Origin of the sequence: Streptomyces sp. NPDC085931, assembly GCF_044540565.1 — a bacterium.
Taxonomy (GTDB): domain Bacteria; phylum Actinomycetota; class Actinomycetes; order Streptomycetales; family Streptomycetaceae; genus Streptomyces.
Genome location: NZ_JBITSK010000017.1, coordinates 1 through 56,907 on the forward strand (window position 1 = coordinate 1; position 56,907 = coordinate 56,907).

At 73.2% G+C, this 56,907-nt stretch carries 48 protein-coding genes (1 of these 48 only partly in view); 18 read left to right on the forward strand and 30 right to left on the reverse strand.

Features of this window, described 5'->3' with window-relative positions; genetic code table 11:
• Window positions 1-88: 88 nt before the first annotated feature.
• Entirely contained in the window at window positions 89-847 is a 759-nt protein-coding gene (locus tag ACIGAN_RS29665; RefSeq protein WP_365094660.1) for an LOG family protein, read from the reverse strand.
• 119 nt (window positions 848-966) lie between these two features.
• On the reverse strand, window positions 967-2,046 hold the full coding sequence (gene dapE, locus ACIGAN_RS29670; protein WP_365738900.1) for a succinyl-diaminopimelate desuccinylase: 1,080 nt from the start codon (window positions 2,044-2,046) through the stop codon (window positions 967-969).
• A 145-nt stretch (window positions 2,047-2,191) separates the two neighbouring features.
• On the opposite strand from dapE, the gene ACIGAN_RS29675 reads away from it, so the two are divergent.
• Window positions 2,192-3,112: a heavy metal transporter gene (locus tag ACIGAN_RS29675; RefSeq protein WP_399862189.1), complete on the forward strand. Its 921-nt coding sequence runs from the start codon at window positions 2,192-2,194 to the stop codon at window positions 3,110-3,112.
• Here ACIGAN_RS29675 and ACIGAN_RS29680 read toward each other — a convergent pair.
• Window positions 3,109-4,065: an IS481 family transposase gene (locus ACIGAN_RS29680; RefSeq protein ID WP_399862191.1), complete on the reverse strand. Its 957-nt coding sequence runs from the start codon at window positions 4,063-4,065 to the stop codon at window positions 3,109-3,111. The genes ACIGAN_RS29675 and ACIGAN_RS29680 overlap by 4 nt on opposite strands.
• 450 nt (window positions 4,066-4,515) lie before the next feature.
• Between ACIGAN_RS29680 and ACIGAN_RS29685 the strand changes: the two genes are divergently transcribed.
• Window positions 4,516-4,962: an ATP-binding protein gene (locus ACIGAN_RS29685; RefSeq protein ID WP_365740239.1), complete on the forward strand. Its 447-nt coding sequence runs from the start codon at window positions 4,516-4,518 to the stop codon at window positions 4,960-4,962.
• Window positions 4,963-5,039: 77 nt separating this feature from the next.
• Here ACIGAN_RS29685 and ACIGAN_RS29690 read toward each other — a convergent pair whose 3' ends face one another.
• Together ACIGAN_RS29690 and fdxA are read right to left on the reverse strand one after the other, a co-directional pair.
• Entirely contained in the window at window positions 5,040-6,131 is a 1,092-nt protein-coding gene (locus ACIGAN_RS29690; RefSeq protein ID WP_365740238.1) for a bifunctional succinyldiaminopimelate transaminase/glutamate-prephenate aminotransferase, read from the reverse strand.
• Between the two features lie 121 nt (window positions 6,132-6,252).
• Entirely contained in the window at window positions 6,253-6,573 is a 321-nt protein-coding gene (gene fdxA / locus ACIGAN_RS29695) for a ferredoxin (RefSeq protein WP_003973842.1), read from the reverse strand.
• Window positions 6,574-6,713: 140 nt separating this feature from the next.
• Between fdxA and ACIGAN_RS29700 the strand changes: the two genes are divergently transcribed.
• The gene (locus ACIGAN_RS29700; RefSeq protein ID WP_399862194.1) at window positions 6,714-7,736 is read left to right on the forward strand and encodes a GNAT family N-acetyltransferase; all 1,023 of its coding nucleotides are present in this window, start codon (window positions 6,714-6,716) and stop codon (window positions 7,734-7,736) included.
• Between the two features lie 17 nt (window positions 7,737-7,753).
• Entirely contained in the window at window positions 7,754-8,605 is an 852-nt protein-coding gene (locus tag ACIGAN_RS29705; RefSeq protein WP_399862196.1) for a transglutaminase family protein, read from the forward strand.
• Window positions 8,606-8,989: 384 nt separating this feature from the next.
• Here ACIGAN_RS29705 and ACIGAN_RS29710 read toward each other — a convergent pair whose 3' ends face one another.
• From ACIGAN_RS29710 to ACIGAN_RS29725, 4 genes are all read right to left on the reverse strand, one after another.
• Window positions 8,990-11,671, reverse strand: coding sequence for a hypothetical protein (locus tag ACIGAN_RS29710; protein ID WP_399862198.1), 2,682 nt, complete (start codon window positions 11,669-11,671; stop codon window positions 8,990-8,992).
• Window positions 11,672-11,827: 156 nt separating this feature from the next.
• Window positions 11,828-12,238: a DUF6113 family protein gene (locus ACIGAN_RS29715; RefSeq protein WP_365094641.1), complete on the reverse strand. Its 411-nt coding sequence runs from the start codon at window positions 12,236-12,238 to the stop codon at window positions 11,828-11,830.
• Window positions 12,235-13,095 (reverse strand): N-acetyl-1-D-myo-inositol-2-amino-2-deoxy-alpha-D-glucopyranoside deacetylase, encoded by an 861-nt coding sequence (mshB, locus tag ACIGAN_RS29720; protein ID WP_399862200.1) that lies wholly within the window; start codon window positions 13,093-13,095, stop codon window positions 12,235-12,237. Before mshB ends, ACIGAN_RS29715 begins: the two co-directional genes overlap by 4 nt.
• Window positions 13,096-13,124: 29 nt before the next feature.
• On the reverse strand, window positions 13,125-13,319 hold the full coding sequence (locus ACIGAN_RS29725) for a hypothetical protein (protein ID WP_365094636.1): 195 nt from the start codon (window positions 13,317-13,319) through the stop codon (window positions 13,125-13,127).
• Window positions 13,320-13,496: 177 nt separating this feature from the next.
• Here ACIGAN_RS29725 and ACIGAN_RS29730 point away from each other — a divergent pair, with 177 nt between their 5' ends.
• The gene (locus ACIGAN_RS29730) at window positions 13,497-15,620 is read left to right on the forward strand and encodes a S9 family peptidase (protein ID WP_399862202.1); all 2,124 of its coding nucleotides are present in this window, start codon (window positions 13,497-13,499) and stop codon (window positions 15,618-15,620) included.
• A 152-nt stretch (window positions 15,621-15,772) separates the two neighbouring features.
• On the opposite strand, the gene ACIGAN_RS29735 is transcribed toward ACIGAN_RS29730, so the two are convergent.
• From ACIGAN_RS29735 to ACIGAN_RS29775, 9 genes are all read right to left on the reverse strand, one after another.
• Window positions 15,773-16,162: a VOC family protein gene (locus ACIGAN_RS29735; protein WP_365740231.1), complete on the reverse strand. Its 390-nt coding sequence runs from the start codon at window positions 16,160-16,162 to the stop codon at window positions 15,773-15,775.
• Window positions 16,163-16,228: 66 nt separating this feature from the next.
• Window positions 16,229-17,377: an ABC transporter ATP-binding protein gene (locus ACIGAN_RS29740; protein ID WP_365094628.1), complete on the reverse strand. Its 1,149-nt coding sequence runs from the start codon at window positions 17,375-17,377 to the stop codon at window positions 16,229-16,231.
• Window positions 17,370-18,428 carry an ABC transporter ATP-binding protein gene (locus ACIGAN_RS29745; RefSeq protein ID WP_399862205.1) on the reverse strand — a complete coding sequence of 353 codons (1,059 nt, stop codon included), beginning with the start codon at window positions 18,426-18,428 and terminating at the stop codon, window positions 17,370-17,372. Before ACIGAN_RS29745 ends, ACIGAN_RS29740 begins: the two co-directional genes overlap by 8 nt.
• Window positions 18,429-18,439: 11 nt before the next feature.
• The gene (locus tag ACIGAN_RS29750) at window positions 18,440-19,402 is read right to left on the reverse strand and encodes an ABC transporter permease (protein WP_365094625.1); all 963 of its coding nucleotides are present in this window, start codon (window positions 19,400-19,402) and stop codon (window positions 18,440-18,442) included.
• The gene (locus tag ACIGAN_RS29755; RefSeq protein ID WP_365094622.1) at window positions 19,395-20,324 is read right to left on the reverse strand and encodes an ABC transporter permease; all 930 of its coding nucleotides are present in this window, start codon (window positions 20,322-20,324) and stop codon (window positions 19,395-19,397) included. The genes ACIGAN_RS29750 and ACIGAN_RS29755 overlap by 8 nt, the downstream gene beginning before the upstream one ends.
• A 132-nt stretch (window positions 20,325-20,456) precedes the next feature.
• Window positions 20,457-22,070, reverse strand: a complete 1,614-nt coding sequence (locus ACIGAN_RS29760) for a peptide ABC transporter substrate-binding protein (RefSeq protein WP_365094620.1) — start codon at window positions 22,068-22,070, stop codon at window positions 20,457-20,459.
• Window positions 22,071-22,706: 636 nt separating this feature from the next.
• Window positions 22,707-24,614, reverse strand: a complete 1,908-nt coding sequence (gene typA / locus ACIGAN_RS29765; protein WP_365094727.1) for a translational GTPase TypA — start codon at window positions 24,612-24,614, stop codon at window positions 22,707-22,709.
• A 143-nt stretch (window positions 24,615-24,757) separates the two neighbouring features.
• Entirely contained in the window at window positions 24,758-25,279 is a 522-nt protein-coding gene (locus ACIGAN_RS29770; protein ID WP_399862208.1) for a hypothetical protein, read from the reverse strand.
• A 181-nt stretch (window positions 25,280-25,460) separates the two neighbouring features.
• Complete coding sequence (locus tag ACIGAN_RS29775; protein WP_399862210.1) at window positions 25,461-27,626, reverse strand: ABC transporter family substrate-binding protein; 2,166 nt, start codon at window positions 27,624-27,626, stop codon at window positions 25,461-25,463.
• 288 nt (window positions 27,627-27,914) lie between these two features.
• Here ACIGAN_RS29775 and ACIGAN_RS29780 point away from each other — a divergent pair, with 288 nt between their 5' ends.
• The 4 genes from ACIGAN_RS29780 to ACIGAN_RS29795 are packed head-to-tail and all read left to right on the forward strand — an operon-like array spanning window position 27,915 to window position 31,809.
• Entirely contained in the window at window positions 27,915-28,205 is a 291-nt protein-coding gene (locus ACIGAN_RS29780; protein WP_365094614.1) for a hypothetical protein, read from the forward strand.
• Between the two features lie 54 nt (window positions 28,206-28,259).
• Entirely contained in the window at window positions 28,260-29,096 is an 837-nt protein-coding gene (locus ACIGAN_RS29785) for a hypothetical protein (protein ID WP_399862212.1), read from the forward strand.
• Entirely contained in the window at window positions 29,096-31,036 is a 1,941-nt protein-coding gene (locus ACIGAN_RS29790; RefSeq protein WP_399862214.1) for a fumarate reductase/succinate dehydrogenase flavoprotein subunit, read from the forward strand. Before ACIGAN_RS29785 ends, ACIGAN_RS29790 begins: the two co-directional genes overlap by 1 nt.
• On the forward strand, window positions 31,033-31,809 hold the full coding sequence (locus ACIGAN_RS29795; RefSeq protein WP_365740227.1) for a succinate dehydrogenase/fumarate reductase iron-sulfur subunit: 777 nt from the start codon (window positions 31,033-31,035) through the stop codon (window positions 31,807-31,809). The genes ACIGAN_RS29790 and ACIGAN_RS29795 overlap by 4 nt, the downstream gene beginning before the upstream one ends.
• Here the strand turns inward: ACIGAN_RS29795 and ACIGAN_RS29800 are convergent, their stop codons facing one another.
• The 8 genes from ACIGAN_RS29800 to ACIGAN_RS29835 all read right to left on the reverse strand — a co-directional run bounded on the left by ACIGAN_RS29800 (window position 31,810) and on the right by ACIGAN_RS29835 (window position 40,641).
• Window positions 31,810-32,910 carry a hypothetical protein gene (locus ACIGAN_RS29800; protein ID WP_399862216.1) on the reverse strand — a complete coding sequence of 367 codons (1,101 nt, stop codon included), beginning with the start codon at window positions 32,908-32,910 and terminating at the stop codon, window positions 31,810-31,812.
• A 71-nt stretch (window positions 32,911-32,981) separates the two neighbouring features.
• Window positions 32,982-35,618: a SpoIIE family protein phosphatase gene (locus ACIGAN_RS29805; protein ID WP_365094600.1), complete on the reverse strand. Its 2,637-nt coding sequence runs from the start codon at window positions 35,616-35,618 to the stop codon at window positions 32,982-32,984.
• Window positions 35,619-35,870: 252 nt separating this feature from the next.
• Window positions 35,871-36,302 (reverse strand): ATP-binding protein, encoded by a 432-nt coding sequence (locus tag ACIGAN_RS29810; RefSeq protein ID WP_365740224.1) that lies wholly within the window; start codon window positions 36,300-36,302, stop codon window positions 35,871-35,873.
• 136 nt (window positions 36,303-36,438) lie between these two features.
• Window positions 36,439-36,900, reverse strand: coding sequence for a (deoxy)nucleoside triphosphate pyrophosphohydrolase (locus ACIGAN_RS29815; protein WP_399862219.1), 462 nt, complete (start codon window positions 36,898-36,900; stop codon window positions 36,439-36,441).
• 144 nt (window positions 36,901-37,044) lie between these two features.
• Window positions 37,045-37,236 (reverse strand): SPOR domain-containing protein, encoded by a 192-nt coding sequence (locus ACIGAN_RS29820; RefSeq protein WP_365094592.1) that lies wholly within the window; start codon window positions 37,234-37,236, stop codon window positions 37,045-37,047.
• Window positions 37,237-37,577: 341 nt separating this feature from the next.
• A complete protein-coding gene (locus ACIGAN_RS29825) occupies window positions 37,578-38,330 on the reverse strand; it encodes a GntR family transcriptional regulator (protein WP_365094589.1) in 753 nt (250 codons plus the stop codon).
• 147 nt (window positions 38,331-38,477) lie between these two features.
• Window positions 38,478-39,617, reverse strand: a complete 1,140-nt coding sequence (locus ACIGAN_RS29830; RefSeq protein WP_399862222.1) for a DUF4190 domain-containing protein — start codon at window positions 39,615-39,617, stop codon at window positions 38,478-38,480.
• A gap of 112 nt (window positions 39,618-39,729) precedes the next feature.
• The gene (locus tag ACIGAN_RS29835) at window positions 39,730-40,641 is read right to left on the reverse strand and encodes a LysR family transcriptional regulator (protein ID WP_399862224.1); all 912 of its coding nucleotides are present in this window, start codon (window positions 40,639-40,641) and stop codon (window positions 39,730-39,732) included.
• Between the two features lie 86 nt (window positions 40,642-40,727).
• Between ACIGAN_RS29835 and ACIGAN_RS29840 the strand changes: the two genes are divergently transcribed.
• Window positions 40,728-41,558, forward strand: a complete 831-nt coding sequence (locus tag ACIGAN_RS29840; protein ID WP_365094582.1) for an SDR family NAD(P)-dependent oxidoreductase — start codon at window positions 40,728-40,730, stop codon at window positions 41,556-41,558.
• A 179-nt stretch (window positions 41,559-41,737) separates the two neighbouring features.
• Complete coding sequence (locus tag ACIGAN_RS29845) at window positions 41,738-43,318, forward strand: S8 family peptidase (protein ID WP_399862226.1); 1,581 nt, start codon at window positions 41,738-41,740, stop codon at window positions 43,316-43,318.
• A gap of 141 nt (window positions 43,319-43,459) precedes the next feature.
• On the opposite strand, the gene ACIGAN_RS29850 is transcribed toward ACIGAN_RS29845, so the two are convergent.
• Window positions 43,460-43,969: a MarR family winged helix-turn-helix transcriptional regulator gene (locus tag ACIGAN_RS29850; protein ID WP_365094579.1), complete on the reverse strand. Its 510-nt coding sequence runs from the start codon at window positions 43,967-43,969 to the stop codon at window positions 43,460-43,462.
• Between the two features lie 74 nt (window positions 43,970-44,043).
• Here ACIGAN_RS29850 and ACIGAN_RS29855 point away from each other — a divergent pair, with 74 nt between their 5' ends.
• From ACIGAN_RS29855 to ACIGAN_RS29885, 7 genes are all read left to right on the forward strand, one after another.
• Window positions 44,044-46,164 carry an MMPL family transporter gene (locus ACIGAN_RS29855; RefSeq protein ID WP_399862229.1) on the forward strand — a complete coding sequence of 707 codons (2,121 nt, stop codon included), beginning with the start codon at window positions 44,044-44,046 and terminating at the stop codon, window positions 46,162-46,164.
• Between the two features lie 100 nt (window positions 46,165-46,264).
• Complete coding sequence (locus ACIGAN_RS29860) at window positions 46,265-47,812, forward strand: SDR family oxidoreductase (RefSeq protein WP_365740216.1); 1,548 nt, start codon at window positions 46,265-46,267, stop codon at window positions 47,810-47,812.
• Between the two features lie 37 nt (window positions 47,813-47,849).
• On the forward strand, window positions 47,850-49,223 hold the full coding sequence (locus ACIGAN_RS29865; RefSeq protein ID WP_399862231.1) for a cryptochrome/photolyase family protein: 1,374 nt from the start codon (window positions 47,850-47,852) through the stop codon (window positions 49,221-49,223).
• A 78-nt stretch (window positions 49,224-49,301) separates the two neighbouring features.
• Window positions 49,302-50,513 carry a polyprenyl synthetase family protein gene (locus ACIGAN_RS29870; protein ID WP_399862233.1) on the forward strand — a complete coding sequence of 404 codons (1,212 nt, stop codon included), beginning with the start codon at window positions 49,302-49,304 and terminating at the stop codon, window positions 50,511-50,513.
• Complete coding sequence (gene crtI / locus ACIGAN_RS29875; RefSeq protein ID WP_399862235.1) at window positions 50,510-52,081, forward strand: phytoene desaturase family protein; 1,572 nt, start codon at window positions 50,510-50,512, stop codon at window positions 52,079-52,081. Before ACIGAN_RS29870 ends, crtI begins: the two co-directional genes overlap by 4 nt.
• Complete coding sequence (locus tag ACIGAN_RS29880) at window positions 52,068-53,066, forward strand: phytoene/squalene synthase family protein (protein ID WP_399862237.1); 999 nt, start codon at window positions 52,068-52,070, stop codon at window positions 53,064-53,066. The genes crtI and ACIGAN_RS29880 overlap by 14 nt, the downstream gene beginning before the upstream one ends.
• Complete coding sequence (locus ACIGAN_RS29885) at window positions 53,059-54,066, forward strand: DUF5914 domain-containing protein (RefSeq protein WP_399862239.1); 1,008 nt, start codon at window positions 53,059-53,061, stop codon at window positions 54,064-54,066. Before ACIGAN_RS29880 ends, ACIGAN_RS29885 begins: the two co-directional genes overlap by 8 nt.
• Window positions 54,067-54,181: 115 nt before the next feature.
• Here the strand turns inward: ACIGAN_RS29885 and ACIGAN_RS29890 are convergent, their stop codons facing one another.
• The 3 genes in view from ACIGAN_RS29890 to ACIGAN_RS29900 are tightly spaced (each overlapping or abutting the next) and all read right to left on the reverse strand, a layout consistent with a single transcriptional unit that may run on beyond the window.
• Window positions 54,182-55,738 (reverse strand): FAD-dependent oxidoreductase, encoded by a 1,557-nt coding sequence (locus ACIGAN_RS29890; protein ID WP_399862241.1) that lies wholly within the window; start codon window positions 55,736-55,738, stop codon window positions 54,182-54,184.
• Complete coding sequence (locus tag ACIGAN_RS29895) at window positions 55,735-56,466, reverse strand: methyltransferase domain-containing protein (RefSeq protein ID WP_399862242.1); 732 nt, start codon at window positions 56,464-56,466, stop codon at window positions 55,735-55,737. The genes ACIGAN_RS29890 and ACIGAN_RS29895 overlap by 4 nt, the downstream gene beginning before the upstream one ends.
• A protein-coding gene (locus tag ACIGAN_RS29900; protein ID WP_399862244.1) for a lycopene cyclase family protein crosses the window boundary here: on the reverse strand, window positions 56,463-56,907 show its 3' end. The gene runs 869 nt beyond the window's last position; only the last 445 of its 1,314 coding nucleotides appear in the window; its start codon lies beyond the right edge, outside the window — the gene reads right to left on this strand; the stop codon is at window positions 56,463-56,465. Before ACIGAN_RS29900 ends, ACIGAN_RS29895 begins: the two co-directional genes overlap by 4 nt.

The following is a 56,907-nucleotide window of genomic DNA, read 5'->3' on the forward strand; positions in this document are numbered from 1 at the left end:
TCGCCGACCGCTACCGGGCCGGACTCCACCTCGCCGCACTCATCCTCTGGCTCCGCGAGCCCCGACAAGATCACTTGTCAGACACGGCCTAGCGGCCCGCCTCCTTCGACACCAGCGCCACCGCCTCGTCCACGTCGTCCGTGACGTGGAACAGCAGCAGGTCCTTCTCCGCCGCCTTGCCCTGAGCGATGACCGTGTCCCGCAGCCAGTTCACCAGGCCGCCCCAGTAGTCGGTGCCGAAGAGCACGATCGGGAAGCGGGTGACCTTCTGCGTCTGGACGAGGGTGAGCGCCTCGAACAGCTCGTCGAGGGTGCCCAGGCCGCCGGGCAGGACGACGAAGCCCTGCGCGTACTTGACGAACATCATCTTCCGCACGAAGAAGTAGCGGAAGTTCAGGCCGATGTCGACGTACGGGTTCAGCCCCTGCTCGAACGGCAGCTCGATGCCGAGACCGACCGAGATGCCCTTCGCCTCCAGGGCGCCCTTGTTGGCCGCCTCCATCGCGCCCGGGCCGCCGCCCGTGATGACCGCGAAGCCGGCCTCCACCAGGCCCCGGCCGAGCCGGACGCCCGCCTCGTACTCGGGCGAGTCCGCCGGTGTCCGCGCCGAGCCGAACACGCTGATCGCGGGCGGGAGTTCGGCGAGGGTGCCGAAGCCCTCGATGAACTCCGACTGGATGCGCAGCACGCGCCAGGGGTCGGTGTGCACCCAGTCGGAGGGGGCCCGCTCGTCCAGCAGCCGCTGGTCGGTCGTGCTGGCCTGCACCTGGTCCCGCCGCTGGAGGACCGGGCCCAGGCGCTTCTCCTCCGGCGGCTGCTTCTTCCCCTCGGGGTTGCCGGTCGCCATGTGCGCTCCCTCCGTCGTGCCTGTCTTTCCACCTCAGCGTAGATCTACGCGGGTTACGAACGAGGGACGTGAGCATGTCCGCGATGGAGCACCGTAAACACGACCGGCCCCCGGCGGGGTCAGGCGGTCAGCCAGTTCCGCAGGCGCTCCTCGCCCGCGAGGATCTTCGCGACCTCCACGCGCTCGTCCCGCTTGTGCGCCAAGTGGGGGTTGCCCGGGCCGTAGTTGACCGCCGGGACGCCCAGGGCCGAGAAGCGGGAGACGTCGGTCCAGCCGTACTTGGGCATCGGGGTGCCGCCGACCGCCTCGATGAACGCCTTCGCCGCCGGGTGGGACAGCCCGGGCATGGCGGCAGGGCTGTGGTCGACGACCTCGAACTCCGCCACGCCGCAGTCCGCGAAGACCTCCCGGACGTGCGCCACGGCCTCCTCGGGGGTGCGGTCGGGGGCGTAGCGGAAGTTGACGGTGACGACGCACTCGTCGGGGATGACGTTGCCGGCCACTCCCCCGGTGATGCCGACCGCGTTCAGGCCCTCGCGGTACTCCAGACCGTCGATGACGGGCCACCGGGGCTCGTAGGAGGCGAGGCGGGCCAGGACGGGGGCCGCCGCGTGGATGGCGTTGGAGCCCATCCAGCCGCGCGCCGAGTGGGCCCGCTCGCCGGTGGTCTTCAGCAGCACCCGCAGCGTGCCCTGGCAGCCGCCCTCGACCTGGCCGTCGGACGGCTCCAGCAGGACCGCGAAGTCGCCGGCCAGCCACTCGGGGTGCGCCTCGGCGACGTGCTTGAGGCCGTTGAGCTCCGCGGCGACCTCCTCGTTGTCGTAGAAGACGAAGGTCAGGTCGCGGTTGGGCGCCGGGACCGTGGCCGCGATGCGCAGCTGCACGGCGACGCCCGACTTCATGTCGCAGGTGCCGCAGCCCCACAGGACGCCGTCCTCGTCGAGCCGGGAGGGGACGTTGTCCGCGATCGGGACGGTGTCGATGTGGCCGGCCAGGACGACCCGCTCGGCGCGGCCCAGGTTCGTGCGGGCGACGACGTTGTTGCCGTACCGGTCGACCGTCAGGTGGGGCAGCGCGCGCAGCGCGGTCTCGATCGCGTCCGCCAGCGGCTTCTCCGTGCCGCTCTCGGAGCGGAAGTCGACGAGCCGGGCGGTGAGCTCCGCGGCGTCCAGCGTGAGGTCAAGCGAGGTGTCGGCCATGCCGTCGACCCTAACGCGCCAGGCCCCGCGCGCACTCTCCCCACCCGGCTCCTGCCACTCCGTACTCTCCAGTACCTTGTACGGCGTGCCAGAGCCGTCTCCTTCCAAGCGTCGTGGCCGCCTCTTCCGATGCGGAGCCGCCTTCGTGGCCCTGCTCGCGGTCGCCGGTTACCTCGTCGTGCAGTACGTCACCGGGGGCACCGGCGGGCCGGGCTGCAAGGTCGTCTCCGGCAAGGGCGACGGGGCGTCCTACGAGTTCACCCCCGAGCAGGCCGTCAACGCGGCGACGATCACCGCCGTGGGGACCGCGCGCGGCCTGCCCGAGCGGGCCGTGACCATCGCCCTGGCGACCGCACTGCAGGAGTCCGCCCTGCGCAACATCAGCCACGGCGACCGGGACTCGCTCGGCCTGTTCCAGCAGCGGCCCTCGCAGGGCTGGGGCACGCCGAAGGAGATCATGGACCCGACCTACTCGGCGGGCGAGTTCTACGACCACCTGGTCAAGGTGCCCGGGTACACGCGGCTGCCGCTCACCGTCGCCGCGCAGCGCGTGCAGCGCAGCGGCTTCCCGCAGGCGTACGCCAAGCACGAGCCGGACGCCGCGCTGCTGGCCGCGGCCCTGACCGGGCAGTCGGCGGCCACGCTGACCTGCGAGGGCCGGCCGGCCGCGACCCGGGCGTCGGGCCCGGACGGGGTGCGTGCCGCGTTGGTGCGCGACTTCGGGCGCGACGTGCTGGAGCCGGCGGGCGCGCAGGTGGGCGCCTCGGCGGCGGCCTCGCCCACGCCCTCCCCGAGCGCCCCGGGCGACTCCGGCGGGCGGACGGTGACGCTGCCGGTGGCCCCCGACACGAGTGCCGCGGGCGGGCGGGACGCGGAGCAGCGCGGCTGGCAGCTGGCGCACTGGGCCGTGGCCAACGCCTCCGAGTTGCACATCGCGCGGGTGACGTACGCGGGCCGGGAGTGGGTCGCCGGGAACACCGCGAGCCAGTGGCGGGCCGCCGCGGCGAAGGGCACGGCGGGCGCGGAGCGGACCGGGAAGGCCGTCCGCATCGTCACGATGCGCTAGGTGTATTGGCCCGCGGCGTTGTTCACGCGGCTGATCGGTGGGTGGCCGCCGAGTGCGGTGTGGCAGCGGTGGTGGTTGTAGGTGTGCAGGAAGTCTGCCAGGGCTGCTGTTCGTTCGTTGTTGCTGGTGTAGGGCCGCAGGTAGGCCCATTCGTCGAGCAGGGTGCGGTTGAAGCGTTCGACCTTGCCGTTGGTCTGCGGCCGGTAGGGGCGGGTCAGCTTGCCGGTCGCGTCGAGGTCGGCGAGGGCCTGCTGCCAGGCGAAGCTCTTGCGGTAGGGCCAGGCGTTGTCGGTCAGGACCCGCTCGATGCGGTCGATGCCCGTGGTCTGGAAGAAGGCCGCGGCCCGGCGGAGGAAGTCGGCGCAGGTGGCGGCCTTCTCATCGCTGTGGATCTCGCTGTAGGCGAGGCGGCTGTGGTCGTCGACGGCGGAGTGGATGTAGTCGAAGCCCATCGCGCTGCGAGTGGCCCGGCCCGCTTGACGGCCCAGGACCTTGTGGCCGCCGCCGTCGGGGAGGCGGCCGAGTTTCTTGACGTCCACGTGGACGAGTTCGCCGGGACGGTCGCGTTCGTAGCGGCGGATGATCTGGCCGGTGGGCCGGTCCAGGAAGGCCAGGCGGTTGAGGCCGTGCCGGGTCAGGATGCGGTGCACGGTGGAGGCGGGCAGGCCCAGGATCGGTCCCAGCCGTGCGGGGCCGAGCTTGCGGTCCTGGCGCAGGCGGCACACCCGGGCCTCGGCCGTGGCCGGGGTGCGGTGCGGTGTGGTGCGGGGCCGGCTGGAGCGGTCGTGCAGCCCTTGCTCGCCTTCGGCCCGCCAGCGGCGCACCCACTTGTGGGCTGTGACGCGCGAGATGCCCATCTCGGCCGCGACATGCGCGACCGGACGGCCTGCGCGGACCCGCTCGACGAGCAGCCGCCTGCCGTAAACGGTCAGCCGGGCATTACGGTGGGACACGAAGACCTCCGTGCGGTGCGTTCCTAGACAGCTCCACCACATCGGAGGTCTTCGCCATGATCAAGCCCGGCAACCGTTAACAACGCTCGTGATCAATACACCTAGGTCGCGCAGGGGTACGGGGCCTCACCCCGGAGGATTACCCGCGCGGCGCGCGGCGACGGTGTGGGCAGGCTTTCGCACCCTCACCCCCGAATCCGGGAAATCCCTTGGGAACAAAGGGCGGGAAGGATTCCGCCGGCTTTCCCGCGGGGAACCCTTTGTCCCTTTTCATCCGCAGCCGATAATGCGACACATTGCCAACTCTTTACGTTGCGGTGCCGCAACCTTCGCGGGCTTCGAGCGGTAGTCACTGCGTCCGATCCGGAGCGATCAACAGCCAGTCGATCAACTCCCGGACCCGGTCGGACACTTCACGAACCTCACTGTTCTCTCCGTCGAAGGAGCACCATGTCCCTCCCCCTGACCCGCCGGATCGCCCGTGCCGCGCTGATCGTCGCTGCGGGAGCGGCTGCCGGGGTCGGTGCGGCCGGCTCCGCCGGCGCGGCGCCCGAACTGCCCGCCACCCCGAACCTCGGCGGGCTGACCGCCCTGGACGGGGCGAACGTCGCCAACACCGTCGACGGCGCGGCGCAGAACGTCACCGAGACCGCGGGTGACACCGGCGGCAAGACCGTGAAGAAGGCGGTGCCGGCCGCGGGCAAGACCGGCGGCAAGGTGGTCAAGAAGGCCACGCCGGTGGCGCAGAAGGCGGCCGGTGAGGCGGCGGGCTCCGCCGGCGAGCTGGTCGGTGAGACCGCCGGCTCGGCCAAGGGCGGTCTGCCCACGGACTCCCTCACCAAGGGCGGCGTGCCCTCCGCGGACTCGCTGCCGGTGAAGGGCCTGCCGGTCGGCTGACGCCGCGCGCCGCACACGCCGAAGGGGTCCGGGGATGTTCTCCCCGGACCCCTTCGCCGCGTATGGGGGGGCAGCGGTCACAGGCGCCGTACGGCCGCCGCCACCCGCTCGTCCGTCGCGGTCAGGGCCACGCGGACGAACTGCGCGCCCGCCGGGCCGTAGAAGTCGCCCGGAGCGACGAGGATGCCCCGCTCGGCGAGGTGGGCCACCGTGTCCCAGCAGGACTCGCCGCGCGTCGCCCACAGGTACAGGCTCGCCTCGCTGTGCTCGATGCGGAAGCCGTGGGCCAGCAGGGCCTCGCGGAGCAGGGCGCGGCGGGCGGCGTAGCGCTCGCGCTGGACGCGGACGTGCTCGTCGTCGCCGAGGGCCGCCACGACCGCGGCCTGGGTCGGCGCGGACGTCATCATGCCGCCGTGCTTGCGGATCTCCAGCAGCGGGCCGAGGACCGCCGGGTCACCGGCCAGGAAGGCGGCGCGGTAGCCGGCGAGGTTCGAGCGCTTGGAGAGGCTGTGGACGGAGACGATGCCGTCGTAGGAGCCGCCGTTGACGTCCGGGTGCAGCACGGAGACCGGGTCGGCCTCCCAGCCCAGCTCCAGGTAGCACTCGTCGGAGAAGACCAGGACGCCGTGCGCACGGGCCCAGGCGACGATCCGGGTCAGCTCCTCCTTGCCCAGGACCTTGCCCGTGGGGTTGGACGGCGAGTTCAGCCACAGGAGCTTCAGGCCCTCGGGGTCGAGCTCGGTGGGGTCGTCGTAGGCCTCGTACGCGGCGCGGGCCAGGCGGGCGCCGACCTCGTAGGTCGGGTAGGCCAGGCGCGGGAAGGCCACCCGGTCGCCGGGGCCGAGACCGAGCTGGGTCGGCAGCCAGGCGACGAGTTCCTTGGAGCCGACGATCGGCAGGACGTGGCGGTGGGTGACGTCCCGGGCGCCGAGGCGCCGCTCGACCCAGCCGGTGATCGCGTCGCGCAGCTCGGGCGTGCCCCAGACGGTCGGGTAGCCCGGCGAGTCCGCCGCCGCGACCAGCGCTTTCTGGATCAGCTCGGGGACCGGGTCGACCGGGGTGCCGACGGACAGGTCCACGATGCCGTCCGGGTGGGCGGCGGCCGTGGCCTTGTAGGGCGTCAGCTTGTCCCAGGGGAAGGTGGGAAGGCGGTCGGAGACTGCGGACACGGGTGCTGGCTCACTTTCTGGCCGGTACGAGCCGGGCTACGGCAAACGCCTCGGCCCCCTACGGCGATCAGCGGGCTGATCGGGCCGTACGGGACCGAGGCGGCGCTGGTGCGGGCCGCTCTTACTGGTTCTGCGGCGGCAGCGCGGCGACGAAGGGGTGGTCGCGCTCGATCAGCCCCAGCTTGCTGGCGCCGCCGGGCGAACCGAGCTCGTCGAAGAACTCGACGTTCGCCTTGTAGTAGTCCTTCCACTCCTCGGGAGTGTCGTCCTCGTAGAAGATGGCCTCCACCGGGCAGACCGGCTCGCAGGCCCCGCAGTCGACGCATTCGTCCGGGTGGATGTACAAGGACCGCTGGCCCTCGTAGATGCAGTCGACCGGGCACTCCTCGATGCACGCCTTGTCCTTGACGTCGACACAAGGCTGCGCGATGACGTAGGTCACGCTGTCGTTCCTCCTCGATAGGGCGCTGGCGGGCCTCCTCAGGCTCCGCCGCCTGGCGCGCGGGAGCGCGGCGTCGTCGATGCCCGCCCCTAGTATCTCCGTTCTTGGGCATGATCCGAACAGGAGGGGTGAACTGACCTGTGGAAATCTCTGCCGCCGGGCGACTCGAGGTCCGTATCACCGCTGCTGACGTGGGCAAACGGGTCTCCGTCCGGAGCCTGACCGAACATGACACTCCGGGTGAGAAGTTCACCGATACAGTCGGTGTTCTCACATCATGGGACAACGGTGTGCTGCTGATCACACGCAGGAGCGGCGAGGGCATCCGCATCGCGGAATCCGCCCTGGTCGCGGGCAAGGTGGTGCCCGCCGCCCCGGCGCGTCGCCGCGGGCCGGCCGCCTCCTACGAGGAGCTGGCCCGGGTCGCCGCGCGGGCCTGGCGGCCCGTGGAGAGCGAGCGGCTCGGCGACTGGGAGCTGCGGGCCGCTGCCGGGTTCACCCGGCGGGCCAACTCGGTGCTGCCGCTGGGCGAGCCGGGCCTGCCGCTCGACGAGGCGCTGGAGGCCGTACGGCGCTGGTACGGCGAGCGCAAACTGCCCGCCTACGTCCAGACCGCGACCGGCGCCGAGGGCACGCAGGAGCTGCTCGGCGCCGCGCTGGAGCAGCGGGGCTGGGTGCGGGAGGTGACCGCCGAGCTGTGGGTGGGGCCGCTGGCGCCGGTCGCGGACCTGGGCGATCCGGCGGGCGTCGCGCTGTCCCGGGAGGCCGACGAGGCGTGGCTGGCGCGGTACCGGCGCAAGGGGGTGAGCGAGGTGGCGCTGCGGGTGCTGGGCAGCGGACCGTCGGTGTGGTTCGCGACCGTGCCGGGGCCCGCGGAGCCGGCCGCCATCGGGCGGTGCGTGGTCGACGGGCGGTGGGCCGGGTTCGCCGCCGTCGAGGTCGATCCGGCGCTGCGGCGCCGGGGGCTCGGCACGGCCGTCATGGCCGCGCTGGCCCGCCGGGCGCTCGACGAGGGCGCCTCGGCCGCCTGGCTCCAGGTCGAGACCGGCAACGCGGGGGCGCGGGCGCTGTACGCCGGGATGGGGTTCGCCCCGCACCACGCCTACCACCACTACCGGGCACCGGAGGCCGGCGGCACCACGGCCGGCGGCCGGTCGTCGTGAGAGGGAACGAGCCGGCCATGCCTCCCCCGTATCCCCCGTCCCCGGAGCGCTCCGCCGAGCTGCGGCGGCGGTTCGCCGAAGAGGTCCGCTCCGAGCGGCCCGATCTGTCGACGCTGTGCCTGCTGGTGGGGGCGGAGGCGGACCGGGAGCTGGACGAGGCGGGCCTGGACGCCGCGCAGGTCGAGCTGGACCGGCTGGCCGGGCTGCTGCCGTTCCGCCCCGGCGGGCCGCGGGCGTGGGCGGTGGCGCTGCGGGAGCTGCTCGGTGAACGGCTGGGGTTCCACGGCACTCCGGCGGACTACCAGCGCCTGGAGTCCTCCCTGCTGCACGAGGTGCTCCGGCGGCGCAGGGGGCTGCCGATCCTGCTGTCCGTGGTGTGGCTGGAGGTGGCGCGGCGGGCCGGGGCGCCGGTGTACGGGGTGGCGCTGCCGGGGCACTTCGTCGTCGGGTTCGGGCCCGAGGAGGGGCAGGTGCTGGCCGATCCGTTCGACGGGGGGCGGGTGCTGAGCGGGGCGGACGCGGAGGTGCTGGTGGCCGGGGCGACGGGGGCGCGGCTGGACGCGTCGATGCTGCGGCCGGCCGATCCGCTGGACGTGGTGCTGCGGATCCTGAACAACGTGCGGGCGTGGGCGGCGGCCCGGCCCGAGCGGTCGGACGTGGCGCTGTGGGCGGTGGAGTTGTCGCTGCTGCTGCCGTCGCATCCGGCGCGGCTGCGCTACGAGCGGGCGCAGTTGCTGGTGCGGCGCGGGGACTTCGTAGGCGGGGCCGCGGAGCTGGACGCCTACGCGGAGGTCGTGGCGGCGGTGGACGAGGGGGCTGCCCAGCGGGTGCGGGGGGAGGCCTTCGCGGCCAGGGCGATGCTGAACTGACCTCTCGCCGTGGGGCTCCGCGCGGGGTGCGGGTGCGGACCGAGCGCGCGGTTGCGCACCGCCGGCTTCCGGATCGCCGTGGACAGGTAGGTGCGAGGGTCGGGTCGGTGACGCGTTCGCCGGTGAGCACCCGGCGGATCGCCTCGGCCAGCTGGGCGGCGGGGGCGTCCTTGACGAGGAAGGCGTCGGCGCCGGACGCCGTGGCGGCGCGATGACGGGAGGGGGTCGCTGCCCTACGGACAGCGTGGCCGCGGGCAGGGGGCGGCGGCAGTGCCGGGCGTCCGGGAGGGCGCGTGACAGGTGTCATGTCCGCGGGACGAGGGGAACGAGGAAGCCCCCCGTCCGTTCGGGCGGGGGGCTTCCTCGTGGGCGGGTGACCGGGGGTCAGTTCGGGGTGGTGTCGATGACGCCGATCCGCTCCTCGGGCGTCTTGCCGCGCAGGGCCTTGCGCAGCGCGGAGACGACGTCCTGCGGCAGGACGTCCCGCTTGCCGCTCGCGCCCTCGATCTGCACGCCGTCGAAGGTCTGGCCGTACGCCTCCTGGAGCGCTTCGAGGTTGTACGTGTCCACGAGTTTGCCGTCGACGGCCTTGAAGCTGAGGATCTTCGGCAGGGACAGCCGGCCGAAGTCGATGCTGTGGGCCGCGTCGGTGCGGACGGTGACCAGGTCGGACATCGCGGGCTGCGCGATCTCCTTCAGCACCCGGTTCACCTCGGCGTCGGAGACGGTCGGCTGCTGTGTGGTGGTCGGCAGGTTCACCGTGCCGGCCGCGCCGGTCTCCACCTGGGCGCGGTACGCCTCCTCCACCGCCTTCGTCGACCTGGCCAGGTCCACGCCCTTGCCCGGCTTGCCGTAGACGGGGACGGCCTTGCCGCCCTTGAACTCGATCGTTCCGTCGGTCGACGCGCCCGAGCCGCCCGCCGCGCTCTCCAGGGCGGCGTGCAGCTTCTCCTCGTCGACGGGCATCTCCGGGGCGACGACCCGGTGGTTGCCGAAGAGCGAGCCGATCACGGAGACCGGGTTGTAGTCGCTCTTGGCCGCCGCGTCGGCCGTGGCGTCCATGTCGAACTGCAGGCCCGCGTTGTCCGGGTCCAGGGTGACGGTCCGGCCGCCCACCGACAGCTTCAGCTCCTTGCCGACCCGGTCGTCGAAGGCCTCGTCGAGCTTCTTGACCGCGCCGTCGCGGGTGGTGCCGCCGATGTCGACGCCGAGCACGGTGGTGCCCTTGGGCACGTCGGTGCGGTTCATCAGCAGGCCGGCCCCGTAGAGGCCGCCGGCGGCGACGACCACGGCCGCGGCGAGCAGGACGAGCTTGTTGCGGCCCTTCTTCCTGGGCGCCTTCGACGCGCTCGCCGGGGGCGGCGACACCGGCTCGGGCAGCTTGGGGGCCGTGTGCGGCACGGGGCCGTCGCCGGGCGCGCCCGGGCCGAACGGCGAGGCAGCGCCGGGCTGTACGACGGGCATGCCGCTGGTGACGGTGTGGCCGGAGACGTTGTCGTGCCGGGGGCCGTAGCCCTGGCCGTCCGGGGGCTCGGGGGCCGGCTGCTGCGGGGTAAGGACGGCGGTGTCGTCACTCATGCCGGCCCTCGGGCCGCCGGGAGCGGTGGTGCCGCCGGGGGTGCCAGGTGCTCCGGGGCCGCCGGGGCCGCCGCCTATGGCGCCCGGGCCGGCCGGGGCGCCGGGGCCGTGAGGGCCACCGGGTCGGCCCGGGGTCTGGAAGGCACCTGCGGCGCCGGGCGCGCCGGGGCGTCCGGGCTCGTCGAACGCCTCGGGGCCGCGGGGACCGGGACCGGGGCCGTCGAACGCCTCGGGGGCACCGGGCCGGCCCGGCTCGCCGAAGCCGTGGGTGGCACCGGGACCGCCCGGGGCGTCGAAGCCGCCGGTACCGCCAGGACCACCCGGGGTGTCGAAGCCGCCGGTACCGCCAGGACCGCCCGGGGCGTCGAAGCCGCCGGGGACGCCGGAGGCACCAGGTCCGCCCTGGGCGCCGGGGCCGCCGGGCGCGTCGAAGCCGCCGGTACCGCCAGGACCACCCGGGGCGTCGAAGCCGCCGGGGACGCCGTGGCCGCTCTGCTGCTGGAACGCACCGGGTGCGCCGGGAACGCCCTGCTCGCCACCGAAGCCGTCCGGTCGGGGACCGCCGGGTTCGGTGAAGGCGCCGGGGCCGCCGGCCGGTGGCACCATCGGTCCGTCTCCGGTCACCGGTCCGCCCGTCGGCCCGGCCGGGCCCTGGGGTCCCGCGCCGCCGGGCGTGCCGGTCTCGTGGAAGCCGTCGGCCGCGTTCGGGCCGCCGCTGCCGTTCTCCGTGAAGTAGGGCAGGTCGTCGCGGCGCGGTTCGCCGCCGCCCGGGGTGGAACGCGGGGCGTTGCCCAGGGGGCCCGCCGCCAGCGCCTCGGTGACGTCGAAGGAGCCCGTGCCGCCGCCGTGTCCGGGCGCGACGGGCCCGCCGGTCGCACCGCCCGGGAGCCCCGCGCCGTTCGTGCCGCCGGGCCGGGAGCCGCCCGGCGCGCCCATGGAGCCGACCACGCCGCCGGGCCGCCCGGCACCGGGCCGCGCCCCACCGGAGACGCCCGAACCCGGGCCGCCCGCACCGGAACCGCCGGACGCCGGGGCGGAACCGCCCGGCAGGCCCGCGCCGTTGGTGGAGCCGCCGCCCTGACCGCCCGGACCCGTGCCGGACTTGCGGGGCGCGAACCAGTCACTGGTCGGCTTGTCCTCGGCGGGAGACTCGCCCGTGCCCGTGCCCGCGGCCGCACCCCGGGGCGCCGCGGCGGCCTGCGCGGGCGGCGTCTCACCGTGCGGGTCGGTGCCGGCGGGGCTCTCCGCCTCGGTGACGGGCTTGCGCACGACGACCGGCGGAATGGGCCGCGATCCGGGGATGTTGATCCGGATCCGGGTCGTCAGCGTGGTCTCGGTCTTGCGTTCCTCCGGCCGCGTGGCCGAACGGCCCGCGTCCGTGCCGTCACTGGAGACCGTCGGGGTGCCGTAGGGCGGCGTGCCCGACGGGTAGGCGGCTCCGCCGCGCCCGTTGGGCCCGGAGGACGGAGTGTCAGTTTCACGACTCAAGGCAGGTTCTCCCGGTTGGCTCCGCCGCCCGTCACGACCTCACGCGGGCGGCTCGGCGGCGCGCACCACCATACTGGCCACTTCTCACCCGTATCTCAGGACCGCCGGGGAAAGTCACACCGGACCCCCACGGGCGCGTTCCGGCGAAGTGGTACGTCACTTGCCAAGTCGGACGTGGCCGTCGTCCGGTTGCCGTCCCGGGCCGAGGGTGGCGCAGATCACAGCCACGAGGATGCCGCCGAGGAGGAAGAGATAGGAGCCGCTCCCCGCGGCGAAGAGGAAGTCGCCCTCGGGGCGGCTGGCGGTGAGCAGGACGACGGAGAGCATCCAGCCGGCGGCGGCCGCGACGCCCCCGGAGCGGCTGCGGGTGAGGCGCGCGGCGCCCAGGACGAGTCCGGCCTCGCCGGCCAGCGCGAGGATCAGGCCGCCCGGGAACCATCCGGGCTGCACGAGCGCCCCGGCCGTGCCGATGACGGCCCCGAGCACGAAGAATCCCAGGAGGGCGGCGGCCCGTCCGGCGGACGGGGGCCGCATCGGCTGGGCGAGCAGCGGGCCCCGGTCGCTCATGCCCCCTCCTCGATCCCGGCGAACAGGTCCGTCTCCCGCTCCCCGGCGCCCCGCTCGCCGCGCACCAGCTCGTAGTACTCGGTCGACAGGATCGGCTGGGCGAGTTCGTTGGAGAGCATGAAGTAGGGCTCGGCCACGGTGATCTGGGTGGCGTGGGCGCGCATCGCGGCGGCCTTGGCGGCGGCGTGGGCGGTGCCGTCGATCACGGTGGTGATCCGGTCCTCGGGCACCACGCCCGGGACGTCGTCGACGGCGGCCGCCTTGGTGAAGGGGGTGCCGGGCAGGTCCTCCCGGAGCCGGTCGAAGGCCTCCTCCAGGGCGGGCCGGGGGACCCGGTTCCAGTAGACCTTGGGGATGGGCCGGCCGGCCTCGGCGGCCAGTTCGGCGGCGCGCATGGCGACGCGGTGGGCCTGGATGTGGTCGGGGTGGCCGTAGCCGCCGTTGTCGTCGTAGGTGACGAGGACCTGGGGGCGGACCTCGTGGATCACCTCCAGGAGGTGGGCGGCGGCCTCGTCGACGTCGGCCTGCCAGAAGCAGGCGGGGTCGTCGTTGTCGGGCAGGCCCATCATCCCGGAGTCGCTGTAGCGCCCGGCGCCGCCGAGGAGGCGGACGTCGTGGACGCCGAGCAGGGACATGGCGGCGGCCAGCTCGCTGCGGCGGTGCTGGCCCAGGGCGGCGCCCGACAGGTGGGCCAGCTCGGACGGGATGACCTCGCCGCGCTCGCCGAGGGTGCAGGTGACCAGGGTGACGTGGGCACCCTCGGCCGCGTACCGGGCCATGGTCGCGCCGTTGTTGATCGACTCGTCGTCCGGGTGCGCGTGCACCAGCAGCAGACGACGGCCGGGCTGTTCCGTCATGGACCCCACCCTACGAGGTCCGGTGCCGGTCAGAACTTGATGCTGCCGATCATGCCCGCGATGTTCGTCGTCAGCTCGTTGATCGTGGGAGCGATGGTCGAGGAGGCGAGGTAGAAGCCGAGCAGCATGCAGACGATCGCATGCCCCGCCTTCAGTCCCGACTTCTTGATCAGCAGGAAGACGATGATCGCCAGCAGCACCACCGCCGAAATCGAGAGTGCCACGGCGGCTCACCTCCAAAGATCCACAGGGGCGCGGGGGGTCGGACTATGGGGGCATCAAATCCGTACAGCAGCCAGCAGGTTCATACCCACTGTGCGTCATTGATCATAACTATCCGTCCGTGCGCATCGATCGGCGCACGGCCGCACAAGGGGGCGCATGGCCAATATGGTCAGGGCATGACGACCGAGCCTGACTCCTTCCCCCGCCGGCACGCCCGTACCCAGCGCTTCACGCTCGGCGCGCCGCGTTCTTTCACCGTGGCGCCCGACGGTTCGCGTGTCGTGTTCCTGCGCTCCGGTTCCGGCACGGACCGGGCGAGTTCGCTGTGGGTCCTCGACACGGAGGGGGGCGGGGAGCGCGTGGCCGCGGACCCGCGCGCTCTGCTGGGCGGCTCCTCGGAGGACCTGTCCGCCGAGGAGCGGGCGCGGCGCGAACGCAGCCGCGAGGGCGGCGCCGGCATCGTCGGGTACGCCACGGACACGGCGGTCGAGCTGGCGTCTTTCGCCTTGTCAGGGCGGCTGTTCACGGCTGAACTGCGGGCCGGGACGGCGCGCGAGCTGGCTGTCCCGGGGCCGGTGATCGACCCGCGTCCGTCGCCCGACGGCCGGCACCTGGCCTACGTCGCCCGGGGCGCCCTGCGGGTGGTGGGCGCCGAGGGCGACGGTGACCGGGCGCTCGCCGAACCGGATGCGGAGAACGTCTCGTTCGGTCTGGCCGAGTTCGTCGCGGCCGAGGAGATGGGGCGTTCGCGGGGGTTCTGGTGGGCTCCGGAGTCGGACCGCCTGCTCGTGGCGCGCGTGGACGACACGCCGGTGCGGCGGTGGTGGATCGCCGACCCGGCGCATCCGGAGCGGGAGCCGCAGCGGGTGCCGTATCCGGCGGCGGGCACCGAGAACGCGGACGTCCGGCTGTTCGTGATCGGCCTGGACGGGGTGCGCACGGAGGTCGCCTGGGACCGGGCGCGCTATCCGTATCTGGCGCATGTGCACTGGTCAGCGGCGGGTGCGCCGCTGCTGCTCGTCCAGGCGCGCGACCAGCGCAGCCAGCTGGTCCTGGCCGTGGACCCGGAGTCGGGAGCGACCCGGATGGTGCACGCCGACGAAGATCGAACATGGCTTGATCTTTTCCCCGGGGTGCCGTGCTGGAGCCCGTCCGGGCAGCTGGTGCGGATCGCGGACGAGGGCGGCGCGCGGGTGCTGGCGGTCGGGGACCGGCCGCTGACGGGGGCGCAGTTGCACGTCAGGGCCGTGCTGGACGTCTCGGACGACGACGTGCTGGTCTCGGCGTCGGCCGGAGAGGAGGCGGCTCAGGCGGAGACGGGCCAGGTGCACGTGTACCGGGTGAACGAGCTCGGCATGGAGCGGGTGTCGCAGGAGCCGGGCGTGCACACGGCGGTGCGCGCCGGGGGCGTGACCGTACTGGTGTCGGCGGTGCTCGATCGGGCCGGCGCCCGGGCCCAGGTGCTGCGCGACGGAAAACCGACGCTGACTGTCCGTTCGCATGCGGAAGATCCTGGTCTGTCCCCCCGCGTGACGCTCACCGAGGGGGGCGCACGCCGAATCCCGTGCGCCCTGCTTATGCCTCGGGACTACGCCGGTGACACCCCCCTGCCGGTGCTCATGGACCCGTACGGCGGTCCGCACGGGCAGCGGGTGGTCGCGGCCCACAACGCGCACCTCACCTCGCAGTGGTTCGCGGACCAGGGCTTCGCGGTGGTGGTCGCGGACGGGCGCGGCACGCCGGGCCGCTCCCCCGCCTGGGAGAAGGCGATCCACCACGACTTCACCGTCTCGCTGGACGACCAGGTGGAGGCGCTCCAGGACCTCGCCGAGCGGTACCCGCTGGACCTGACCCGGGTGGCGATCCGCGGCTGGTCCTACGGCGGCTGGCTGGCCGGCCTCGCGGTGCTGCGCCGCCCGGACGTCTTCCACGCGGGGATCGCGGGCGCGCCGGTGACGGACTGGCGCCTGTACGACACGCATTACACGGAGCGCTACCTCGGCACCCCGCAGGAACAGCCGGACGCCTACGCGCACAGCTCCCTGGTCACCGGGGACGGCCTGTCCTCCCCCGCCGCGCCCCACCGGCCCCTGATGGTCGTGCACGGCCTCGCCGACGACAACGTGGTGGTCGCCCACGCCCTGCGCCTGTCCTCGGCCCTGCTGGCCGCCGGCCGCCCCCACGAGGTGCTGCCCCTGTCGGGCGTCACGCACATGACCCCGCAGGAACAGGTCGCGGAGAACCTGCTGCTGCTCCAGGTCGACTTCCTCCGGCGCTCCCTCGGCATCACGGCCCCCTGAGCGCACGGCGACGGGCCGGGGCGACATGGCGCGCCCCGGCCCGTCTACGGCACCCGCACGGCCGTACGGCGACCAGCCTGACGCGTCCGTATATCGGGACCGGGTCGGCGAAGTTGCCTGCGTGTTAACGCGGTTGCGGCACGTTTGCGGGGCTATGCCCCCGCGGACGCCACGAGTTCCACCTCGAATCCGTCCGTGTTCGCGAGGTAGGCCGCGTAGTGCCCGGGGCCGCCGGCGTTGGGGTAGCGGTCGGCGAAGAGGGGCGTCCACCCGCGGTCCGGCGCCTCGGCGGACAGCGCGTCGACCCGCGCGGCGGACCCCGCGTGGAACGCGAGGTGATTGAGCCCCGGCCGCCTGCGGTCGTGCCCGGGGGCGCTCATCGCCGGTGAGCGCTCGACGACAAGGTACGTCGGGCCGAGCCGCCAGCTGCGGCCGTGCTCCCAGTCCTGGTACGGCAGCCAGCCCAGGCGGCCGAGGAGCCAGCCCCACTCGCGGACGGCCCGGGGCAGGTCGGGCACCCACAGTTCGACGTGATGCAGCATGCCGGGCTCCGTGGAGACGCGGGTTCCCGGCACCCCTGGGGGATGCCGGGAACCGGGAGTCGAGACTCAGGCCGCGTGGACCACGTCCTTCTCCTCCGCGAAGTGGCACGCCGACTCGTGGGCCGCCGGCGTGTCCGCGCCCTTGAAGCGCTCCGGCACCGCCAGCAGCGGGACCTCCTCGGCGCACTTGTCCTGCGCCTTCCAGCACCGCGTGCGGAAGCGGCAGCCCGAGGGCGGGTTGGCCGGGGACGGGACGTCGCCGGTGAGGATGATCCGCTCGCGGTGCGCGCGGGCGTCGGGGTCGGGGACCGGGACCGCCGACAGCAGCGCCTGGGTGTAGGGGTGCGTCGGGTGGTCGTAGATCTGCTCGTCGGTGCCGATCTCGGCCATCTTGCCGAGGTACATCACACCGACCCGGTCCGAGATGTGCCGGACGATCGACAGGTCGTGCGCGATGAAGATGTAGGAGAGGTTGAACTCGTCCTGCAGGCGCTCCATCAGGTTGATGACCTGGGCCTGGACCGACACGTCCAGGGCCGAGACCGGCTCGTCGCAGATGATGATCTCGGGGTTCAGCGCCAGGCCGCGGGCGATGCCGATGCGCTGGCGCTGGCCGCCGGAGAACTGGTGCGGGTAGCGGTTGATGTACTCGGGGTTGAGGCCGACCACGTCGAGGAGTTCCTGCACCTTGCGGCGCCGGTCGCCCTTGGGGGCCACCTCCGGGTGGATGTCGAACGGCTCCCCGATGATGTCGCCCACCGTCATACGGGGGTTGAGCGAGGTGTACGGGTCCTGGAACACCATCTGGATGTTCCGGCGGACCGCCTTCAGCGCACGCCCGGACAGCTTGGTGATGTCCTGGCCCTTGTAGAAGACCTCGCCCGCGGTCGCCTTCTCCAGCATCATCAGCAGCTTGGCGACCGTGGACTTGCCGCAGCCGGACTCGCCCACGATGCCGAGCGTCTCGCCCTGGTAGAGGTCGAAGGAGACGCCGTCGACCGCCTTGACCGCGCCGACCTGCTTCTTGAACAGGATGCCCTGGGTGAGCGGGAAGTGCTTCACCAGGTTGCGCACCTGCAGGATCGGCTCGCCCCGCTCGACCGGCGCCTCGATGGCGGCGACCGCCTCCGTCTCGGAGGACGCGTCGACGACCTCGACCTCGGAGACGTTCGGCGTGGCGTCCTGCGGCCCGTCGGTCTTGCCGAGCTCAGCCATGGATCGTCTCCTTCCAGAAGTGGCACGCGCTGCCGCGGCCGACCAGCTCGCCGCCGTCCCGCTCGGTGACGGGGTGCAGCGGCGGGATGTCCGTACGGCAGATGTCCTGCGCCATGGGGCACCGCGGGTTGAAGGCGCAGCCGGAGGGGATGCGCGTCAGGTTGGGCGGCAGACCCTTGATCGCGTACAGGTCCTGGCCCTTCTGGTCCAGGCGCGGGATCGAGTCCAGCAGCCCCTTGGTGTAGGGGTGCGCGGGACGCTTGTACAGCTCGTGGACCGGGGCGCGCTCGACGATGCGCCCGGCGTACATCACGGCGATCTTGTCCGCGACGTCGGCGACCACGCCGAGGTCGTGGGTGATCAGGATGAGCCCCATGTTGTACTCGCGCTGCAGCTCCGCGAGCAGGTCCATGACCTGGGCCTGGACCGTCACGTCGAGGGCCGTGGTGGGCTCGTCGGCGATGATCAGGTCCGGCTCCAGGGCGAGCGCCATGGCGATCATGATGCGCTGGCGCATACCGCCCGAGAACTGGTGCGGGTAGTCGTTGACGCGGGCCGCGGCGGCCGGGATCTTCACCCGGTCCATCAGCTCGATCGCCTTGACCTTGGCGTCCTTCTTGGACATGCCCTGGTGCACCCGGAACATCTCGCCGAGCTGGTAGCCCACGGAGAGCACCGGGTTCAGCGAGGACAGGGCGTCCTGGAAGATCATCGCGATCTTGCGGCCGCGGATCTTCCGGCGCTCCTCGTCGGACATCTTCAGCATGTCCTGGCCGCGGAAGAGGATCTCCCCCTTGGGGATGCTCCCCGGCGGCATGTCGAGGATGCCCATGATCGCCTGCGCGGTGACGGACTTGCCGGAGCCGGACTCGCCGAGCACGGCCAGCGTCTCACCGGCGGCGACGGAGTAGTTGACGCCGTTGACGGCCTTGGCGACACCGTCGCGGGTGCGGAACTCCACGTGCAGGTCGCGGACTTCGAGCAGCGGGCGGCCCGTGTCCCCGGAACCGTCGGCCGCGGGACTGCCGGCCACTTCATCGATGATGGTCACGTACGCCTCCCTCAGCGCAGCTTGGGGTCGAGGGCGTTGCGGACCGCATCGCCGAACATCAGGAACGAGAGCACCGTGATCGAGACCATCACCGACGGGATGATCAGGGTGTGGGGGGCGATCCGCAGCTGCTCGCGTCCTCGGGCGACGTCGCCGCCCCACGACACCGCCGTGTCACCGAGACCCACGCCCAGGAAGGACAGGGTGGCTTCGGCCGCGATGTAGCCGCCGAGCGCGATGGTCGCGACGACGATGATGGGCGCGAGGGCGTTGGGCAGGATGTGCCGGAACAGGATCCGGGACGTCGAGGCACCGAGCGCCTTGGCGGCCACCACGTAGTCCGCCTGCTTGATGGTGATGACGGCACCGCGGGCGACCCGGGCGATCTGCGTCCAGCCCAGGAAGGCCAGGGCCATGATGACGACCCAGACGGTGCGGTCGTCGAAGGAGTTGAGCACCACCAGGGCGCCCAGCAGGAACGGGATGCCGAGGAAGATGTCGGTCACCCGCGACAGCAGGGTGTCGGTCCAGCCGCCGAAGTAGCCGGCGATCATGCCGATGATCGTGCCCAGGACGGTGACGGCGAGGGTGACGCCCACGCCGACGGTGATCGAGGCACGGGCACCGTAGACGACCCGGGCGTAGATCGAGCGGCCCTGGACGTCGTAGCCGAGCCAGTCCGGGGCGAAGAAGTGGCCCCAGTTCGGCTTGCCCAGGTAGTGCTTGGCCAGGTCGGCGTCGCGCGGCGAGGCGCTGGTGAACAGCCCCGGCCAGAGCGACATCACGAGCAGGAACAGGATCAGCACGGCCGAGATCACGAACAGCGGGTTGCGCCGCAGGTCGTGCCAGGCGTCCGACCACAGGCTGCGCGCCTTGTCCGGAGCGGGGCCGGCGTCGGCCACGACGACGCCCGCGGTGCTCACGGTGTCGCCGGGAAGGGCTTCGACCTTCTTTTCGACGGTCTTGTCAGGCATACCGGATCCTCGGGTCCAGGACCGCGTAGAGCAGGTCGACGATCAAGCTGGCGGCGAGGTAGATGAGCACCATCAGCGAGGCGATGCCCACGACCGTGGCGCCCTCGCGGCGGCTGAGCGCCTCGTAGATCTCGACACCGATACCCCGCACGTTGAAGATGCCCTCGGTCACGATGGCGCCGGTCATCAGGTTTCCGACCTCGATACCGAGGAAGGTGACCACGGGGATCAGCGAGTTGCGCATCAGGTGGACACCGATCACGCGGCGGCGCGGCAGGCCCTTGGCCACGGCGGTGCGCATGTAGTCGGACCGCAGGTTCTCCGCGATCGACGTACGGGTCAGCCGGGCGACGTAGGCGAGCGACAGCGACGCCAGCACGGTGGCGGGCAGCGCGAGCTGCGCGAAGTCCGTCGAGTCGGTCACGGTCGGCGTGGTGATCGACCACTTGAACGCGAACAGGTACTGCAGCAGGAAGCCCAGCACGAAGGACGGCATGGACACGAGGACCAGGGTCAGCGTCAGCAGTCCGCGGTCGCGCAGCGTGTCGGGGCGCAGGCCGGCGACGACACCGAGGCCGATGCCCACGAGCGTGACGAAGGTGAAGGCGAAGATCGTCAGCCTGATGGTCACCGGGAACGCGTCGGTGATGATGTCCGCGATGGGCCGCTGACTGGCGATCTGCGTGCCGAAGTCACCCTGCAGCAGGTTGGTCATGTAGTTGACGTACTGCTGCAGCAGCGGCTGGTCGAGGCCGAGTTCCTTCTTGATGCCCGCGACCACCGTCGGGTCGTACGCCTGATCCCCCATCATCGCCCGGACGGGATCGCCGGGCAGGGCGTACATCATGCAGAAGATGAGCAGGGTTGACCCGATGAAGACCGGGATCATCTGGAGCAGTCGTCGTGCGACATAGCGCCCCATAGGTGCCTCCGTGAGGGGTTAACGCAGGTGCGGGGGCCGTCTCCTGTCGACGAGACGGCCCCCCGTACCTCCCACCGCCGCCGGGGCGGCGGCGGGTCTACGGCCGAGTGGGAAGAGCCTTACCGGCTCCTCTTACTTGGTGGTGACGGCCCACACTTCGAGGTCACCGTGGAAGTCGACGTTGACGTTGTCGACGTTCTTACCGTGGCCGCCGTTGATGCGGTAGTACCAGAGCGGGATGGCCGGCATGTGCTCGACCAGCTTCTTCTCGACCTCCTGGAAGGCCTTCACGGACTCTTCCAGGGACTTGGCCTTGTCCGCCTTGTTCATCAGCGAGTCGATCTCCTTGTTGGAGAAGCGACCGTTGTTGGCCTCGGCGGTGGTGTGGTACAGCTCCTTCATGAAGTTGGCGTTGACCGGGTAGTCGGCGACCCAGCCACCGCGGTACATGCCCTTCACCTGGTCGTTGTCACGGGCCTCGAGGTCCGTGGCGAAGTCCGGCTTCGGGTCGCCGACGCAGTCGACGCCGGTGGCCTTGCGGATGGACTCGCAGACCGCGGTCACCCACTCCTTGTGCCCACCGTCGGTGTTGTACTGGACGGTGAACTTGTTGCCCGGAACGCCACCGCCCTCCTTGATGAGCTGCTTGGCCTTCGTCGGGTTGTACGTGAAGACGTCCGTGTCCAGGTTCTGGTAACCCTTGACGCCGGGCGGCGTGAAGCCCTTGGCCGGCGTGCGGGTGTTGTTCAGAACCGTCTTGGTGATCGTGTCGCGGTCGATCGCCATCGACAGACCCTGCAGGACCTTCGGGTCGATGTCCTTGAAGGTCTTGGAGTAGAACGCCGGGGTCAGCGTCTGGATGGCCGCGTACGGCTGCTCGATGGCGCCGTCGCCCAGGTCCTGCTTGTACTTCGGCAGGTCCGTCGGGCCGACCTGGCGGATCATGTCCAGGTTGCCGGAGACGACGTCCTTGTACGCGGCCTCGAGGGTCGTGTACGCCTTGAACTGGACGCCCTTGTTCTTGGCCTTGTTCGGGCCCTGGTACTCGTCCCAGGCCTTGACCTGGATGAGCTTCTTGTGGTCCCACTTCTCGAACTTGTAGGGACCGTTGCCGACCGGCTTCTGGCCGAAGGCCTTCGGGTCGTCGTAGAAGACCTTGGGCAGCGGGGCCCAGGTGGTGTAGCCGAGCTTGTAGTTGAAGTACGGCATCGTGTACTTCAGCTCGATGGTGAAGGTGTGGTCGTCCACGGCCTTCAGACCGGACATGGTCTCGGCCTTCGGCTCACCCTTCTCCGGGTGGACGTCGTCGTAGCCCTTGATGTCCTGGAACCAGAACGAGTTCTGCTGGTTGTTCTTGATGTTGGCGTACCAGTTCCAAGCGTCGATGTACGACTTGGAGGTGACTTCTTCGCCGTTGTGGAACTTCCAGCCCTTCTTGAGCTTGACCGTCCACGTCTTGGAGTCGTCGGAGGTGACCGACTCGGCGTTCGTGTAGACGATGTCGCCCTTGGCGTCGAAGTCCAGCAGCTGGGTGAAGATCGACTGGATGACGTACGAGCCGTTGCTCTCGTTCGTGTCGGCCGGGATCAGCGGCTTCTGCGGCTCGCCGACGTCGATCGACACGTAACCGGCAGGTCCGGAACCCTTGCTCTTGCTCTCACCATCACCGTCGCCGCCGCAGGCGGTGGCGGACAGGGCGACGACTATCGCGCCCGCGACCCACTTGGCGCTCTTGGCACCGCGCATGGGTTCCTCCTAAGAAGTCATTGGTTCACCGCAAAGGGAGCACAGACAAACCACCGCCACCGCCCGTCGCCGGTGCCGGAAATCGTCAGGTGCCCCCGCGCTCGTGAGTCGGCGCCGCTGCCGGCGAGTGACCCTTCATCCGAGCTCTACGCGCCTAACTATCTGCCAAACACCAGGACCGAACCACACTCTCGAGGTCTCGGTTCGATCACAGCTCACGTATACATCTTCCAAAATCCGGACAAAGGGTTTGGTGAAAGATCCCTGCGAAACGGACTTGTTACACATCTATCGGTGGCGACTGTCCGTATTCCGGACGCGAGGGTGAGAAAAACCGCTTGCGGTTGCCGTGGCGTCCGTGCAGGGTGCCGACGGGGACCGTCGCGGGCTCAAGTGGCAATCGCCACAAGGCTGTTGCCCGGCTTCGGAGCAGGGCAGAGCGAGGCGTTCCGCAGCAGGGTAGTGGGAGCGGGCGGTGCCGGACGGCCGCGCCGGGCAAATAGAGGGTTTTCCCTAACCCTTTCCTTCGCGTTGTTCCCCTTTTGACGAGCGGCGACGAGCGGCCGGAAAGCCGCTGAGACACAGCACCGGGCACCCCGCCCCGCGGGGTGCCCGGTGTCGTCCGTGCCGGGGGTGTCAGCCGTGCTTGGCGCGGCTGGCGGCGCGGGCGCGCTCGCGCGCGTCCAGGTTCACCTTGCGGATGCGCACGGCCTCCGGGGTGACCTCGACGCACTCGTCGTCGCGGCAGAACTCCAGGGACTGCTCCAGCGACAGCTTGCGGGGCGGGACGATCGACTCGGTCACATCGGCCGTCGAGGACCGCATGTTCGTGAGCTTCTTCTCCTTGGTGATGTTGACGTCCATGTCGTCGGCGCGCGAGTTCTCGCCGACGATCATGCCCTCGTACACCTCGGTGCCCGGCTCCACGAAGAGCACGCCGCGCTCCTGCAGGTTGGTCATCGCGAAGGCGGTGACCGCGCCGGAGCGGTCGGCGACCAGGGAGCCGTTGTTGCGGGTCTGGAGCGTGCCGAACCAGGGCTCGAAGCCCTCGTGGATGGAGTGGGCGATGCCCGTGCCGCGCGTCTGCGTCAGGAACTCGGTCCGGAAGCCGATCAGGCCGCGGGAGGGCACGACGAACTCCATGCGGACCCAGCCGGAGCCGTGGTTGGACATGTTGTCCATCCGGCCCTTGCGGACGCCCATGAGCTGCGTGACGGCGCCCATGTGCTCCTCGGGCACGTCGACGGTCATGCGCTCGACGGGCTCGTAGGTCTTGCCGTCGATCTCCCGGGTGACCACCTGCGGCTTGCCGACGGTCAGCTCGTAGCCCTCGCGGCGCATGGTCTCGACGAGGATGGCCAGCGCCAGCTCGCCGCGGCCCTGCACCTCCCAGGCGTCCGGGCGCTCGGTCTCCAGCACGCGCAGCGAGACGTTGCCGATCAGCTCGCGGTCGAGGCGGTCCTTGACCTGGCGGGCGGTGACCTTGCGGTCCTTGACGGCCGCCTTGTTGTCGGCGCCCTTGCCGGTGGCGCCGCGGCCGACCAGCGGGGAGGTGTTGGTGCCGATGACCATGGAGATCGCCGGCTCGTCGACGGTGATCAGCGGCAGCGCGACCGGGTTCTCCGGGTCGGCCAGGGTCTCGCCGATCATGATGTCGGGGATGCCGGCGACCGCGCAGATGTCACCGGGGCCGGCCTTCTCGGCGGGCTTGCGGGTGAGCGCCTCGGTCATCATCAGCTCGGAGATGCGCACGTTCTGGACGGACCCGTCGCGCTTCATCCACGCGACCGTCTGGCCCTTCTTCAGCTCGCCCTGCTGGACGCGCAGCAGCGCGATACGGCCGAGGAAGTTGTCGGCGTCCAGGTTCGTCACGTGCGCCTGGAGCGGGGCGGCCTCGTCGTAGGTCGGGGCCGGGATGTGCTCCAGGATCGTCGAGAAGAACGGCTCCAGGCTGTCGGAGTCGCCCGGGACCGTGCCGTCGGCCGGCTTGGTGAGGGAGGCGATGCCGTCGCGGCCGCAGGCGTAGACGATCGGGAACTCGATCTGGTCCTCGTCGGCGTCCAGGTCCAGGAACAGGTCGTACGTCTCGTTGACGACCTCGTCGATCCGGGAGTCGGGGCGGTCCGTCTTGTTGATGCACAGGATGACGGGCAGCCGCTGCTGGAGCGCCTTGCGCAGCACGAAGCGGGTCTGGGGCAGCGGGCCCTCGGAGGCGTCCACGAGCAGGACGACACCGTCGACCATCGACAGACCGCGCTCGACCTCGCCGCCGAAGTCGGCGTGGCCGGGGGTGTCGATGATGTTGATGGTGATGGGCTCCCCGCCGTCCTTGGGGTGGTACTTCACCGCCGTGTTCTTGGCGAGGATCGTGATGCCCTTCTCACGCTCCAGGTCGTTCGAGTCCATCATGCGGTCGTCGACCGAGTCGAGCTGGTGGGCGGCGAAGGCACCGGCCTGCTTCAGCATGCCGTCGACGATGGTGGTCTTGCCGTGGTCGACGTGGGCGACGATGGCGACGTTGCGGATGTCGTGGCGCGTGGCCATAAAAGGCGTACTCCCGGAGTGGTGAGGAATGCCCTGCGCGTACGTCGGTGGTGCGCGGGCCCTGCCGGGCTCAACATGCCACGGCCTCACCCCATGGTACGGGTCCGCTCCGGTTGAGGTGAGCCGGGATACGTCGGCGCAGGTCAGGGCCCTGTTGCGGGGGCTCCTGCCGGGCCGCAGGCGCGCCGGGCGGCCTCCCGGGCCAGAGCGGTGTCCGGGCGCTCGCCGCAGCCGGTCACGCCGGCGATGTCGACGGTCCAGGTGCGGGCCCGGCCGACGACTGTCCTGCCATCCTGGCAGGTGTGGCGGAAGTCCGCGGAGACCTCCCGCACACCGGCGTACTGGTAGTACGTGCCCGCCTCACGCGGGGTGACGCGGTCCTCGCCGAGCGCCGGGGCCCGCTGCCCGGGGTCGGTGAACGCCCAGGTGTCGCCCGCCTCCGCCAGCGTGGGCGCGTCGGAGTCGATCTCCCCGGTCTCCTTGCGCGCCGTACATGGTTGCGCAGCGCGCCGCCGCCCTCGGCCAGTCGCTCCGGACGCGAGACGCCGGTCAGCCGGTCGCGCGTGGTGACCGGGGACCAGGTGAAGGTGCCCTCGGCGCAGGCCCCCGCCCGGGACGTGCCGCTCCCGCGCGGGGTGGCGCGGGCCCCCGGTTCCCCGGTGCACGCCGTCAGCGCGGCCAGCAGCGTCCCGATGGCCAGGCCGGCCGCGCAGGCCCGCCGTACCGTTCCGTCCATGTCCGCCCCCCCCCGTTACGCGGACGCCCGGCGCCGCACCATGATCACTGCTGACCTCATGATGGGGACGCCGGGCAGGGCAGCGGCAAGGCATGTGAGCGTTTCCGGAGCTACCGGGCGGTCGAGCCCTTCACGGACGGGCCCGCGGCCGGCTTCGCGCTCTTCTTCAGGAAGCCCATGTCCTCGTAGACCGGTGTGGCGAGGCCGAACGCGCCGGCGTTGGCCAGGTTCTTGCGGGCCGCGAGGAGCTGGGGGCGCTGGAAGAGGGGGATGGAGCCGGCCGCCGCCCAGATGCGGGAGTCGGCCTTGCGGATGAGGGAGCGCGCCTTGCCCTCGTCGAGCGTGGCCACGGCCTCGTCGAAGAGCTGGTCGACCTGGTCGGTGCCGACGCGGGTGTAGTTCTGCTCGACGCTCAGGGAGCCGTCGGCGGCCGGGACCGGCTTGGCGTAGACGGGGCGGGCGTCGGTGGCGGGGTAGGCGGTGGCGGGCCAGGAGTAGAGGGCCAGGTCGTACTGGCCGGAGGCGATGTGGTCCTTGAAGTAGGACTCGTCGGAGACCTTGGAGATCTCCGTGCCGATGCCGACGCGCTGCAGCATGCGCGTGATGCGGTCGGCGACCGTGCGCAGGGTCCGGGAGCCGGGCCCGGAGGGGAGCACGAAGCGGAGCGTGAGGGGCTTGCCGTTCTTGGCGAACGGGGCGGCCTCCTGGTTCGCCGGGGCGGCGGTGCCGCGCGGGGCGTACGCGCCGGGGGCACCGCCCGGGTGCGGGTGCTTGTACTGCTTGCCGTCCTGGGCGAGGTGGCCGTCCTGGGCCTGCCGCTGCCCCTTGTGGTCCTCCTGCGCGCCGGCGGAGCCGTCGGCGGGCTCGCCCTCGCCGCCGGCCGCCTTCTCCTCCTTGTCCCCCTTCTTCTTCTGTTCCTCGACGGGGCCGCCGCGCACCCAGCCGGCGTCCGCGAGCAGGGCCTGTGCCTCCTCGGTGTCCTGGTCCCCGAGGGCGCCGCTGTTGTCGGCGTAGGCGGCCTGGCCGGACAGGGCGAGGTGGCTGCCGACCGGGACGGCGGGCAGGCCCAGGGGCTCGAGGACGACCTCGGCCAGTTCCTCGCGGTCCAGGGCGCGGGCGACGGCCCGGCGGACCCGCTCGTCGGCCAGCGGGCCCTCGGCGCCGTTCAGGGCGAGCTGGGTGAAGGCCGGCTCCAGCGACTTGCGCACCTCGTAGCCGCGCAGGGCCTTTTGCTGCCGGGCGTACTTGGCGGCCGCCTTGCGCAGCTTCTTGCGGGCGACGGTCTCCTCGTCGGCCGCGTCGTCGTCGGTGCCGTTGGCGACGGCCCAGGAGCGCAGGGCGTCCGCGGCGGTCCGGTCGGCGCCTGGGCCCATCAGGGGGCTGCTGGAGCTGTGCGGGCGGGCGGCCAGGGTGATGCGGCGGGCGGCCGCGGGGTCGATCTCGGCCAGGTCGAGGGTGCCGGCGGCCAGCTCGGCGGCCCGCTTGTCGCGCGGCACGGTGCGCAGCTCGATCGTGGAGAGCTTGGCGGGCTCGCCCCACCAGCGCGGGTTGCGGGCGAGGGTGATCCGCTCGTCCTCGGTGTCGACCTTCTCGACCAGGAAGGGGCCGGCGGTGACCTTGAGTTTCTTGCGGGCGCCGTCGTTGAAGGAGTCCGGGGTGCCCATGACGTCCTTCGGGTACAGCGGGGAGAACAGGGAGCGCCAGTCGGCGTAGGGGCGGCTGAAGGTGACCCGGACCTCCAGGGCGCTGTCGCCGCGCTCGATCTTCTGGATGCGGTCGTAGCCGGCGTTGCGGGCGGTCCAGTAGGCGGTGTCCTTGCCGGACAGGGCGCGCCACTGGGCGGCGAAGTCGGCGGCGCCGATCTCCCGGCCGTCGCTCCAGACGGCCTGCTGGTCGAGCTTGTACAGGACGACCTGCTTGGGCTCGGTCTCGACGACCTTCGCGGACTCCAGGTAGGCGGGGTGGCGCTCGGGGCGGCCGGAGGCGTCCATCCGGAACATCGACGGCAGGACGGCCTGGGCGACGCGGGTGGTGGTGGCGTCGGCGTCCGACTGGAAGGTGTTCAGCGTGTCCGGCACGGAGTCGACGGCCCAGCGCAGGGTGCCGCCGTCGGTGATCTTGTCGCGGGCGGCGGGCTGGATGTCCGGCGCGGCGAGCGGCTTGCCGGCCGGGTCCTCGGAACCGCAGCCGGCGAGCGCGGGCACCGCGAGGACGCCCGCGGTGAGGAAGGCGACCGAGCGCGTGACCGCGCGCGGGCCGACGCCGTGCTGGGACATCTGTACTACCTCCGGGAAGCCGCGGGCGTTATGATCACTTTTGGCGGTATTTGGAGTTCATCTGATGTATGCGGCCACTGAAGAGGAAAGGGTTCGGCAACACAGAGCGACACGGCGGGCACGGACGGGAAGCCACCCGTGCGGCCCAACGCACCGCTCGGTGCACCCACACGCCTCGGCCAATCGATGCACATCCCTTCACAGCGCGAGGTGTGACGCGCAACACTCGCAGGCGCATGAACGTTGCCGCCTTGGGCCGTGAAGGACCCGTGGAAGTGAGGGCAAGTCATGTCCGTTCACGACGAACTGACGTCAGTCCAGCGCTCTCTCGACGACCTGCTGCGGTCGCTGGGACGGCTGGAGAAGCAGCTCGGCACCGGCGGCCTGGAGATGCGCCGCGTCCGGGCCGACGCCAACCACCTGCGCGAGAGCCTCGCCCTGCTGCGTGAAGCCGCCGCGTCACCCACCGCGCCCCTGCGTCCCGAGCTGGTCACCATCTCGGACGCGCCGTACGACCCGTCGCTGTGGATCGACTCGGACGACGAGGGGCTGGGCGCCCGGGACCGGCGCGCTCCCTGACCGGGAGGGCGTCGAGCGACCGGCACCTCCCCCGAACCCGACCGGAGTCGTCACGTGGCCACTGGTACGGAACCTCCCGCCACCGGATCCCTTCCCAGCAGCGGTGGCGTCAGGGCGGGGACGCGCGCCGCGATCGCCGCCCCGCACCTGCGCACCGACCGCTGGTGGCTGGCCCCGGCCGGCACGGTCGCCGGTCTGCTGGCCTTCATCGTCTACTCGACCTGGCGGGCCTTCGCCGACGCCGACTACTACGCGGCGCCGTACGTCTCGCCGTTCTACTCCCCCTGCCTGGCGGAGCGGTGCGAGCCGATGCGGGGCGGCCCCAACTGGGAGATCTTCGGCGGCTGGTGGGGCATCTCGCCCGCGATCATCATCCTGATCTTCCCGCTGGGCTTCCGGCTGACCTGCTACTACTACCGCAAGGCCTACTACCGGGGCTTCTGGGCGTCCCCGCCCGCCTGCGCCGTGGCCGAGCCGCACAAGAAGTACACCGGCGAGACCCGCTTCCCGCTGATCCTGCAGAACGTCCACCGGTACTTCTTCTACGCGGCGCTGCTCGTCGCCGGGATCCTCACCTACGACACCGTGCTCGCCTTCCGCGACGAGCACTACGCGTGGGGCCACATGGGCCTGGGCACCCTCGTGTTCCTGGTCAACATCGTGCTGATCTGGGCGTACACGATCTCCTGCCACTCCTGCCGGCACATCGTCGGCGGCAAGCTCAAGCACTTCTCCCGGCACCCCGTGCGCTACCGGATGTGGCAGTGGGCGGGGAAGCTCAACGCCCGGCACATGCTGCTCGCCTGGACGTCGCTGGCGAGCGTGGCGCTCGCCGACTTCTACGTCTACCTGGTCGCGTCCGGTGTCTTCGAGGATCCGAGGTTCTTCTGATGTCCGTGGTGGAGCGGCAGGAGTGGGACGTCGTCGTGGTCGGGGCCGGCGGGGCGGGGCTGCGCGCCGCCATCGAGGCCCGTGAGCGCGGCGCCCGTACGGCGGTGATCTGCAAGTCGCTGTTCGGCAAGGCGCACACAGTGATGGCCGAGGGCGGCATCGCGGCCGCGATGGCCAACGCCAACGAGAACGACAGCTGGCAGGTCCACTTCCGCGACACGATGCGCGGCGGCAAGTTCCTCAACCAGTGGCGGATGGCCGAGCTGCACGCCCGGGAGGCGCCGGACCGGGTGTGGGAGCTGGAGACCTGGGGCGCGCTGTTCGACCGTACGAAGGACGGCCGGATCTCGCAGCGCAACTTCGGCGGCCACGAGTACCCGCGCCTCGCCCACGTCGGCGACCGCACCGGCCTGGAGCTGATCCGCACCCTCCAGCAGAAGATCGTCGCGCTCCAGCAGGAGGACCACCGCGAGACCGGGGACTACGAGTCCCGGCTGAAGGTCTTCCAGGAGTGCACGGTCACGCAGGTGCTGAAGGACGGCGAACGGGTGTCCGGGGTCTTCGCCTACGAGCGCGAGAGCGGCCGCTTCCTCGTCCTGGAGGCGCCCGCCGTGGTGATCGCCACGGGCGGCATCGGCAAGTCCTTCAAGGTGACGTCGAACTCCTGGGAGTACACCGGCGACGGGCACGCGCTGGCGCTGCTGGCCGGGGCTCCGCTGCTGAACATGGAGTTCGTGCAGTTCCATCCGACGGGCATGGTCTGGCCGCCGTCGGTGAAGGGCATCCTCGTCACCGAGTCGGTCCGCGGCGACGGCGGGGTGCTGCGCAACTCCGACGGCAAGCGGTTCATGTTCGACTACGTCCCCGACGTCTTCAAGGACAAGTACGCCGAGACGGAGGAGGAGGCCGACCGCTGGTACGACGACCCGGACCACAACCGGCGGCCCCCCGAGCTGCTCCCCCGCGACGAGGTCGCCCGGGCGATCAACGCCGAGGTGAAGGAGGGGCGCGGTTCCCCGCACGGGGGCGTGTTCCTCGACGTGTCCACGCGGATGCCGGCCGAGGTCGTCAAGCGGCGGCTGCCGTCGATGTACCACCAGTTCAAGGAGCTGGCCGACGTCGACATCACCGCCGAGGCGATGGAGGTCGGGCCCACCTGCCACTACGTGATGGGCGGGATCGCGGTCGAGTCCGACACGGCGGCGGCCCGCGGGGTGCCCGGGCTGTACGCGGCCGGAGAGGTCGCCGGCGGCATGCACGGCTCCAACCGGCTCGGCGGCAACTCGCTGTCCGACCTGCTGGTGTTCGGCCGCCGCGCGGGCTGGCACGCGGCCGAGTACGCGACCGGGCCGGCCGGGGCGCGGCCCGTCGTCGACGACGCGCTGGTCGACGCCGCCGCCGCGGAGGCCCTGCGGCCCTTCTCGGCCGAGGCGGACAGCGGGGAACCGGCCGGCGGCCCGCCGGAGAACCCGTACACCCTGCACCAGGAACTGCAGCAGACCATGAACGACCTGGTCGGCATCATCCGCCGCGAGACGGAGATGAAGCAGGCCCTGGAGAAGCTGGCCGAGCTGCGGGTGCGCTCGCGCCGGGCCGGGGTCGAGGGGCACCGGCAGTTCAACCCGGGCTGGCACCTCGCCCTGGACCTCAGGAACATGCTGCTGGTCAGCGAGTGCGTGGCGCGGGCCGCGCTGGAGCGCACCGAGTCGCGGGGCGGGCACACCCGGGAGGACCACCCGTCCATGGACCGCAAGTGGCGGCGGATCAACCTGCTGTGCGCGCTCACCGACCCGGCGGGCGGGCCGGCGGCGGCCGACCCGGTCCGCGGCCGGATCACGCTCACCCGCGAGACCACCGAACCCGTCCGTGCCGACCTGCTCGCCCTGTTCGACAAGGAGGAGCTGGTCAAGTACCTGGCCGAAGAGGAGCTGTACGAATGAGCGGCTATGCGGCCCGTTTCAGGGTCTGGCGCGGGGACGTGAGCGGCGGCGGCCTGGAGGACTTCGAGGTCGAGGTCAACGAGGGCGAGGTGGTGCTGGACATCGTCCACCGGCTCCAGGCCACCCAGGTGCCCGATCTCGCCGTGCGCTGGAACTGCAAGGCGGGCAAGTGCGGTTCGTGCTCCGCGGAGATCAACGGCCGGCCGCGGCTGATGTGCATGACGCGCATGTCGGTGTTCGGCCGGGAGGAGACCGTCACGATCACCCCGCTGCGGGCGTTCCCGGTGATCCGCGACCTGGTCACCGACGTGGGCTTCAACTACGCGAAGGCGCGGGAGGTCCCGGCCTTCGTCCCGCCGGCCGGTCTGGCGCCGGGCGAGTACCGCATGATGCAGGAGGACGTGGACCGGCCGCAGGAGTTCCGCAAGTGCATCGAGTGCTTCCTGTGCCAGGACACCTGCCATGTGGTCCGCGACCACGAGGAGAACAAACAGGCGTTCGCCGGGCCCCGGTTCCTGATGCGGGTCGCCGAGCTGGACATGCACCCGCTGGACGCGGCGGCGGAGGCGGGCCTGGACCGCAAGACCACCGCCCAGGACGAGCACGGCCTGGGCTACTGCAACATCACCAAGTGCTGCACGGAGGTCTGCCCCGAGGGCATCAAGATCACGGACAACGCCCTGATCCCCCTGAAGGAACGGGCGATCGACCGCAAGTACGACCCCCTGGTCTGGCTGGGTTCGAAGATCAGGAGGCGGTCCTCGGCGGGCTGATCACCGGCTGACCCAGTCCTCCTCGTAGGCACGCCAGTCCGCCTCGGTCGCGGCGAAGTCGATGTACAGCGCGACGCCGAAGCGGGCCCGGTCCGCGTCCGTGCGGGACAGGCCCAGGCGGACGCCCCGGACCGCGGCGGGCACGGTCTCGGCGTGGCCCCAGTGGTCGAAGTTGCTCTCCCAGTAGAAGGGCAGGCCCATCAGCAGGTCGGTGGAGGGCGGAGTGGCCTCCAGGGCGAGGGAGGTCTGCTGGGCGACGTAGCCGCCGTAGGTGCTCTCCAGGGGCTGGGCGGTGTCGTAGGACATCACGGCGATCTGGTCGACGCGGCGGGCGACCTGGCCGAAGAACTCCTGGGACCACCACTTGGGGTGCTCGGTGAACAGGCCGAACACGGTGTGCAGGTGCGGGAGCGGGTCGATCTGGTGGGCGGCGACGGACAGCCGGGCGTCCCGGGAGCGGGTCTCGCGGCGCAGGGCGTCCAGCAGGGTGAGGAAGTCGCGGTCGCCGGACGGCATGGGCTCCAGGTCGAGGTGGACGCCCTCGTAGCCGGTGTCCAGGACCTGGCGGACCGAGCGGACGACGGCCGCGCGGGTGTCCGGGTCGGCCAGGACCAGTCCCTCGCTGCTCTCGGAGGCGAGGACGTCGCCCAGGAAGGCCTGGACGCGGACGCCGGGAAGGCTCTCGTGCACCGCGTCGATGAACCAGCGGGCCCTCGGATAAAGCGACTTCGGGAGGGTTCCGTCGTGCTCCAGGGGGCCGGAGTGGACGTACAGGTCGCGGATGCCGGTGTCGCGCAGGCGGCGGGCCAGGGCGGTGACGTCGGCGTCCTTCTTGCGGCCGTCCACCCAGGCGTGGCCGAGCCACAGGGCGTCGCGGTCGCGGGTGCGGGTGCCGTCCGCCGGGTCGCCGGTGTAGTTGATCCCCAGGGCCGTCAGCACGGCGATGAGGGAGACCACGGGGACCAGGAGCACCACGAGCGCCGCGCGCAGGAGACGGCGGCGGCGCCGTCGTCCCGTGCCGCCGTCGGAGGGGGGAGCGTCCCGCGGGGTGTCGCCGGCGGCGGGTGCCCCGGCCGGTGCCGTGTCCTCCGTGCGGTCCATGCCGTCTCTCCCCGGGGCGCGTGTGAGCGGTGTCGCCAGGGAGGACGGCCCGTACGGGCGTTCGGTTGCGGTCAGAACAGGCTCAGCAGGGCCTCCGCCGGGTCCGGCAGACCCGCTCCGCCGTCCGGGAGCGGGAGTTCGAACCAGACGGTCTTGCCCCGGGGCGTGCGGCGCGAGCCCCAGGCGGCGCTGAGGAGGCCGACGAGCTGGAGGCCACGGCCGCCCTCGTCCGTGTCCCGGGCCCGGCGGCGGCGGGGCTGGACCAGGCCCGAGTCCCACACCTCGCAGACCAGGGTGCGGTCCAGCAGCAGGCGGAGCCGGATCTCGCCCTCGCCGTAGCGCAGGGCGTTGGTGACCAGTTCGCTGACGAGCAGCTCCGTGGTGTCGACGAGGGGCTCCATGTCCCAGCTGAGCAGCTGGGCGCGCGCGTACTCGCGGGCCCGGCCCACGCTGCGCGGCTCGCGCGGCAGGGTCCAGTCGCCGACGGACTCGGTGGGCAGGCCCTGGACACGTGCCATCAGCAGTGCGATGTCGTCCTCGCCGTGATGGGTGTCGAGGGTGTTGAGGACGTGGTCGCAGACGTCCTCCAGCGGCTGGGTGGGGTCGGCGAGGGCGCTGACGAAGGCCTGCAGGCCCTCGTCCAGGGGGTGGTCACGGCTCTCGACCAGTCCGTCCGTGTAGAGCGCGAGCAGGGCGCCCTCGGGCAGTTCGACCTCGACCTCCTCGAAGGGCTCGCCGCCCACGCCGAGCGGCATGCCCGGCGGCACGTCCAGCATCAGGGCCGGCTCGCCCGGTTCGACCAGGACGGGCGGCAGATGGCCGGCGTTGGCGAACGTACAGCGCCGGGTGACGGAGTCGTAGACGGCGTACACGCAGGTGGCGAGGTAGACCTCCGACAGGTCCGCCTCCCTCGGGCGGCGGGCCGCCCGGGTCGCCTGCTGCACGCCCCCGGGTGCGCCGAGGCCGCGGGCGATCTCGTCCAGCTGGGAGAGCACCTCGGCCGGTTCGAGGTCGAGCTGGGCCAGGGTCCGTACGGCGGTGCGCAGTTCACCCATGGCGACGGCGGCGCGCAGGCCGCGGCCCATGACGTCGCCGACGACCAGGGCGGTGCGGTGCCCGGGCAGTTCGATGACGTCGAACCAGTCGCCGCCGACCTCGCTGGGCCGGCCGGTGTTGGCGTTGCCGGGCAGGTAGCGGCAGGCGATGTCGAGGCCGGAGGCCTCCGGGTCGCCGGGCGGGAGCAGGGACCGTTGCAGTATCAACGCGCGTTCGTGCTCGCGCCGGTAGAGGCGGGCGTTGTCGATGCAGACGGCGGCGCGCGCGGCGAGTTCGACGGCCAGGTCCCGGTCGCGGTCGCCGAAGGGCTCGCTGCCCTTGGCCCGGGCGAACTGCACCAGCCCGACGACGGTGTCGTGGGCGACCATCGGCACGGCGAGCGTGGACTGCACGAGCCCGCCGTCCTCGGGGGGCACGATCTGCGGGCGGGCCGTGCGCAGGGCGTCCGCACAGGGCGAGTTGAAGGGGTAGTGGTGGACCGCGCCGACCGAGACCGGCACGCCCGTACCGGCGAACGGCGCGTCGGACACGGCGCTCGCGAAGGCCACGCGGCGCAACTCGGCGCTGCCGTCGGCCAGTCCGGGCGGGGTCTCGTCCCCGGCCAGCAGCCCCTGGTAGAGGTCGACGGTGGCCAGGTCGCAGAAGCCGGGGACGACGACGTCGAGGAGCTGACGGGCCGTGGTCTCCAGGTCCAGGGAGTTGCCGATGCGGGCGCCCGCCTCGTTCAGCAGGGCCAGATTGCGCCGGGCGGCGGCGGCCTCGCGGGCGGCGGCGCGGCGCGCGGTGATGTCGATGCCGAGCCAGGCGATCCCGATGGGGCGGCCCGAACCGCTGTTCACCCGGTAGAGGTTGACGGACCAGTGGCGGCGCTCGTCGGAGCCCGGCACGAAACCCGTGACGTGCATGTCGGTGATGGAGTTGCCGGTCTCCAGCACCCGGCGCATCGTGGCGGCGACCCGCTCGGCCTCGCCGCGCTGGAGGTAGTCGTGGACGCCCTTGCCGCGGTGCTCGTCGGGCGTGCCGCCGAAGATGGAGGCGAACCGCTGGTTGGCGCGGCGGACCCGCAGGTCCGGGTCGATCAGCAGGAAGCCGAACGGGGATTGACCGAATATGGCCTGCGAGGCGGCGAGGTCGGTCTCGATGCTGCGCAGGGTGCGCACGTCGACGACGATGCACACGGCGGCCTTCTCGCCGTCCTCGGTGCGCGTCGGCATGACGTACACCTCGGCGAGCCCTTCGTGACCGCACTCCCCCTCGTAGCCCTTCGGCATCCGGAAGGGCACCACGCCGGTCCACTCGCGGCCGTCGAGGATCTCGGCCATCTTGCGCATGCCGCGCTCGCGGTGGCGGGGGTCGATGAACGCCTCGATGGGGTCCATGCCGACGGCGCGCGCGGCGGGGATCCCGAAGAGGTGCTCAGCGCGCAGGCTCCACTGCTCGACCAGCCCGTCGGGACCGATGGAGAAGGACGCGACCTTGATGTAGTCGTAGATGGATCCGGGAGGACTGCTCTGCCACATGGCGTCCCCGGGCGGCACCCCGTCGGCCGCGAGCGCACCTGAGACCGCGGAGGCCAGGCCGTCGGCAGCCCTCGCCTTCGCGCCCTCCGACGGGTCCTCGGACTCCGTGGCCTTCGCTGGTATCTCGCTCACGCGAACCGTCCCCTCCAGCTCACCGCGCCCGGCACCGGTCACCAGGGGCGGCTGCCCGCAGTATCCAGCACTACGGTGCCGCACAACACGGTGTTCACGATCACAGCACGGTCCCGATGGTTTTCGGTCCGGACCGTGAGAACACTTCCAGTCTTCTAACCAGCGGACACGTCGTCGAACCCCGTCCGCCGACAACCGCCACTGGCCTGAACCAATCGCTCTACAGCGGTGCGGGGTACGTACACCGTTTTTTCACTCCGGCACCGCGAGTTCGAACCACACGGTCTTGCCCGCGGCGCCGGGCCGGGTGCCCCAGCGGCGGGAGGCGGAGGCCACCAGTTGCAGTCCGCGGCCGCTCTCGTCCTCGGGGCGGGCGGTGCGCTCGCGGGGCGGGTCCGGCAGCGGGTCGGAGACCTCGACCCGCAGGACGCCGTCCAGGCCGGAGGGGCGCACCAGACGGACGCCGATGGGGCCGGTGGCGTGCCGCAGGGCGTTGGTGACCAACTCGCTGACCAGCAGCGCCGTCAGGTCGGCGAGGCTGTCCAGGTCCCAGCCGCGCAGCCGGCCGCGCACGGCCCGGCGGGCGGTGCGCACGGCGTCCGGCTCGGCGGGGAAGGTCCACTCGGCGCAGTCACCCTCGGTGTCGATCACGCCGCTCACTTCCCTGCCGGCCCGCCCACCCATGTCCGGTTTCGTGGGGTTAATGGGCACATACCCGAAATCCGGGGCGGAGTACCGCGCGGCGCGGCGCACTGTGGCACGAAAGGCGTACGGGGCGCCCGCACGGCAGTCGGCCCGCGGCGCACGCCCCCGGGCAGCTTCAGGCGCCGGGTCCTTCCGCCACGCCGGCGTGAGGGTCTCCCGACGTGGTCGCGGGCGCCGGTGACGGCAGAAGCGCGAGGGCCTGCCGGACGGCGGGGACGTCCTGGTCGAGCCAGTCGACGTCCCAGATCTCGCCGGGGCCGAGCCAGCGCAGCGCGTCGTGGTCCTGGAGGGGTTCGGGGGCGGGTGAGCCCGGCCGCAGCCGCGCGGTCCACACGTGCAGGACGTACGGCGGCCGCAGGGGCCACTCGCCCGGGATCCGCTCGCCGGTCTCGGCGTCGACGCCGAGTTCCTCACGCAGTTCGCGCACGAGCGCCGCGTCGGCCGTCTCCCCGGGCTCCACCTTGCCTCCGGGCAGCTCCCAGCGCCCGGCCAGCTCGGCGGGCGCGCTGCGCCGGGCGGCCAGCAGGCGCCCGCCGTCGACGAGCGCGGCCCCCACGACGACGATGTGCTCAGTCATGCGGGGAGCCTAAGGGAGCGCGCCCCGGCACCGCCCGCCTGCCCGCCGGGCCGGACACGCCGTGCGCCGCGGGCCGGACGGCGGGCCCGGGGCCGCACCACCCCGGCGCAGGCCGACCGTGCGCCGCGGCAGCCCGGCGCGGGATCAGTCGTGCAGGGAGGGGCCGTTCTGGCCCAGGCGTTCGACCCAGTAGAGCTGCTTGTGGCCGCGGCCGTCGAGGCTGTCCGCGATCTTCTGGGCCTCGGCCCGGGTCGCGTACCGCCCGACGCGGTAGCGATTGCCGTTGTCGTCCTGACGTATCACGAGCCAGGGAAGAGTGACCGTGCTGTCGTTCATCCCGCCCCTCCACTTCCCGCCCGCGGCCTGTGCCGAGCCCCACCCGCTAAGGAAACCGCAATGCGCATATGCCCGAGCGTACGCCTAACCTTCACGCAGCGAATACGGCTTTTCACCAAGAGGTACGCAACCAGCCAGTACTCAGGGGGCGCGCGCCCGCGAACGCGCCGTCCCCGTACCTCGGCGCACCCGTTCGCGGGCATACCGCATACACGGTGGTCGACCTGCGCAGACGGCGACGGCCCCCGGGTCGCGCGCGACCCGACGCGGCGGCGGCCGTCACGGTGAGGGTGTGAGCGGGGCGCGCGGGGAGCGCGCCGCGGGGCGGATGTGAGCGCTCGCTACTTGACCGGAAGGTGGTAGGCGACCCGGTACCGGTCGGCCGGGATGACCACGTCGGCCGTCTCGACGGGGCGGCCGGAGGCGTAGAACGTGCGCTGGATGACCAGGACGACATGGCCGGGGACGCCGCCGAGCACGAGCAGTTCCTCGGCGAGGCCGGGCCGGGCGCCGACCTCCTCCGTGACGTTGTCCACGATCACGTCGATGGCGCGCATGCGCTCGACGACCCCCATGCCGCCGAGCGGACCCTCCTCCGGGAGCATCACGGGCGTACGGCCCGTGACCGCGAGCGGCTCCCAGGACGTGGAGAGCATCATCGCCTCGCCGCTCTCGCGGTACAGGTACTTCGTGCACATCACACGGTCGCCCGGCTCGATGCCCAGCCGCTCGGCGACCGCGACACTCGCCTCGGTCTGCTCGCTGCTGGACTCCCAGGTGCCGCGTCCCTCGCCGTCGGCCTGCTCCTGGCGGAACGGCGTCGCCCCGCCGCTCGGGCGGTAGCCGGAGCGGGAGATGCGCCGGGGCACGGGCCGCTCGCGCACGTACGTCCCCGACCCGGAGCGGCCCTCGACCAGCCCCTCGGCCATCAGCACCTTGCGGGCCTCCAGCGCGACCGTGTCCGAGACGCCGTACTCCTGGCGGATCCTGGCCTGGGACGGGAGCCGGGTGTGCGGGGGGAGCCGACCGTCGACGATCTTCCTGCGGAGATCACCCGCGACACGCAGGTACGCCGGCTGCTCACCGAATGTCACTGGCCGCTCCCATCAGGTTGTACAGACAGCAACAGCGTGGCAACCGTAGGTTGTGCCGTGCAAGCAAAGGCCAGAGAATCACTCGATGTGATGACATGGCCCCCCTGGGGGCTTTACGCAGGCACTTTCTCCCCGTTATAGCCGCCGTCACACCTGCGCTTCGGCGGCACCGCCCTCGTCCTCGTCGTAGACGGGCGGGGTGGCGGCCAGCCCGAGGGCTTTGCGCGCCGTGACGGTCGACGGGCCGTCGACGTAGGCGTACGCCTGTTCGTAGTGCGTGGAGTAGGTGTCCGGGTCGGCGGCCTCGCTCGCCCCGGCCCACTCCCGCCGCGCGTCCTCCAGGTCCGCCACCAGCGCGGCGACCGGCTCGCGGGCCCCGGACGGCCAGGAGTGACCGCGCAGGGCCTCGATCTGCTCGCCGAGCACGTCGTGCACCTGCGTGGCCCAGGCGCGGTGGCCGGCGAGGTCGTCCTCGGGGGTGTCCTCCGGCTCCTCGTAGAGCGCCGCGTCGAAGGCGTTGGCCGTGGACAGGAAGACGACCTGGTCCGTGCCGAGCGTGGTGGGGTCCTCGCGCAGCGAGCCGGTCAGCTCGGCGCCGGCCTCGGTGTTGCCGAAGACGCAGGTGACGGCGCGGTCGCCCCAGCGCCAGCTCTCCCGGGAGGGCATCAGGTAGTACACGTCGACGTCCGCAGGCAGCGCCCAGGAGTCCATGGCGTACTGGTCCCGCAGCGCCCAGCACCGCTCGTCCGCGATGTCGGTGATCCTCGCGTCGCCGGGGAAGGAGCCGCCGGGCAGGGTGACGACGCCGAAGACCTCGCCGTCGTGCGGGCCCGCGCAGGAGACCGGGTCGACGTCGTAGGTGTCGCCCTCCAGGCCGCCGGGCGCGTCGAAGCAGTCGCCCTTGTCCAGGGTCAGGATCCGGTTGCCCTGCGCGCCCTCCTTGAACCCCTCCCAGGCCTTGGACACGGCCCCGGTGGACAGCACCACCGTCCACAGCACGATCCCGGCGCAGGACAGCACCGCCCCGGCGATCGCCAGGCCCCGCCCGCTCTGCCCGGACCTGCCGATCTGCCGCAGCGCGATCAGCCCCAGCACCAGCCCCAGGGCGGGGATGAAGCACAGGACGCCGAGCACGAGGGCGGCGACGGCCAGGGCGTTGACGGAGACCGGCGTGCCGTACGGGCGCCCGGCGGTGCCGTACGGCCCCCAGGCCTGCGACGGGCCGGCGGGGGGCGGGCCGTACGGGTCCCGGGGGTACGAGGGCCCGGGGGGCGGGGGTATCGACACGGGTGCGGTGCTCCTGACTGAGGCGGTGGGCGGGTCGGCGTGCGGCTCGGCGCATCGTAAGCGGCCGGGCCCTGGGGCGGAACGCGGGCTGCGCGCACGGCGGTACGGGCGACTACACCCCCTCGGCCGCCCGGTGGCATGCCTGTGCGTAGGCCCGGATCAGGGGGCGGTCGCCGTGTTCGCGGCGCCAGGCCAGGGCGTAGCGGGCCCGGGGCAGGCCGTGGACCGGGCGGGTCGTGACGCCCCCGAGGGTGAGCAGGGGGACGTTGCCCGCCGCGACGAGGCAGACGCCGAGGCCGGCGGCCAGGGCCTCGTAGGTCTCCTCCGTGCTCGCGATCTCGGCGCCGATGCGGGGCGGGCGGCCGCCGCGGTTGGCGAGGGCGAGCCAGAAGTCGCGCTGCGGGCCCGTGCTGCCGGGCAGCGCGAGGAACGGCTCGTCCAGCAGGTCAGCGAAGTCGACGCCGGCGCGGGCGGCGAGCGGGTGGGTGTCGGGCAGGGCGACCCTGAGCGGTTCCTCCACGACGACCGTCCAGGCGTAGCGGTCCTGGCCGGGCAGGGGCAGCCAGACGAACGCGACGTCGGCGGAGCCGTCGGCCAGACCCGCGGTCGGGTCCTCCCAGTTGACCTGCCGCAGCCGGAGAGCCGTCTCGGGGTGGGCCGCGGTGAAGCGGGAGCGGATGGCCGGCAGCAGGCCGCCGCGGACCGGGCTGGTGCTCATGCCCACGACGAGCGTGCCGCCGCGCGCCGTCCGGACGGCGTCCACCGCGTCCGCCGCCTCCTGCCATGCCGTCAGCACCCCGCGCGCGTGCGGCAGCAGCGCCGTGCCGGCGTCGGTGAGGGCCACACCGTGGCGGTCGCGCCGGAACAGCTCGACGCCCAACTGCCGCTCCAGTACCCGGATCTGCTTGCTCAGCGCGGGCTGGGAGAGGTGGAGCCGCTCGGCGGCCCGGGTGAAGTGCAGTTCCTCGGCCACCGCCAGGAAGGAACGCAGGTCGCGCACATGGACGTCCTTGGTCATGCCCATCGGCTATCACCGAAGGACTTGGACGGACAACTGCGCACCGGGGCAGGGTGGTTGGCCTGACAGACGGGACGAGACGAGGAGCGGTCATGAACAGGGTGTGGCTCATCACGGGCGCGAGCAGCGGGTTCGGCCGGGCGATCGCCGAGGCCGCGCTCGCCGCGGGCGATGTCGTGGTCGGCGCGGCCCGGCGCCCCGAGGCGCTGGGCGATCTGGTCGCGGCGCACCCCGACCGGGTGGAGGCGCTGCGTCTGGACGTCGCCGACACCGGCGCCGCCGGGGACGCCGTGCGGGACGTCCTGGCGCGGCACGGGCGGATCGACGTCCTGGTCAACAACGCGGGCCGGACCCATGTCGGGGCGTTCGAGGAGACCACCGAGGAGGAGCTGCGGGCCCTGTTCGACGTGCACGTCTTCGGCCCGGCCGCGCTCACCCGGGCCGTGCTGCCCCACATGCGCGAGCGGCGCTCGGGCGCGATCGTGCAGATGAGCAGCATGGGCGGGCAGTTGTCCTTCGCGGGCTTCTCGGCGTACAGCGCGACGAAGTTCGCCCTGGAGGGCCTGTCCGAGGGGCTCGCGGACGAGGTCGCCGAGTTCGGCGTCAAGGTGCTGATCGTCGAGCCGGGTGCCTTCCGCACCGGCCTGTTCGAGACGGGCCGGGCGGGTGCCAGCGCGGACAGCGGCGTGTACGGCAAGGTGAGCGAGACACGCGGCCTCGTCTCCGGCGGCGACGGCACCCAGCCCGGCGACCCGGCCAAAGCGGCCGCCCTGATCCTGGCCGCGCTGGAGGCCGATCCGACGCCCCTGCGCCTGCCGCTCGGTGACGACGGCGTGAGCGCGGTGCTCGGTCATCTGGACCGGGTGCGGGACGAGGTGCTGGCCTGGGAGAAGCGGAGCCGGGACACGGCGTTCGGTGACTGACGGTCCGTCGCGAGGGTCCTGCCGGTCGTGCAGGGCCCTTGTGCAATTCCTGTGGAGGCCTCAATCTTTCGGCTGACGCACCGGAGTCACCCCGTGGTTGACATGACCATGACTTCCGGGTGCTCCGACGGGCGTGCACCACACCCCACAGCGCACCACCGATGAGGAGGACCCCTCAGATGGCAGTGATGCGTACTCCCCACAGATCCACCCGGCGAAGACTGGCCGCCCTCGGCGCGACGGCCACCGCGGCGCTCGTCGCGAGCCTGGTCTCCGCCCTCCCCGCCGGCGCGGCCCCGGTCGCCGCCGAGGGGCGCGTGCAGTACGAGGGCGCCGCGAACGCCGTCGCCGGCAGCTACATCGTCACGCTGAAGACCGAGAAGGCGGGTTCCGCCGAGGGCCGCGCCCTCGCGCGCAAGTACGGCGCCGCCATCGAGCGGACCTACACCAAGGCCCTCAACGGCTACGAGGTCGAGGCCTCCGCCTCCGAGGCGAAACGTCTCGCCGCCGACCCGGCCGTCGCCTCCGTCGTGCAGAACCGGACGTTCTCCATCACCGCGACGCAGCCCGGCCCGCCGTCCTGGGGCCTGGACCGCATCGACCAGCGCAACCTGCCGCTGAACAGCTCGTACACCTACCCGGACGCGGCGGGCGAGGGCGTCACCGCCTACGTCATCGACACCGGCGTCCGCATCACGCACAGCGACTTCGGCGGCCGGGCCTCCTACGGCTACGACGCCGTCGACAACGACAACACCGCCCAGGACGGCCACGGCCACGGCACGCACGTCGCCGGCACGGTCGCCGGGAACGCCTACGGCGTCGCCAAGAAGGCCAAGGTCGTCGGGGTCCGGGTGCTGAACAACTCCGGCCAGGGCACCACCGCGCAGGTCGTCGCCGGCATCGACTGGGTCGCCCGCAACGCGGTCAAGCCGGCCGTGGCGAACATGTCCCTGGGCGGCCCGGGCGACACGGCCATCGACACGGCCGTGCGCAACGCCATCACCTCCGGGGTCACGTTCGTGGTCGCGGCCGGCAACGAGTCCACCAACGCCTCCACCCGCTCCCCGGCCCGGGTCACCGAGGCCGTCACGGTCGGTGCCACGACGTCGGGCGACGCCAAGGCGAGCTACTCCAACTACGGTTCGGTGCTCGACCTGTTCGCGCCCGGCTCGTCGATCACCTCGGCGTGGAGCACGGGCGACTCGGCGACCAACACCATCTCCGGCACGTCGATGGCGAGCCCGCACGTCGCCGGGGCCGCCGCCCTGCACCTGGCCGCCAACCCCGCGGCCACGCCCGCGCAGGTCTCCGCCGCGCTGACCTCCGCCGCCACCACCGGCGTCGTCACCAGCCCCGGCACCGGTTCACCCAACCGGCTGCTGTACGTGGGCGGCGGTACGACCACCCCGCCCGGACCGCGCTTCGAGAACACCGCCGACCAGGCCATCGCGGACAACGCCACCGCCGAGTCCCCGGTGACGGTCTCCGGCGTCTCCGGCAACGCCCCGTCGGCCCTGGCCGTCGAGGTGCACATCGTCCACACCTACATCGGTGACCTCCAGGTCCAGCTGATCGCCCCCGACGGCACCGCGTACACGCTGAAGAGCTACGGCACCGGCGGCAGCGCCGACAACATCGACACCACGTACACCGTGAACGCCTCCTCGGAGACCGCGAACGGCACGTGGAAGCTGCGCGTCAGCGACAACGCGAACTTCGACACCGGGCGGATCGACGCCTGGGCGCTCCAGTTCTGACGCGTCACCGCCCGAAGGGGGCCGGGCCGTCGGCGGTCCGGCCCCCGCTCGTCCGGCCGGCCCCCGCTCGTCCGGCCGGGGCGCGTTCCGTCCGCACGGGGTGTCGTGCGGGAGCGTCCTGGAGACCCGGCCGTGCATGCCTCAGTCGGCGCCGCGGCGCAGCAGGGCGAGTTCGGTGTTCATCTCGGCCAGGAACCGGACGACCACCGTCAGCTCCTCGGCGCTGAACCGGCTGCGGGCGGCTTCGGTGCCGCGGGCCAGGGGGCGGAAGTAGTCCCTGGCCAGGCCCCGGGCCGCGTCGGCGTAGTGCAGGTGGACCACACGGCGGTCACCCGCGTCCCGGACCCGGCGGATGTGCCCGGCCCGTTCCAGCCGGTCGAGGCAGGCGGTCACCGCGCCGGACGTGAGGTTGAGCTGCTTGCGCAGCCGTCCGGGTGTCATGGGCTCGCCCTCCGCCTCGGGGTCCGCGTCGGCGTCCAGGATCGCGATCAGCGCCTGCATGTCGGTGAGGTGCAGGCCCTGGGCCTGGGCGAACTCCTGGGCGATGCGGTTGAACTCGCTGTTCATCCGGCGCAGCAGGACGGCGAAGGCCTGCAACCCGATGGGGTCGTCCGCCGGAAGAGATGCCGTGGGCACGCCGGAACCACTCATGCCCCCACCCTAGTATCTCTCGATGATTGAGATACTTTATGGATGAGTTAATTCGTCTACGGCTTGGGATGCGCATGAGTACCGCACAGCGTTGGGCCCGGCGGCTCCTGCCGCTCGCTCTCCTTCTCGTCTGGCTGGGGGTGGGCGGCACACTCGGCCCGTACGCGGGCAAGCTCGGTGAGGTCGCCACCAACGACCAGGCCGCCTTCCTGCCCCGCAGCGCCGAATCCACGCGGGTGCTCCAGGCCCGCGAGGCCTTCGACCAGTCCGAGACGCTGCCGGCCGTGGTCGTCTGGACGGCCGGCGGCGAGCGGCTGACGGCGGACCAGCGGGCTGAGGCCACCCGGGCCGTGGCGGCGCTCGCCGGGGAGCGCGGCGTGGTGGACCGGCCCTCCCCCGCCCTGCTCTCGGACGACCGGGAGGCGATGCAGGCCGTCGTCCAGCTGGAACCCGACCTCGGTGAGGAACTGCCCACCGCCCTCGAAGCGGTGCGGGCGGCGGCCCAGCAGGTGCCGGGCACCGAGGCACGGATCGCCGGCCCCGCCGCCAGCCAGGCCGACCTGTCGGACGCCTTCGCGGGCATCGACGGACTGCTGCTCGGCGTGGCCCTCGGCGCCGTGCTGCTCATCCTGCTGCTCGTCTACCGCAGCGTGCTGCTGCCGTTCCTGATCATCCTCGGCTCGGTCTTCGCCCTGGGCCTGGCCTGCGCCGTGGTCTACGCGCTGGCCGACCGGGACGTGGTGCGGGTCGACGGCCAGGTGCAGGGCATCCTGTCGATCCTGGTGATCGGCGCCGCCACCGACTACGCCCTGCTGCTGGCCGCGCGCTTCCGGGAGGAACTCGCCCTGCGCGAGGACCGCTTCGCGGCCGCGCTGGCCGCGGTGCGCCGGTCGTTCGGGGCGATCACCGCCAGCGCGGCGACCGTCGCGCTCGGGCTGCTGGCCCTGCTCGCCAGCGACCTCACCAACAACCGGGCCCTCGGACCGGTCGGCGCCATCGGCATCGTCTGCGCCGTGCTCACCACGCTCACCTTCCTGCCGGCCGCACTGGCCCTGCTGGGCCGCACCGCGTACTGGCCCACCCGGCCGAAGGCGGCGGACGCGTCCGCGCAGGGCAGCGGCGTGTGGCGGCGGGTCGCCGCCCTGGTGGCGGGCCGGCCGCGCCGGACCTGGGTGGTGACGGCGCTGGTGCTCGCCGTGTTCGCGGCCTTCTCGCCCTCGCTGTCCTCCAAGGGCGTGCCGCTCGACGAGATCTTCGTCAACGACGCGCCCTCGGTGGCGGCCCAGCGCACCCTCGGCGAGCACTTCCCGGGCGGCTCGGGCAATCCGGCGGTGATCATCGCCGACGCCGGCCGGGCCGCCGAGGTGACGGCGGCCGCCGAGGACACCGAGGGCGTCGCGAGCGTGGCCGCCGTCTCCGCGTCCGGACGGCCCGGGGGCGGGGAACCGCTCGTGGCCGACGGGCGGGTGCTCATCAACGCCACGCTGGAGTCCTCGGCGGACAGCGACGCGGCCAAGGACACCGTCGAGCGGCTGCGCGCCGAGGTGCACGCGGTCCCCGGGGCCGACGCCCTGGTCGGCGGGTACACCGCGCAGCAGTACGACACCCAGCGGACCGCCGCCCGGGACCGCACGGTCATCGTGCCGATCGTGCTCGCCGTCATCCTGGTGATCCTGATGGCGCTGCTGCGCTCCCTGCTCGTGCCGGTGCTGCTGGTGGCGACCGTCGGGCTCAACTTCCTGGCGACGCTCGGGGTCTCGGCACTCGTGTTCGAAAACCTCCTGGGCTTCAGCGGCACGGACGCGTCGGTGCCGCTGTACGGCTTCGTGTTCCTGGTGGCGCTGGGCGTCGACTACAACATCTTCCTGATGTCCCGGGTGCGCGAGGAGGCGCTCGCGCACGGCAACCGCCAGGGCGTGCTGCGCGGGCTGACCACCACCGGCGGTGTCATCACCTCGGCGGGTGTGGTGCTCGCCGCGACCTTCGCGGCCCTGATGGTGATCCCCCTGGCGTTCCTGGTGCAGATCGCGTTCATCGTCGCCTTCGGGGTGCTGCTGGACACGCTGGTGGTGCGGTCGCTGCTGGTGCCCGCACTGGTGATCGACGTCGGGCCGCTCGCCTGGTGGCCGAGCGTCCTGGCCCGCCGGGGCGCGACGGCGCGGCCGGCGGCCGGGGTCGATGCTCCGTCCGGCTGAACGGCCGCGGGCACCCTGCCGCGCATCCGCCGCACGGGGCGGTCGCGAAGTCTCCTGTAGAGGCCGGCCGTGGGCGCGGCCGGAGACGGGAGGCTGGAGCATGGCGGAGGACGGGCGGCTGCACTGCCTGGTCACCGGGGCGTCCGGGTACATCGGCGGGCGCCTGGTGCCGGAGCTGCTCCAGGCCGGGCACCGCGTCCGGTGCCTGGCCCGCTCTCCGGACAAGCTCCGCGACCACCCCTGGGCGCCCGACGCCGAGACGGTCCGGGGTGACGTCACGGACCCGGCGTCGGTCGCCGCCGCGATGCGCGGGATCGACGTCGCCTACTACCTGGTGCACGCCCTGGGCAGCGGCTCCCGGTTCGAGGACACCGACCGGGAGGCCGCCCGGATCTTCGCCGCGCAGGCGCACGCCGCCGGGGTACGGCGGATCGTCTACCTCGGCGGGCTCACGCCCCGGAACGTGCCCGAGGAGTCGCTCTCGCCGCACCTGAGGTCGCGCGCGGAGGTGGGGGAGATCTTCCTCGCCTCGCCCGTGCCCGCGACGGTGCTGCGGGCGGCCGTCGTCATCGGCTCGGGCTCGGCGTCCTTCGAGATGCTGCGCTACCTCACCGAGCGCCTGCCCGTCATGGTCACCCCCAGCTGGGTGCACACCCGCACCCAGCCCATCGGTGTCCGGGACGTGCTGCGCTACCTCGTCGGCTCGGCGGCCATGCCCGCCGACGTCGACCGGGCCTTCGACATCGGCGGGCCCGACGTCCTCACCTACCGGGACATGATGCTCCGCTACGCCGCCGTGGCCGGACTGCCGCGGCGGTTCATCGTCCCGGTCCCCGTCCTCACCCCCCGGCTGTCCAGCCACTGGGTCGGCCTGGTCACGCCGGTGCCCGCCTCCCTCGCCCGGCCACTGACCGAGTCGCTGCGCCACGAGGTCGTCTGCCACGAGCACGACATCGCCCGGTATGTGCCCGACGGCCCGGGCCGGCCGCTGCCGTTCGACGAGGCGCTGGCCCTGGCGCTGCGCAGGGTGCGCCAGGCACAGGTCGCCACGCGCTGGTCCTCCGCCTCGGTGCCCGGCGCCCCCAGCGACCCGCTGCCCACGGACCCGGACTGGGCGGGCGGCAGCCTCTACCAGGACGAGCGGGAGCGTCCCGTCGACGCGTCCCGGCAGGCCCTGTGGCGGGTGATCGAGGGCATCGGGGGCGAGAACGGCTGGTACTCCTCCCCGCTGGCCTGGGCGGTCCGCGGCTGGCTCGACCGGTTCGCCGGCGGGGTCGGGCTGCGCCGGGGGCGGCGGGACACCGAGCGCCTGCGGGTCGGCGACTCGCTGGACTTCTGGCGCGTGGAGGAGATCGAACCGGGCCGGCTGCTGCGGCTGCGCGCCGAGATGCGGCTGCCGGGGCTGGCCTGGCTGGAGATGTACGCCGAGACCGGCGACGACGGCCGCACCCACTACCGGCAGCGGGCCCTGTTCCACCCGCGCGGGCTGCTGGGCCACGCCTACTGGTGGAGCGTCGCCCCGTTCCACGCGGTGGTGTTCGGCGGCATGGCCCGCAACATCGCCCGGGCGGCGGCCGACGGCACCCACGGCCGCCGGGCCGCCCGCGCCCGCCGGGCCCGGGCCGCGAAAAGGACCGGGCGGACGTGATCCCGCACCACCGCTTCACCGCTCCAGGAGGAACGCCATGACCGTCGCGGTCGTCCTGTTCACCTCGGACCTGCGCCTGCACGACCATCCGCCGCTGCGGGCGGCTCTGGCGGCGGCGGACGAGGTGGTGCCGCTGTTCGTCCGCGACCCCGCCGTGCGCGCGGCCGGCTTCGACGTGCCCAACCGTGCCGCCTTCCTCGCCGGCTGCCTGGCCGACCTGGACGCCTCGCTGCGCCGGCGCGGCGGGCGCCTGATCGTGCGCTCCGGACCGGTCGCCCGGGAGGTCCGCGCGGTCGCCGCCGAGTGCGGCGCCGCGGAGGTCCACCTGGCCGCGGGAATCACCGGCTTCGCCCACCGCCGCGAGGAACGGCTGCGGGCCGCACTCGGCGCCGACGGCGTCGCCCTGCGGGTGCACGACAGCGTCATCACGGCCGTCGCGCCCGGAGCCCTCACCCCGGCCGGCTCCGGCCACTTCGCGGTGTTCACCCCCTACTTCCGCCGCTGGTCGCAGCAGGCCCTGCGGGACCCGCTGCCCGCGCCGCGCACCGTGCGCGTACCCGACGCGGCACGCGGCGAGGAGCCGCCCCGGCGCGCGGACGCCGGGGGTGTGTCCGCCGGCCTCCCGCCCGGCGGGGAGACCGCGGGGCGCGAGCGGTTCGCCGCGTGGGCGCGGGCGGACCTGGCCCGGTACGAGGACCGGCACGACGACCTGGCCGCTGACGGCACCTCACGCCTGTCGCCGTACCTGCACTTCGGGGCGCTGTCGCCGGTGGAGCTGGTGCACCGGGCCCGCCGCACGGGCGGGCCCGGGGCCGAGGCGTTCGTGCGCCAGCTGTGCTGGCGCGACTTCCACCACCAGGTGCTGGCGGCCCGGCCCGACGCCTCCGTGCGGGACTACCGCACCCGTCAGGACCGCTGGCGCGGCGAGGACGAGGCCGCCGACGACATCGCCGCCTGGAAGGAGGGCCGCACGGGCTACCCGGTGGTGGACGCCGGCATGCGGCAGCTGCGCGCCGAGGGCTGGATGCACAACCGGGCCCGGCTGCTGACGGCGAGTTTCCTGACCAAGACGCTGTACGTGGACTGGCGGATCGGCGCCCGGCACTTCCTCGACCTGCTGGTGGACGGCGACATCGTCAACAACCAGCTGAACTGGCAGTGGGTCGCCGGCACCGGCACCGACTCCCGCCCGCACCGCGTCCTCAACCCGGTGCGCCAGGGCAGGCGGTACGACCCGGACGGCACCTACGTACGCCGCTGGGTGCCCGAACTGGCGGACGTCGCCGCCGACGTGGTGCACGAACCCTGGCGGCTCCCGGCGGAGCGGCGCGCGGTTCTGGGGTACCCGGAGCCGCTCGTCGGCCTCGGGGACGGACTGGCTCGTTTCCGGCACGCCCGCGGACTGGGATGAGGACCGGCCGGCGCATCCACGGCACGACTGCCGCCGGAAGCACTGATGTGCGAATGATCGGACGAGAAGGGGTTGCGCATGCTTGGACCGCGGCCGACGGTGGCCGGACCGGCGGAAGGAGACGACGCGACGCTGACCGCTCCCTGGGCCGCGAGCGCCGTGGAGACCGTCCTGGAGCACGAACTCGACGCACGGCTGCGCCAGGCCCACGGGGTCGACGCGGTGTTCGCCCGTGACCTGGCCGAGCGCGTGGCCGCCTTCACGCTGCGGGGCGGCAAGCGGCTGCGGACGGCGTTCGCCTGGTGCGGCTGGCGGGCCGCGGGCGGCTCCGGTGACGCCACGGCGGTGCTGCGCACGGGAGCGGCCCTCGAACTGCTGCAGGCCTGCGCCCTCGTCCACGACGACGTGATGGACGGATCGCCCGTGCGCCGGGGAGGCCCGGCCCTGCACGTGGAGTTCGCCGGGCGGCACCCGGCCGGTCCCGGTACGGCGCCCGACACAGCACGGACGGTGACCTCCGGGCCGTCCGGCGCGTCGGCCGCCGGATCGTACGGCGCTTCGGCCGCCCGGTCGTTCGGCGTGTCGGCCGCCGTGCTCGCGGGCGATCTGGCGCTGGCGTGGGCGGACGACCTGCTGACGGAGACCGCGCTCGGGTCGCCGCACGGCGCCCGGCTGCACCAGGAGTGGCGGGCGATGCGCACCGAGATGGTCGCCGGGCAGTACCGCGACCTGCGCGCCCAGGCGAGCGGGGCGTCCGGGGAGGAGGAGGCGCTGACCATCGCCGCCCTGAAGAGCGCCCGCTACACGGTGGCGCGGCCCCTCGCCCTGGGCGCGGCCCTGGCCGGTGCCGGCACCCGCACGACGGAGGCCCTGCGGTCCGCCGGGCACTGCGCCGGACTGGCCTTCCAGCTGCGCGACGACCTCCTCGGCGCCTTCGGCGACCCGGCCCTGACCGGGAAGCCGGCCGACGACGACCTGCGCTCCCGCAAGCTCACCCCGCTGCTGGCCGCCGCCGTCCGGCTCGCCGGCGCCACCGGCGACCGCGAGGCCGCCCGGGTGCTCGCCCCGGGCGCGCACGACCGCCCGGAGCACCTGGTGCGGGGCATGCGGACGGCGCTGGAGCGCACGGGCGCCCGGGCCGAGGTGGAGGCGAGGACCGCGGAGCTGGCGGCCGCCGCCGTGCGGCACTTCGAGGCGACCGGGGCGGAGCCCGGCGTGCGGCGGGAGTTCGCCGCCCTGGTCGAGCGGGCCGCGGGCGTCGCCCCGCGCCACGCCGAGGAGCTGGTATGAGGACGGTGACCGGGCCGACCGACCACGTCGTGGTGGTGGGTGCCGGCCTGTCGGGACTGGCGTGTGCCCTGCACCTGCTGGGCGCCGGACGCCGGGTCACCCTCGTCGAACGGGACGCCGGCCCCGGCGGCCGGGCCGGCCGGCTGCGACTGGGCGACTACCTGGTGGACACCGGGCCCACGGTGCTGACGATGCCGCACCTGGCCGACGAGGCGTTCGCGGCCGTCGGCGACAGCCTCGCCCGCCGCGTCGAGCTGGTGCCCCTGCACCCGGCCTACCGCGCCGGTTTCGCGGACGGCACCGCGCTGGACGTGCACACCGACGGCGAGGCCATGGAGGCGGAGGTCCGGCGCTTCGCCGGGCCGGCCGAGGCGGCGGGCTACCGCAGGCTGCGGCACTGGCTGGAGCGGCTGTACCGGGCGCAGATGCGCCGGTTCATCGACACCAACTTCGACTCGCCGTTCCAGCTCGCGCACCCCGACCTGGCCCGGCTGGCGGCGCTCGGCGGGTTCGGGCGGCTGGACGGCCGCATCGGCCGCTTCCTGTCCGACGACCGGCTGCGCCGGGTCTTCTCCTTCCAGGCCCTGTACGCCGGTGTGGCCCCGGCCCGGGCGCTGGCGGCGTACGCGGTGATCGCCTACATGGACACCGTGGCCGGTGTCTTCTTCCCCAAGGGCGGCATGCACGCGCTGCCGCGGGCGATGGCCGACGCGGCAGCCGGCGCCGGCGCCGAACTGCGCTGGTCGGCGGAGGTGAGCGCGCTGGAGCGCTCGGCGGGCCGGGTGCGGGCCGTGCGCCTGGCCTCGGGCGAACGCATCGCGTGCGACGCGGTGGTGCTCACCTGCGAACTGTCCACCGCGCACCGGCTGCTGGGCCGGGCCCCGGTGCGCCCGGTGCCGCTGCGGCACTCGCCGTCGGCGGTGATCCTGCACGCGGGCACCGACCGGACCTGGCCCCACCTCGCCCACCACACCCTGTCGTTCGGCGCCGCCTGGGAGCGGACCTTCGACGAACTGACCCGCTCGGGAACGCTGATGAGCGACCCGTCGCTGCTGATCACCCGCCCCACGGCGCACGACGCCTCCCTGGCGCCGCCCGGCCGCCACCTGCACTACGTCCTGGCGCCCTGCCCCAACACGGCCGTCGGCCCCTCCGCCGCCGCCTGGCGGGAACTGGGCCCGCGCTACCGCGACAGCCTGGTCGCCGAGCTGGAGCGGCGCGGCCTGGACGGGTTCGGGGACAGCGTCGAGGAGGAAGCCCTGGTGACCCCGCTCGACTGGACGGCCCAGGGCCACGCGGCGGGCACGCCGTTCTCCGTCTCCCACACCTTCGCCCAGACCGGCCCGTTCCGGCCGCGCAACCTGGTGCGCGGGCTGGACAACGTCGTGCTGGCCGGCTGCGGGACCACGCCCGGCGTCGGCGTGCCGACCGTGCTGATCAGCGGCAAACTCGCCGCCGCCCGCGTCACCGGCGTCCCCGCACGGCCCGCCCGGACGCCCCGGCCGGCCCGCGCCACGGACCACCCCCCGACCGCCCCGACCAGCGCAGGTGCCCATGACCCGTCGTGAACTGGACGCCGCCGGGATCACCGGCCCCCACCTGCGCGCCGCCTACACACGGTGCCGGCGGCTCAACGCCCGGCACGGCCGGACGTACTTCCTGGCCACGCGGCTGCTGCCGCTGGAGCGCCGCTCGGCCGTGCACGCGCTGTACGGCTTCGCCCGCTGGGCCGACGACATCGTCGACGACCTGGACCGCTCCGCCACCCCCGACGAGCGCGACCTGCAGCTGAAACGGCTGGAGGGCGACCTCGCCCACGCGCTGCGCACCGGCGGCGGCACGGAACCGGTCGTGCGGGCCGTGGCCGACACCGCCGGCCGCTACGGCATCGACGTCGACCTGTTCGCCGACTTCATGGCCTCCATGCGGGCCGACCTGACCGTCACGGACTACCCGACCTACGCCGACCTGCGGGCGTACATGCACGGCTCGGCCGCGGTGATCGGCCTGCAGATGCTGCCCGTGCTCGGCACGGTCGTGCCGCGCGAGGAGGCCGCACCGCACGCGGCGGCCCTGGGCGTGGCGTTCCAGCTGACCAACTTCCTGCGGGACGTGGGCGAGGACCTGGACCGGGGCCGGGTCTACCTGCCCGCCGACCTGCTCGCCGCGCACGGGGTCGACCGGGCCCTGCTGGAGTGGAGCAGGCGCAGCGGGCGCCCCGATCCGCGGATCCGGGCGGCGCTCGTCGCGGCCGAGGCCCTGACCAGGGACGTGTACCGGACGGCGGAGCCGGGCATCGCCATGCTCGACCCGCGCGTGCGGCCCTGCATCCGCGCCGCGTTCACGCTGTACGGCGGCATCCTCGACGCGATCGCGCGGCAGGACTACACCGTGCTGCACCGCCGTGCCGTGGTGCCCCGCCGCCGTCGGGCGGCCACCGCCGCGGCCGGTGTCCTGCGGGTGGCCGGCGCGCGGTGGCGCGCCCGGCTGCCGCACGCGGCGCCCGTGCCGGGCCCCGCGCTGCCGGAAGGGAAGGAGACGGGCCGTGGCTGACCGACCCGGAAGGACGCGCTGGACCTCACCGCTGCGGCGGCGCCGCGGCCCCGGCTGGGCGGAGCAGGAGCCGACCTGGCGCGCGGCCCGCCCGGCGCTGATCGCCGACGCGCTCGAGCGGGCCTCGGCGCGGCCCTCCGGCAACTGGTTCGTGGTGGGCGCCTCCCGGGACGTCCGCCCGGGAGGCGGCCCGTACGGCAGGACCGTCGGCGGGGTGGAGGTGGTGCTGTGGCGTTCGGCGGAGGGTGAGCTGCGCGGCGGCTCCGGCGTCTGCCCGCACCTGGGGGCCCCGCTGCGGGACAGCCGGGTGGTGTGCGGCACGCTGGTGTGCCACTGGCACGGACTGGCCCTGGACGGCTCGCCGTTCGCGGGCTGGCAGCCGTACCCGGTGCACGACGACGGGGTGCTGGTGTGGGTGCGGCTGGACGCGGTCGGCGGCGAGGAGCCCGCCGAGCGGCCGGTGATCCCGGAGCGGCCCCCGGCGGGCAGCGGGGTGGACGCGGTGTACGCGGGTGTCGGGCGGTGCGAACCGCAGGACGTGGTGGCCAACCGGCTCGACCCGTGGCACGGCTCGTGGTTCCACCCGTACTCGTTCGTCGACCTGACGGTCGTCCGGGAGCCGCGGGGCGCGGAGGACGACGCCTTCGCCGTGGACGTCTCCTTCCGTGTGGCGGGCCGTCTGGTGGTGCCGGTGCGGGCGGAGTTCACCGCGCCGGAGCCGCGCACGGTCGTCATGCGCATCGTCGACGGCGAGGGCGCCACGTCCGTCGTGGAGACCCACGCCACGCCGCTGACCGCCGGGGCCGACCCGCGTCCGCGCACGGCGGTGATCGAGGCGGTGGTCGCCGCCTCGGACCGCCGCGGCTTCGCGCTGGCCCGGGCCGCCGCGCCGGTACTGCGCCCGCTGATGCGGCACACCGCCGGGCGCCTGTGGCGGGACGACCTGGCCTACGCCGAGAGGCGCTGGGCGCTGCGCAGCACCGGCCGCTTCCCCGGGTGATCCGGCGTACCCGGGCCGGCCGGCTCCGGCTCGGGTGACGCGGTGTTCCGCGGCCGGGGCGACCGCGCCGGACGGGCCTGTGCGGGGCGTCCCTGGCCCGCCCGGCGGCCCCGCGTCAGCGGGCCGGGCGTCCCGCGAGGGCGTGGAGGGCCCGCAGCACCGGGGAGCGTCCCGCGCGGGGCACGGTCCACAGCACCTGGCCGCGCACGCCCCGGTCCGCGAGCAGGGCGTTGGCCGCCAGGAAGCCGGTGGTGGCGGCGCGTTCCATCAGGGCCACGGGCAGGTCGCAGCGGATCCCGTCGCCGGCCAGGGTCAGCCACGGGTGGGGCGTGCGCACGGTGGGTCTGCGCCCGTACGTGCCGACCTCGAACAGCGGGCAGTCCTCGCGCCACTCGTGCCGGGCGTCGACGACCCGTGCCCGGCGGGTCTCCGGGTAGATCCGCCCCAGCTGCGCGAGCAGGTCGTCCTGCACGCTCAGCGGGTCGGCGCCGGTGCCGACGGCGTAGGCGTGCAGCTCCACGACCGAGCCGCCGTTCTTCTCGGCCCAGCGGGCGGCCTCGCCCTCGTAGCGGTCCAGGACGCTGATGTTGTCCAGGCCGCCGTAGCCGCTGGTGCCGAGGAAGCCGGGGCGGTCGGCGTGGACCGGCCGGTCGAGCCAGTACCGGGAGACGAGGAACGGCGGGGCGGTGCGCAGGGCGGCGACGTCGTCCCGCCAGGGGCCGGTGCCCAGGTTCGGTGAGGCGGCGACGAGCCGCCGCAGTCCGGCGGTGTCGAGGGCGAGCACCACCGCGTCGTACCGGTCGGTTCCGGTGCCGCCGCGCACCTCCGCTCCGCCGCCGCCGGCCGGGGCCACGCCGTGGACGGGGGTGCCGGTGCGCAGGTTTGCGCCCAGGCGCCGGAGGTAGTCCCCGAGCGGCTCCCACAGGGCCTGCGGGAAGGGCTCGTCCGGCACGTCGAACAGCAGCCCTTCCGCCGAGCCCAGGAAGTAGATGTGGAACATCAGCATCAGCTCGGCGGCGGACAGTTCGCGCGGGTCGGCGAAGAAGCTGCGGGAGAACACCTCGAACGCCAGGTGGTGCGCCGCCTCGGGGAAGCGGACGCGGTCCAGGAAGGCGGTCGCGCCGATCCCGTCGAAGCGCTCGTACACCTCCGGCACGCGCACGTCCAGCAGCGGCAGCGCCGCCCGGGCGTCCATCGCGGCCAGGTCGCGCAGGCCGAAGGTGGGGCTGAGCGCGACGAAGCCGAGGGCGCTCAGGGGCGGGGTGCGCGGAACGCGGGCGAAGCTGTCGGTCAGCCCGCCGCTGTGCCGCAGGGGGTAGTCCGGCAGCGGGGTGAGGCGGGCGAGGGCGGGGTCGGTGCGCCGCAGCAGACCGCGCAGGTTGTAGTACTGGCGGAAGAAGGCGTGGAAGCCGCGGCTCATGGTGGCCTCGGAGCCGTCGGCCAGCCGGGTCCGGTGCCCGGCGAGGCGGCCGCCCAGGGACTCCTCACGTTCGTAGAGGGTGACCCGGGCACCGCGTTCGGCCAGTCCGGTGGCGGCGGCGAGACCGGCGATCCCGCCGCCGACCACGGCCACGGAGGGCGCGTCGGCGGGGTCGAACCGGTCGCGCCCGGGCGCGGGCATCAGCACCTCGGCCTTGCGGTCCCGGCCGCGGCGGGCGGCGGCGGGGGTCATCGGGCGGCCTCCTCTGCCACGGCCGGGGTGGCGCGGGCGACGAAGGTGTGGGTGATGCCGGTCTGCCATCCGGCCAGCGGCAGGGCGCGCGCCCGGGCGAACCCGGCGCGGGTCAGCCGGGCGGTGAAGGCGGGCGCGGAGTCGAAGGCGAGGACGCTGCGGTACAGGTGCCGGTACAGGGCACGGTCGCCGGTGAGCGTGCCCGCCGGGACGATCACTCCCGCGCACACGGCCGTCCACAGGGCCCGGTGCGCCGGTGAGCCGCCGAGGCTGTACTCGTGGACGGCCAGGCGCCCGCCCGGCCGCAGCAGCGCCCGCACCGACTGCAGCACCGCGTCCGGGTCGGAGACGTTGCGGAACAGGTAGGCGGCGAAGACGGCGTCGAACGGGCCTTCCTCCGCCGTCGTCAGCTCCTCGGCGCTCAGGTGCAGGAAGCGCACCTGAGGGGGCCACGGTTTGGCCAGGGCCCGCCGCAGCATGCCGGAGGAGGCGTCCACGGCGGTGATCCGGGCCTTGGGCGCGGCCCGCAGCAGGGCCCGGGTGGAGGCGCCGGTGCCGCACCCGAGGTCCAGGACGTGCAGCCCGGCTCCGTCCCGGGGCAGCCGCAGCCGGCGGGCCGAGCGGAGCAGGTCGGTGCGGTATCCGGGGTTGAGGGCGGTGAGCCGGTCGTAGGTGCGGGACGCGTGGTCGAAGGCGCGTGCCAGGTCGTGGTCGCGCAGCAGGGTCATCGGGGGCTCTCTCCGGTTCCTGGGGCGGGGTGGGGTCGGCTTCCGGGGGCGGGGTGGGTTCGGCTGCCGGGGGCGGGGTGAACCGGGCCTCCGGGGGCGGGGTGGGCCCGGCTTCCGGGCGCGGGGTGGGTTCGGCGGGGCAGGAAGGGCAGTTCGGCCGCGGTGCGGAGCATCGGGCCCACCGGGGTGCGCAGTCCGATGCCCCACTCCTCCCGCACCGAGGTGGCGCCGTCGAGGAAGCGCAGCACGCGGTGCGTGGGTGTCCGGCGGAACAGGCCGGTGAAGAACGCGGGGCCGTCGATGCGCCCGGTGTCCAGGGCCCGCAGCAGCACCGCGTCCATGGCGAGCGCCCGACGCCCGTGCGGGGGCGGCACGGTGCCGCGGCCGTCGCGCAGGGCGGCGGCGATGGCCCGGCTGTGCCGCTGCGCGGCGGCGAAGGTG

Bases quoted from the DNA above. Each gene is read 5' to 3' on its own strand.
- ACIGAN_RS29895 (WP_399862242.1), bottom strand. From the start codon at position 56,466: ATGACCCTGCTGCGCGACCACGACCTGGCACGCGCCTTCGACCACGCG.
- ACIGAN_RS29780 (WP_365094614.1), top strand. From the start codon at position 27,915: ATGTCCGTTCACGACGAACTGACGTCAGTCCAGCGCTCTCTCGACGAC.
- ACIGAN_RS29850 (WP_365094579.1), bottom strand. From the start codon at position 43,969: ATGAGTGGTTCCGGCGTGCCCACGGCATCTCTTCCGGCGGACGACCCC.
- ACIGAN_RS29775 (WP_399862210.1), bottom strand. From the start codon at position 27,626: ATGTCCCAGCACGGCGTCGGCCCGCGCGCGGTCACGCGCTCGGTCGCC.
- crtI (WP_399862235.1), top strand. From the start codon at position 50,510: ATGAGGACGGTGACCGGGCCGACCGACCACGTCGTGGTGGTGGGTGCC.
- ACIGAN_RS29750 (WP_365094625.1), bottom strand. From the start codon at position 19,402: ATGCCTGACAAGACCGTCGAAAAGAAGGTCGAAGCCCTTCCCGGCGAC.
- ACIGAN_RS29815 (WP_399862219.1), bottom strand. From the start codon at position 36,900: ATGACTGAGCACATCGTCGTCGTGGGGGCCGCGCTCGTCGACGGCGGG.
- ACIGAN_RS29685 (WP_365740239.1), top strand. From the start codon at position 4,516: ATGTCCCTCCCCCTGACCCGCCGGATCGCCCGTGCCGCGCTGATCGTC.
- ACIGAN_RS29740 (WP_365094628.1), bottom strand. From the start codon at position 17,377: ATGGCTGAGCTCGGCAAGACCGACGGGCCGCAGGACGCCACGCCGAAC.
- ACIGAN_RS29845 (WP_399862226.1), top strand. From the start codon at position 41,738: ATGGCAGTGATGCGTACTCCCCACAGATCCACCCGGCGAAGACTGGCC.
- ACIGAN_RS29865 (WP_399862231.1), top strand. From the start codon at position 47,850: ATGACCGTCGCGGTCGTCCTGTTCACCTCGGACCTGCGCCTGCACGAC.
- mshB (WP_399862200.1), bottom strand. From the start codon at position 13,095: ATGACGGAACAGCCCGGCCGTCGTCTGCTGCTGGTGCACGCGCACCCG.
- ACIGAN_RS29760 (WP_365094620.1), bottom strand. From the start codon at position 22,070: ATGCGCGGTGCCAAGAGCGCCAAGTGGGTCGCGGGCGCGATAGTCGTC.
- ACIGAN_RS29795 (WP_365740227.1), top strand. From the start codon at position 31,033: ATGAGCGGCTATGCGGCCCGTTTCAGGGTCTGGCGCGGGGACGTGAGC.
- ACIGAN_RS29705 (WP_399862196.1), top strand. From the start codon at position 7,754: ATGCCTCCCCCGTATCCCCCGTCCCCGGAGCGCTCCGCCGAGCTGCGG.
- ACIGAN_RS29735 (WP_365740231.1), bottom strand. From the start codon at position 16,162: ATGCTGCATCACGTCGAACTGTGGGTGCCCGACCTGCCCCGGGCCGTC.
- ACIGAN_RS29840 (WP_365094582.1), top strand. From the start codon at position 40,728: ATGAACAGGGTGTGGCTCATCACGGGCGCGAGCAGCGGGTTCGGCCGG.
- ACIGAN_RS29870 (WP_399862233.1), top strand. From the start codon at position 49,302: ATGCTTGGACCGCGGCCGACGGTGGCCGGACCGGCGGAAGGAGACGAC.
- ACIGAN_RS29755 (WP_365094622.1), bottom strand. From the start codon at position 20,324: ATGGGGCGCTATGTCGCACGACGACTGCTCCAGATGATCCCGGTCTTC.
- ACIGAN_RS29665 (WP_365094660.1), bottom strand. From the start codon at position 847: ATGGCGACCGGCAACCCCGAGGGGAAGAAGCAGCCGCCGGAGGAGAAG.
- ACIGAN_RS29715 (WP_365094641.1), bottom strand. From the start codon at position 12,238: ATGAGCGACCGGGGCCCGCTGCTCGCCCAGCCGATGCGGCCCCCGTCC.
- ACIGAN_RS29860 (WP_365740216.1), top strand. From the start codon at position 46,265: ATGGCGGAGGACGGGCGGCTGCACTGCCTGGTCACCGGGGCGTCCGGG.
- typA (WP_365094727.1), bottom strand. From the start codon at position 24,614: ATGGCCACGCGCCACGACATCCGCAACGTCGCCATCGTCGCCCACGTC.
- ACIGAN_RS29730 (WP_399862202.1), top strand. From the start codon at position 13,497: ATGACGACCGAGCCTGACTCCTTCCCCCGCCGGCACGCCCGTACCCAG.
- ACIGAN_RS29800 (WP_399862216.1), bottom strand. From the start codon at position 32,910: ATGGACCGCACGGAGGACACGGCACCGGCCGGGGCACCCGCCGCCGGC.
- ACIGAN_RS29810 (WP_365740224.1), bottom strand. From the start codon at position 36,302: ATGGGTGGGCGGGCCGGCAGGGAAGTGAGCGGCGTGATCGACACCGAG.
- ACIGAN_RS29855 (WP_399862229.1), top strand. From the start codon at position 44,044: ATGAGTACCGCACAGCGTTGGGCCCGGCGGCTCCTGCCGCTCGCTCTC.
- ACIGAN_RS29890 (WP_399862241.1), bottom strand. From the start codon at position 55,738: ATGACCCCCGCCGCCGCCCGCCGCGGCCGGGACCGCAAGGCCGAGGTG.
- ACIGAN_RS29880 (WP_399862237.1), top strand. From the start codon at position 52,068: ATGACCCGTCGTGAACTGGACGCCGCCGGGATCACCGGCCCCCACCTG.
- ACIGAN_RS29820 (WP_365094592.1), bottom strand. From the start codon at position 37,236: ATGAACGACAGCACGGTCACTCTTCCCTGGCTCGTGATACGTCAGGAC.
- dapE (WP_365738900.1), bottom strand. From the start codon at position 2,046: ATGGCCGACACCTCGCTTGACCTCACGCTGGACGCCGCGGAGCTCACC.
- ACIGAN_RS29835 (WP_399862224.1), bottom strand. From the start codon at position 40,641: ATGGGCATGACCAAGGACGTCCATGTGCGCGACCTGCGTTCCTTCCTG.
- ACIGAN_RS29790 (WP_399862214.1), top strand. From the start codon at position 29,096: ATGTCCGTGGTGGAGCGGCAGGAGTGGGACGTCGTCGTGGTCGGGGCC.